This is a genomic window from Arthrobacter cavernae (assembly GCF_017368795.1).
Taxonomy (GTDB): Bacteria; Actinomycetota; Actinomycetes; order Actinomycetales; family Micrococcaceae; genus Arthrobacter; species Arthrobacter cavernae.
The window spans coordinates 114,212-171,882 of sequence record NZ_JAFNLL010000002.1 but is presented as its reverse complement, the minus strand read 5'-3'; the positions used below and the strand labels follow the sequence as shown (position 1 = coordinate 171,882).

Genomic DNA, 57,671 nt, shown 5'->3' with positions numbered 1-57,671 from the left:
GTAGCCACGGGGCTACTTTACGGTGTGGTGGTGGCAGCTTGCGAAACTGTTTCGCCGGGCTTCGCTGTTGAAGGCCGCGTTACGGGAGTGCGGACGGGGCACTCGCTGCCGATTTCACGACGGCGGCCGCCACGGTGGCGAACTCGTCCAGGCTTGCCGTGCCGCTGAGGATGATAGTGGTTCCCCGGTGCACAAGGATCATGCTGCGGGTGTCCTTGCCTGAGTCGCGCAGCTCCCATTCCTGCCCGCCGGCGTTGCGGGTGCCCGTGACGGGGGCGTTCTTGGTCTGCTGCAGGAGCCACGTCGGGTTGGCCTGGCGGGTCTGCACGACGCCGATGAAGGCCTCCTTGGGAGTCAGGTAGCCAACTTCCCAGATGGGCACCCCGCTGGCGGTCCCGGAATCCCACCTGGCGTAATTGGGACTGAATGTGTCGCCGAGCTCCGGGGCCACGGGTGTGAATCCCGCCACATCCGCGGCGTTGGCCGCGATGGCAGAGACATTCACGTTCGGCCGGTAGCCATCGCTCTTCGGAGCAGGGTTCATCAGCACGATGGGCAGGAATGCCAGGACGCAGACGAGCAGCGCGATGACCATGCCGATCACCGAGGCGTTGGCCCGCTTTGCGGCCTTGGCGGCAATGACGGGCTTGATGGGGGCCGGGTCTGCGTGGACCCGGTTGGCCTCGGCAGCGTCCGATGGGGCAGCGGCTGCGGGCTTGTCCTGCGTTTCACTCACCCTTCCATAGTCCCTTATCCCGGCGGCGAACACACATCCGGACGCCAGGACAGTGGCCTGGGACGGGAGGTCATCCCATGACTGGGGCAGGGCGCGACGACTATGATCGTTCCTAGGGGAACCCCTGCAGTTGCCTTCCGCAGCTGGTCCTGGTCCCATGAATCGTCACTCGAATGAAGAGGTTTAAGTGTCTACCGCACCAATGACCCAGCAGTATTCCACGATTTCGCCGTCCTTGGCTGTCGGCATCGACGAGCCAGACCGCAACCTCGCCCTTGAGCTTGTCCGCGTCACCGAGGCCGCGGCCATCGCCGGCGGCCACTGGGTTGGTTTCGGCGACAAGAACAAGGCCGACGGTGCCGCCGTTGACGCCATGCGCTCCTTCCTCCACACCGTCCACTTCAACGGCGTCGTTGTCATCGGTGAGGGCGAAAAGGACGAAGCCCCCATGCTGTTCAATGGCGAGCAGGTTGGTGACGGTACCGGCCCCGAGTGCGACGTCGCCGTCGACCCCATCGATGGAACCCGCCTGACGGCTCTCGGCATCAACAACGCCCTCGCCGTCCTGGCTGTCGCAGAACGCGGCTCCATGTTCGATCCTTCCGCCGTGTTCTACATGGAGAAGCTCGTCACGGGCCCCGAGGCCGCGGACATGGTGGACCTGCGCCTGCCGGTCAAGCAGAACCTGCACCTGATCGCCAAGGCCAAGGGCGTCAAGGTCAACCAGCTCAACGTCATGATCCTTGACCGCGACCGCCACCGCCCGCTGGTGGAGGAAATCCGCGAAGCAGGTGCGCGCACCAAGTTCATCATGGACGGCGACGTTGCCGGCGCAATTGCGGCCGCACGCTCCGGCACCGGCGTCGACGCCCTCATGGGCATCGGCGGAACCCCGGAAGGCATCGTTGCTGCCTGCGCCATCAAGTCCCTCGGCGGCGTCATCCAGGGCCGACTGTGGCCCACCTCGGACGAAGAGAAGCAGAAGGCGATCGACGCCGGACACGACCTCGACCGCGTCCTGTCCACGAACGACCTCGTCACCTCGGACAACTGCTACTTCGCCGCCACGGGCATCACCGACGGTGACCTGCTCAAGGGCGTGCGCTACTCCAAGGACAAGGTCCTGACGCAGTCGATCGTCATGCGCTCCAAGTCCGGCACCATCCGCTTCGTCGACGGCGAGCACCAGGCCAGCAAGTGGGAAGGCTACGCCCGCAAGAGCTAGCCCCCGCCGAAAGCCGGGGCTTGTTTCCCATTCCGAAGCTTGTTGTGACGGAAAGGGAAACAAGCCCCGGTTTTTGTTTGCCGGGGGTCCATAAAACGTGGGGGAGGAAGGCTCAGCGGAGCTTTTCACGCAGCTTCCGGGCCAGTTGGTAAGCGCCGTAGCGGAGCTTGTTGACCGGCAGGTCCCAGGTGCCCGGGTAGGCCACCTCGCTGCCGCCGAAGGACTTCTTGAAGGCCGTGAAGCCCGCCCACTTGTGGTCCGGCTGGTCCTCGGGGGCCACGCCCCACAGATCCACGTACTTGAGGCCCTTCTCCTTGGCGTCGGCCATGAGCGTGACCAGCAGCGGAATGCCGGCACTGAGCTTGCGGTGGGCGTCGTCCAGTGCGGCGTGGGCGTAGGTGCGGGTATCGGCCGAATCGTAGGCCAGGGCTGCCGCGATGGGCTCGCCCTCGAGCTCGGCGACGAACAGGGTTCCGGCACCCGCGGGCAGCAGGGAACGGGCCACGCTGCCCAGGTAGTCGTCGCTCTGCGGCTTGAAGCCGTTGCGGGCGGCGGTCAGGTGCAGGAAGTGCAGCAGGATGGAGATCTCTTCCGGGTCCTGCGAAGACCGGAAGGTCACGCCCTTCTTGTGGATGTTGCGGTAGAGGTTTCGGTTGGTCGGCTTCATGCCGGCCAGCACGTCCTTGAAGTCACCCTCGAGGTCCACAATCCAGCTGAGCTCGGGCTGCTGGTTCGAGGGCGCCGGCTGCAGGCCGCGCGCCCGCAGGTGGGTCCCGGCGTCGGCTGCGGGGAACCCGGCGTCCACCGGCTCCATCCGGACGAACACGGCCCGCTGCTTCAGGGCGAGGGCGCGCAAAGCCGCCACGGCGTCGTCGAACGCTGCCAAAGTGTCCGCCACCGGACCGTAGGGCGCGTAGAGGACCTTGCCTGCTGGGTTCTTCTCCTCGATGGCCAGGAAGCTCCATCCCGGGCCGCTCTGTTGGTGCACGGTGCGCCCGAGCGAGCGCTGGAAATCAGCCCACGCGCTGGTCTGCAGGAAAAACTCCACGCCTCAGTTACCGAGCCCGGTGGTGACGGCGAAGGCGACGCTGGTGCCGGCACCGGAGGCCGGGTGGACCATGACGGGGTTCTCGGCGTCGGGGATGAACGCGGCGCCGCCTCGCTGCAGTGGCAGATCGCTCTTGGGCGAGTCCAGGACCACGGCACCGGAGACCACCACGACGACGGCGGGACCGGTCTGTGCCAGCGGCACCGGTTCGGCACCCGGCTTGAGTTCGATGCGCTGCAGCTGGAACTCGCTGAACGGGGGCCGGTAGAGCTCCTGGCCGTAGGCCGTAGGCGCTGCCTCGATGCGCGGCACGCCGAGGGCCTCGAACTGGATGGTCTTGGTCAGCTCCGGGATGTCCACGTGCTTGGGGGTCAGGCCGCCGCGGAGGACGTTGTCAGAGGACGCCATGACCTCGACGCCCAGGCCGTGGATGTAGGCGTGGATGTTTCCGGCAGGCAGGTAGACCGCTTCGCCGGGGTTCAGGAGGACCAGGTTCAGCAGCAGCGAGATCAGGACGCCGGGGTCGCCCGGGAAGGCGTCGTTGATGCCGAGCACGGCGGTCAGCGCGTCGGTGTGCGGCTCCGTGGGGGCGCCCGAACGGAGCACGGAGATGACCTGGTCCGAGGCGGCAGTGACGTCCTCGCCACCGGCGATCAGGCGGCTGAAGGCTGCCTGCAGTGCAGCGGACTCGTCGGCGCCGGAGAGGTCCGCAATGACTCCGTCAATGACCGCGGGGACATCTTGTGCCGCCGAGTCCAGGACCGTGGCCAGGTGCGCAAAGATGGCCCGTGATTCGGCGGCTGTGCGGAAACCGCACAGGGCCTTGAACGGGGTGAGCGCGAAGATCATTTCCGGCTTGTGGTTGTCATCGCGGTAGTTGCGGTCCGCGGAATCGGCGGCCATCCCGGCCGCGTTCTCGCGGGCAAATCCTTCCCGTGCCTGCTCGAGGCTCGGGTGGACCTGCAGCGAGAGCGGCTGTTCGGCCGCGAGGATCTTCGTCAGGAACGGCAGGCGCGGACCAAACTCGGCAATGCTGGCCTCGCCCAGGAAATGCCGGGGATCGGAGGCGATCAGTTCGTCCAGGGCCACGGTGGAGCCGTCGGGGCGGGTGGCCGTGGACGGCGAGCCGGGGTGTGCCCCGATCCACAGCTCGGCCTCGGGGCCGCCGGAAGCGGGGCGCCCCAGGAGCTCGGCGATCGCCGTCGTCGATCCCCAGGCGTAGGGTCGCAGAACATTCTCAATCTCGTACACAGCAGGGTGTCCTTGTCGTTGTGCTGGAGGTGCGGTCTTGGAGAAGCAGTGCAGGCCGGCTAGAGCGCGGCGCACTGTCCGTTGGTGGCGACGAGGTCGCGGATGCCCTGTTCGTCGCCTTGGGCCTTGAGCCCGTTGAGCAGCTCCGCCGTGATGGGCGTGCCGTCCGGAGTGGTGGTGACGGGGGTGAAGTCCGACGACGACGGCGCGGGCTGCTGCCCGGCCGCAGGGCTTGCGGGCTGCAGGCCGCCGGCTTGAAGGCCGCCGCTGGCAGTCCGCTGCGGCAGCAGGACGTCGTCGGCTTTCGGTGAGCCCTGCTTCAGGAGTTCCTGGACACGCGTATGGATCACGTCGAAGTCCGGGACCGTGGAGAACGAGGCGTCAAAGTCCGGCGGGCCGATGGTGAGGCGCTGGACCGGCTGGCCCTTGGACTTGATCGCCAGATCCACGAAGCTGCCCAGCTGTGCCGAGGAGATGTTGGACTCCACCACCTTGGTGCCCGCGTTGGCGATGTCCTCGAACTTGGTCAGCAGGGTTGCCGGGTCCAGCTGCTTGAGCATGGCCTGCTGCACGCACTGCTGGCGGGCAATGCGGGCGTAGTCGTCCACGAACTCGCGGGAGCGGCCGTACCAGAGCGCGTGGAAGCCGTCCAGGTGCTGCTCGCCGGCTGCGATCCAGCCTTCGGGCATGCCATGGATGCCGTTGATTTCGTCAACGGTCGGGCCGCTGATGGGCACCCAGCCGCCGGCCTTGATGCGGATGCCGCCCATGGCGTCGATGAGCTTGGCGAAGCCATCCATGTCCACCAGGACATAGGCCTGGACGGTGATGCCCAGTGTCCCGGACACGGCCTCCATGGTGGCCTGGGCGCCGGGGTCGGCCACTCCGGGGTAGAGGTTCTGGTAGTTGTTGGTGACCTCGGTGTTGATGGCGTTGATGAGGCATTCGTCGCCGCAGTCGTAGCCGTCAGGGTAGATCGCCCTCATGGGCGATTCCTCGCTGAACTGGGCGTTCTGCAGGTTTCGGGGGACCGAAATGATGGTGCTCTGGCCGGTCTTCGCGTCAACGCTGATCACGGAGAGGCTGTCCGGGCGACGGCCGGTGCGGTCGTCGCCGGCGTCCCCGCCCATCATGAGGAAGTTGTAGCGGCCGTCTACGGGATCGATGGCCGGGCCAGCGTTGAAGATGCTGCCGATCGCATTGCGGCTGACGTTGAGGACGTGGGCCAGATACCCCAGCGAACCGCTGCTGATGACCATGGCCGCCACCACGGTGATGCCTACAATCGGGCGCATCCCGGGTGCCAGGAGGGCCGGCCGGATGATCCTTAAGGTATTGATGAACAGCAAGGCCCAGCCGATGGCCAAGGCCACCAGCACCACGATCACCAGCAGCGAGGCCACCGGGTGCGTGACGATGTTCAGCAGCAGCGGCCGGTCCAGCAGCAGCACCAGGATGGCAAGCAGGGCCATGCCCCAGACTGTGAGGGTGATGCGGAGGGCCACGCGGCCCAGCCGCCGGTCCCCGGCAACCAGCTGGGCGCTGCCTGGTATGAAAACTGTCAGGAGGACCAGCACGAAGGCGCGCTTGGTACGGACCGGTGCGCTGGCGCCGGCCGGGTAGCGGACGGGATCAGTCAGTGTGCTCCCATGCGCCTGCGGTCTCTTCGTGCTGGTCGACATCAACGGTTCCTAACGGCCACTCCGTGCGGCGACATTGGCCTGCGAGAAGACTTCGGCTACTTTGTGGCGCAGGTTGGCGCCCTTCTTGGTGGCGACGTCGTTTAGGTCCTGGGCAAAATCCACGAGCTCCGAACGCAGGCTGATAGCGAGCTCGTCCGTGCCGGAGGCCAGAATGCGCACGGCCAGGAGGCCTGCGTTGCGGGCGCCGGCGATGGAAACCGTGGCCACCGGAACGCCGGCCGGCATCTGCACGATGGACAGCAGGGAGTCCATGCCGTCAAGGGTCTTCAACGGAACGGGCACCCCGATGACCGGAAGCGGGGTGACGGAGGCGAGCATCCCGGGCAGGTGGGCTGCGCCGCCGGCGCCGGCGATGATGACACGCAGGCCGCGTTCGTGGGCCGTCTGGCCGTAGCGGATCATTTCGGTGGGCATGCGGTGGGCGGAAACGACGTCGGCCTCAAAGGGGATGTCGAATTCAGCCAGGGCGTCTGCGGCTGCCTCCATGACGGGCCAGTCGGAATCCGAGCCCATGACCAGGCCGACGATCGGGGCGTTCTCTGAACTCATGCTGTCTCCTCGGGTGTGTTCTGAGCCGGCAAACGGCCGTTGCGGATGATGTCTGCCACCGCGGTCGCACGGCTGCGGATGGAGTCAAGCTCGGAAATGGAGGCCCCCACCAGGTTCACGTGCCCGATCTTGCGGCCCGGACGGACCGATTTGCCATAGCAGTGGACCTTGGCGGACGGTTCGAAGGAGAGAGCCATCGGGTAAGCGGAGAAGAGATCCTGGTTGTCGCCGCCCAGGAAGTTCTTCATGACCACCACGGGTCCCAGGGCATCCGTGGCACCCAGCGGCAGGTTAAGCACGGCCCGCAAATGCTGTTCGAACTGGCTCGTCACGGAGCCGTCCTGCGTCCAGTGGCCCGTGTTGTGCGGACGCATGGCTAGTTCGTTGATCAGGAATCCGGCGCCGACGCCCGGGGTTTCGAAGAGTTCGACGGCCATGACGCCGGTGACGCCGAGTTCGTTGGCGATGCGCAGGGCGGCTTCCTCGGCTGCTGCGGCAACTTCGAGGGGGATATCCTGTGCCGGGGCGATGACTTCATCGCACACCCCGTCCACCTGGACGGTGTGGACAACAGGCCAGGCCCGGGATTCGCCGTCGGGCGTCCGGGCAACCAAAGCGGAGAGTTCACGGCTGAACTCCACCTTGGCCTCGGCCAGGAGCGGGCTCATGGCCTCGAACCAGTCCGTGGTGCTGCGGGCGTCGTCGGGGGAGTCGACGATGCGCACGCCCTTGCCGTCATAGCCGCCGCGCGGGGTCTTGAGGACGATCGGCCAACCCGTCTCTTCGCCGAAGGCGACGAGTTCCTCCACGCCGTGCACTGCAGCCCAAACGGGGTTGGGCAGGCCAAGGCGGTCGATGGCGGCGCGCATGACGAGCTTGTCCTGGGCGTTGACCAGGGCGTCGGGACCGGGCTGCACGTTGACACCCGCTGCCTGCAGGGCGCGCAGGTGCTCGGTGGGGACGTGTTCGTGGTCGAAGGTCAGGACGTCCAGGCCCTTGGAGAACTCGAGGAGTGCTTCAAGGTCCTTGTAGTCGCCCACAGGGGCCATGGCCACGGCACCGACGGCCGAAACGTCGTCACCTTCAGCCAAAACGCGGAGTTCAAAGCCGAGAGCGGTGGCCGCCGGGGCCATCATGCGTGCGAGTTGGCCGCCGCCAACCACACCTATTACTGGAAAAGTCACAAGGTTCAGCCTACCGAACCAGCGGCGGGAACATGGATTCTGTGGCGCATGAACAACCGGGGCGCCTCGCGGACAGCCGGCCGGATCGCGGTCCCATCGGGCTCCTTCAAGGAATCGGCGCTAAAATGGCTGTGGCCCATCGGCCGCATATCAACGGCCATGGAGGGTCATGATCACCACACTCGCAGATCGCATCCGCGGATTCGCATCGCTTTTTTGGCGTGAAGTAGCCAAATTCGGCGCTGTTGGTGGCGTGGCTTTTGTCATTGACAATGGCCTCACGTACTACCTCATGCACGGCCCCATGGCCGACAGCCCCTCCAAGGCACGCTTTGTGGGGGCCGTGGTCGCCACGATTTTCTCGTGGATCGCGAACCGTTTCTGGACCTTCCGGCACCGCCGCCAGGACAATGTGCTGCGCGAATTCGTGATGTTCGTCATCATCAACGGCATCGGAATCGGCATTTCCACCGGTTTTACGGCGATCGCCAACTACTGGCTGCACGTCACGGACAAGAACATGCTGTTCGCTGCGGGTGTCCTGGGCATCCTGGTGGCCACGGTGGTTCGATTCTTCGCCTACCGCTTCCTGGTGTTCAACAAGGAACTGGACGAAGAGCCGGAGTTCTCGCACGACCACGAGCTCATCGAACTGCACCCCAAGCCCAAGCCGGGCGGAGGGGCTGGAGCGGACAAGGACGCTGCCGCGGTCAAGGAGCGCTGACGCGCTCGTTGTCCAGCAGGTGCTGGGTAACGTCAACATCCGGGTGGACCAGCACCACTGAGCCGTCCTGCTTCCATGCCCCGAGGGCCGCGGACAGGGCTGCTTCGAGTCCGTCGGCGGCGCGCACCAGCAGCCTGACGCCGGGCTCCTGCGCCTGCGCGAAGCCGTCAAGCAGGCCGCCGTGCCGGTGCGCGGCGGAACCCCGCAGCGCGGGCATCCCGTCGTCCGGCTCGTTGTGGGCCATGAAGACGTCGCCGTGCGAACGGACCTCCGCAGCGTAGTCGACGACGCCGGCCGGCAGTTCCCCGGGCCAGCGCATCGCGAGTGCCGCGAGTGGAACGGCGACCACGGCATTGAAGCCGCCCGGGCCTTCGTCCAGGGTATCCGTCACCAGAAGTTCGGCGTCGCCGCCGTCGAGGACCAGCTCCATGCCCAGCTGCCATCCGGCCAGCGCCCACACGAACGATTTCCAGTGCGCCGGCAGATCCACGCGCAGGCTCATCCCCGGTTCGGCGTCCAGCTCGTCCTGCAGCAGGTTGCTGGTCTTGGCCACCCAGTTGTCCAGGACGCGGCCGGACAGCTCCACGCGTTCGGAGTCCGGACCGTACCAGGTCAGCCGCGGGGAGGTCGCATGGCCGGACCGCAGTGCGGTCATCAATTTCGTCGCCGGAATGCTCATGGCTACATCTTGTCACGGCGCCGTGCAACAGGCTCGGAGAAATGTGAATTGCGCCACATTCGCGAGGGCGGGGGCTCCCGCTGCACGCTGCTGCCCATCTGGAATTTCCCTGAAATTCAATGAATCTGCATGCAAACTGATGCAAGGCCTCCGTTTCCCTCCTGCCCGGCCAAACGCGGGCGCAAAATACGGGGCGTGGCGCATCGCACGTTTCTACAGGAAGTTGATTATTATCCAGCGAGGCTTGACGCCTGAGTAGTTACACGCGTGTAATTAGGTATAGACCGCCGCTGCGGAAACATCAGGCACACAACCGAGTGTCGACGTTCAGGACAGCCGGTGCAACATCAGGAGGGGCGCCATGGGGCAAGCGTTGCCTATTCAGCAAGATGCAGTCGTCGCAGAACATGCGTCAGTGAAATACCGGTCACGGGGCGTGCCTGGGGATTGGTATGTCGATCCGGCCGATCCGGAAGCGGCGGACCGCTACAGTGACAACGTCCGGCAATCGCTTGAGGATCAGGCAACTGCCCTCCTCGCGGCACATGAGGCTTTGCTCGGCGAAACGGCAGCTCTGGACGATGATCTGGATGATCCTCCCATGGAGCTGCGCCGCCCTACTGAGAACCCCTCGCAACCGGTGTGGATCGGACTGCCCCGCCAGAACGACTTCGATGATGAAGGCGAACTTGGCTGGCAGGGCGATGCGCTCTGCGCCCAGACCGACCCGGAAGCCTTCTTCCCTGAAAAAGGCGGCTCCACGAGGGATGCCAAGAAGGTCTGCGGGGCCTGCAACGTCCGCTCGCAGTGCCTTGAGTACGCTCTGGCCAATGACGAACGCTTCGGTATCTGGGGCGGGCTGTCAGAGCGTGAACGCCGCCGGCTGAGAAAGCGAGCGGTCTGATTCACAAGGACGTTCACGTTACCGCCGTCGTGGTTTCACACGACGGCGGTAACTATCTCCCCAGGACCCTGGCGGCTTTGGCGGACCAGACGCGTCCGGCCGATGCCGCCCTTGCCGTTGACACGGGATCGGAAGACGACTCTGCGGAGTTGCTGCGCCGGGCCCTTGGCGCGGCGCATGTCACCAGCCATGTCGAGCCGAAGAGCGGCTTCGGCGGGGCGGTCGCACGCGCTTTGGACGGGCTCGCTCCGGCCAGCGATGACGGCACCGCCGAATGGATCTGGCTCCTGCACGACGACGCCGCTCCGGCGCCGGACGCACTGGCCGAACTGCTGCACGCCGTCGAGCGCGCGCCGTCGGTGACGGTGGCTGGCTGCAAGCAACTGGGCTGGGACTCCGCGCACCGCCTGGTGGATGTGGGCCTGTCCACGAGCCGCTGGGCTGAGCGGCTGACCCTGATCGACACCGACGAATTCGACCAGGGCCAGCATGATGCCCGCTCGGACACGTTCGCCGTGAATTCGGCAGGCATGCTGATCCGCCGCGACGTCTGGGAACATCTGCGCGGATTTGACCCGGCATTGCCCGGCAGCGGCGACGACGTCGACTTCTGCTGGCGCAACTGGCTCGCAGGCAACCGCGTGGTGGTGGTTCCCTCGGCACACATGTTCCACGCGGAGCGGCGGCCGTACGCGCTGGGCAACTTCGCCGCGGCCCGCAAGGCCCAGGTCCATCTGCGCCTGAAGCACACACCCGCATGGAAAGTCCCGTTCCATGCCATGGGTGCACTCCTCGGCAGCCTCCTGCGGCTGGTCCTGAGCATCATCGTCAAAGACCCCGGGCAGGGCTTTGCACATCTGGCGGCCACAGTTGCCGCCCTCGGACGGCCCTTGGCCATCCTGCGCGCCCGCCGCGCGGCGGCCAGGACACGACGCGTGCACCGCTCGGTCGTCAGGGGCCTGCAGACGCCGTACCGCGAGGTCCGGGCCCACCGCAGGTCCCTTCTTGAGACCATTGGGCTGGGCGATGATTCCCCGTCCGTTTCGGATCTGCTGGCCCCGGAACCCAGCGGCGACGCGCTTGACGACTTTGCGTCCCTGGCCACCAAGGAACGGGGCTGGGTCGGCGACGGCGCCGTGGCCGCGGTCCTGCTGGCCTTTGCCGCCTCCGCGGTGGGACTGCTCGGCCTGGCCCAGGCCACCGGGGCGAGCGGCGGCGGGCTGCTGCCCCTCTCGGAGAAAAGCTCGGACATCTGGGAGAACGCCTCCACCTGGTGGATCGGGCTCGGTGCCGGGCTCGCGGGCCACGGCGACCCGTTTGGCTATGTGCTGTGGTTGCTGTCCGTTTTCGGCTCCGGCGACGCCAACGCAGCCATGGTGTGGCTGCTGGTCCTTGCGATGCCGCTGGCCGGCCTGGGCGCCTGGTTCGCCGCCGGTGCGCTGACCACACGCCGGCGTTTCCGCTTCCTGGCCGCCCTGATCTGGTCGGGGGCACCTGCGCTCCAGATCGCACTGAACCAGGGCCGCGCCGGTGCCCTCGTTGCGCACGTCGTGATGCCGCTGCTGTTGCTGGCCCTGCTGCGCGCCTCCGGCACCGCGGTGGGCCAGGGCCGCTTTGCGCCGACGGCCCCGCGCGGACGGACCTCCGTCCCGGCGGTCATCAAACCGGGGATCAACGGTACGCCGTCCTGGGCAGCCGCGGCTGCGGCCGGCCTTGCACTGGCGCTTGTGACGGCGTCGGCGCCTTCCCTTGCAGGCCCTCTTGCCGTGGTCATCGTTTTGTGCGCCGTGATGCTCGGCCGACGCGGGCGCACCCTCTGGTGGTCCCTGCTTCCCAGCGCGGCACTGTTCGTTCCCTACGGGATCTCCGTCCTTGACCGGCCGCGCTCCCTGCTCGCGGACCCGGGACTGCCTCTCGGTTTTGAGGCCGCCCCCTTGTGGCAGCAGCTGCTGGGGCAGCCCCTGAAATTCGATCTCGACGGCGGACTGGCCGGCCTGGGCTGGTTCGGTCCGGGCCCGCTGCCCTGGGCGCTTATCCTTGCCCTGCTGATCAGCGGTCCGGTGCTGTTGTTGGCCATGGCCGCCCTGTTTGTCCCGGGCAAACGTACCAAGCTTGTGCGGCTCTTCTGGGTGGCCGCGCTGGCTGTCCTGGCCAGCGGCTGGCTGCTGGGCCACGTCGCCACGGGCGTCAACGGCAATGTGATGGTGGGTCCCTTCACCGGACCTGCTGTTTCAGCGGCCGGGATCGCCCTGCTGGGCGCAGCCCTTGTCGGAGCCGAGCAAGTGCTCGTCTTCGGCCGCCAGCCGGCGGGCACCTCGGGCAAGGGCCATGCTGTGTTGCGGGTGTTGTCCGGCGTAGGCCTGGTAGTGCTCCTGGCCGGTCCACTGGCCGGCATGGCGGCGTGGACGGCCCGGAATATGCTGCAGCCGGCGAACATCTCCGCTGCGGCGGCCAACGCAGCCGCAGGCACGCAGGGAACGCCGTCGGCCCTGGGAACCCTCCGTCTGGTCGGCCCGGCCGAAGCGGGCATCCTGCCGGCCACAGCCGTGGACCGCGGCCAGGGGCCCGAGCAGAGCCGCACCCTGATCATTACGGCCGGTGAGCAGGGTGCGTACACCTCTTCGCTGATGCGAGGCGCCGGCACCACGCTGGACGAACTGTCCACCGTGGCCTCTGCCCGGCCCATCATCGGGGCACCCGGACGCGAGGAAACCGCCGCCGACGACGCGGTGACGGCCTCGATCCGGACCACTGTTGCCACGATCGTGGCAGGCACAGGCGTGGATCCCCGGGCCGATCTTGAACAACTGGGCGCCGGGTTCGTGGTGCTCAAAGCCTCCGACTCTGCCGCGCAGCTGACGGCAAGCCGCATCGACGCCGTTCCCGGCCTGGTGGCAGTGGGGCAGACCGACGCCGGCTGGCTGTGGCGCGTCACGCCGCTCAGCCAGTCCGCGGCAACTGCCGCCGAGACCGCGCACCGGGTCCGCATCACCGATGCCAATGGATCCACGGTCCTTCTGCTGCCGTCCGGCAAGACTTCCGTGGACGCGGACATCCCGGCCGGCGACGACGGCCGGCAGCTTGTCCTCGCCGAACGTTCCGACCCAGGCTGGAGCGCCTGGCTGGACGGCCGGCCGCTCAAGGCGACCACGTCGGGCTGGGCGCAGGCGTTCGTCCTGCCGCCGGACGGAGGTGCACTGGAGGTCCGCTACAACAGCCCGTGGGCACCCTGGCTGGGCATCACGCAGGCCGCTGTGATCGGCCTGACCGCGCTCATGGCCGTCCCCATGCCTGCCCGGCGCACGCGGGCAACGCGCCCGCAACGACGAACCAGCCGTCCACGGGACGAGACGTCCCCCGCTAAGGAGTACAGCAGTGTCTGAGGACCAGGCCAAGGAAACAGCGGCCAAGGAGCCCCAAACCCAGGAGCCCAAGCAACCCAAGGAAACAGAGCCCCAGGAGCCCAGGCAGCGCCGCAAAGCCAAGGGCGCCGGCAGGGGCATCGTCACGGGAGTCCTGTCCGCCGTCGTGATCCTTGCCGCCGGTGGCGGCGTGATTTCGGCTGCTTCCCTGATGCCCGAATCCTCCGGCGGGCGGGCTCTGGAGATCCCGCAGGCCGACGTCCCGGCAGGCCATGCATTGGGCGTGTGCCCGGAACCGGCCAGGCTGCTCGCCGGCACGGCCGACGACACGGACGCGCAGTTCAACCCCGTGTCACAGTCCGCGAAGACCCTCCTGAACGCCGTGGTGCTCAGCAACGCCGCAGGCACGATTCCCGGCAGCGCAATCGTGTCCCTGGGCGGCGCGTCCATCGCCGAAATCGCCAAGAAGCCCACCAGCACGCCGTCACCGGTGGTGGGGCCCCCGGTCCTGGCCGCCGCAGTGGTGTCGGACCGGCCCGTGGCGTCCGCCACGGTGACCGGCGCCGAGGCTATAGGCAACGAGCAGGCCTCCATGGCGGCCCACCTGAACTACACAGCCACCGACGGCGACCTGCGCGGCGAAGCCGCCACCAGCTGCCCGCAGCCTGGCAACGATTCCTGGCTGCTCGGAGCCAGCACGGCCTTGGGTCGGACCGCCGTGCTCAACATCAGCAACGCCTCCGGGACCCCCGCCACGGCCAACCTGGACATCTTCGGCGCCAAGGGCCAGATCCAGGTGGCCGGCGCGCGCGGCCTGCTGGTCCCGCCCGGAACCACCCGCTCCATCAACCTCGGTGGCCTGGCCCCGGGCGAAGCCCAGCTCGCGGTGCGCCTGCGCAGCTCCGGCGGGCCGGTGGCCGGCACCATCCAGCAAAGCGTCTTGCGGGGCCTCACCCCGGGCGGCATCGAATTCTTGGCACCCGGGAATGCGCCGTCCAACGTCCAGGTCATGAGCGGCGTGGACATCCAGGATCCGGCCGCCGTCAAGGCGCTGGGCGTGACGTCCGGATTCGCGGATGCAAGCCCTGCCCTGCAGATCGCTGTTCCCGGAGCAGCCGACGCCGTGGTGCAGTTGCGCGTCATGGGCACGAACGGGGAGCGCCCCCTTCCCAATGGGGGAGCGGTGACGGCGAAGGGCGGTTCCGTGACGACGATTCCCTTGGACGGAGTGCCGGCCGGAAACTACACGGTCAGCGCCAGCTCGGACGTGGCTTTCGTGGCCTCGGCCCGGGTGACCCGCGGCCTCAAAGCCGAGGAAGCCGTCGACTTCGCCTGGTCGCCGTCGGCGGCCCGGCTGGGCAGCCAGCACATTGTGGCGGTCCCCCGCGAGGGGGAACGGTTCCTCAGCTTCGGAGTGCCGGAAGGCCGCGCAACCATCAGCCTCACGCCGGTGACCGTGGACGGCAAAGTACGCAAGACCACCACGTCAGATATCGCCGGAGGCACCACGGCCATGGTGAAGGTGCCCGAGAAAGTGGACGACGTCGTCGTGGCCGGCTACATCGTCTCGTCCGCCGGAGATGCGGCCTACGGGGCCCTGGTCCTGGGCCAGGCCGGCCGCTCAGACATCTCGGTCAATGCCATCCAGGACGGGGCCGCGGGGCATGAAAAAATCCCGGTGACGGTGGGCTACTAGGCTTTTGGGTTGCCGGGCCCGGCGTGCTGCCTACTGATAACGACGGCGGTAGACCGGGTCCAGCGTTTCCGGCGCCACGCCGAGCATTTCCGCGGTGTATTCCACCACGACGTCGTGCACCAGGTCCTGGAGTTCCTCAGGGCTCTGCGTGGCCTGCTCCACAACCCGCCGGTAGATGGTGATCATGGGCGCTTCGCCTCCGCTCGCCGGGGTGTAGGAGCCCATGGGTGCCGCTTCGCCCCGGGCCACAAGTTGCTCCAGCTTCGGTGGGATTTCATCGACGGCGAAGAGCACGCCGTCCAGCTGTTTGCCGCACATGTCCTGCAGCCGCTCGGCGGAATCCATGACGAAGTCGTCGAAGCGCTCACCACGGGTCCGGTGGCCGGGGAGGGTGGCAAGCATGATGTCCCCGCGCAGTCCGCGGCCATGGCGGTCGCGTCTGCGCTGCCGGAAGCCGCGTCCCGCGGCAGGGGTGCCCGCATCGGCCTGAGCGCCGGCGGCGTCAGTCAGCCGGATGGTGAAGCCCGGAATACGTGGCTGTGACTGCATATATCGACTTTAGTCCTGTCCCACGGCTGACGCGACACACCGGCCACCCGGGAAGGCGGGGCGGGGCGGCTTCCAGGGACGCGGAGGGCCGACGGCGGCCAATGTGCGTAATCCCGGGCGAAGGCCGCTAATCTGGGATGTTGTGGGTGCCATTCGCCAGTGTTCAAGATCAGCCTGCCGCCAGTCCGCGGTGGCCACTTTGACGTACGTGTACGCCGAATCCACCGCAGTGCTGGGCCCGCTGGCCACGTACGCGGAACCGCATTCCTATGATCTGTGCTCCCAGCATGCAGGGTCGCTCACCGTGCCCCGGGGCTGGGAGGTCCTGCGGCTCGCCATGCCGGCGAGACGTGCCGAGCCGGGCCCGGACGACCTCCTGGCCCTGGCCAGCGCAGTCCGCGAAGCCGCCTCGGTGCCTTCGGAAGACGCAGCACGCACGTCCCGCCCCCACCTTGAAGCCCCGGCCGTGGTCGAGGGCACACGGCGCGGGCACCTGCGCGTCCTGCGCGAACCCTCCTGAGCTGGACCCTCTTGAGGCGTCGCCGCGGCCGCTGACGGAATGTGTCACTGACTCCGTCCGGGGGCGCCCCCCGCTGTACTCTGGAAGCTCCATACCAGTCAGCCAGCGGCGCCAGAGGCGGCGCCACCCAGGGAGCTTCATCCATGCCAAAGGTCAGTCCTGAACTGTTGTCCATTCTGCGCTGCCCCGTGACGGGTTCACCGCTGGTCCAGGAAGGCGATGAGCTCGTCTCCACGACTGCAGGGCCCGACGGCGAAAAGGTCCGTTACGCGATTGAGGACGGCATTCCGCTGCTCCTGCCGCCGGAGCTGCTCGCGGCCGCCAACGCCGCCTCCTCCGGCCAGCACGACGGCGCAGCCAAAGCCTGACGCAACGCTCATTCCGACAGCAAACCACACGGCACAAGCAAGGGACTTCCATGACTTTCGACTACAAAGTGGCTGACATCAACCTCGCCGAGGCCGGCCGCCACCAGATCCGGCTCGCCGAGCACGAAATGCCCGGCCTCATGTCGCTGCGCGCCGAATTCGGCCCCACCCAGCCGCTCAAGGGCGCCCGCATTGCCGGCTCGCTGCACATGACGGTGCAGACCGCCGTGCTGATCGAAACCCTGACGGCACTCGGCGCCGAGGTCCGCTGGGCCTCCTGCAACATTTTCTCCACGCAGGATGAAGCGGCTGCCGCCGTGGTGGTCGGCAAGGGCACCCCCGAGGCCCCGCAGGGTGTTCCCGTCTTCGCCTGGAAGGGCGAAACGCTCGAGGAATACTGGTGGACCTCCGAGCAGATCCTCACCTGGCCGGGAGCCGATGTGAACCCCGAGCTCGGCCCCAACATGATCCTCGACGACGGCGGCGACGCCACGATGCTGCTGCACAAGGGCGTCGAGTTCGAAACCGCCGGTGCCGTGCCGGCAGCGGACGCCAACGATCCCGAGGAATATGTCCTCGTCCTCGACGTGCTGCGCAAGGCCCTCGCCGGCGATCCGCAGAAGTGGACCCGCATCGCGGCCCGGGTGGAGGGCGTCACCGAGGAAACCACCACGGGCGTGCACCGCCTCTACCAGCTGGCCGAACAGGGCAAGCTGCTGTTCCCGGCCATCAACGTCAACGACTCCGTGACCAAGAGCAAGTTCGACAACAAGTACGGCATCCGCCACTCGCTGCCGGACGGCCTCAACCGCGCCACGGACGTCCTCATGGGCGGCAAGGTCGCCGTCGTCTGCGGTTACGGCGACGTCGGCAAGGGTGCCGCTGAGGCGCTCCGCGGCCAGGGCTCGCGCGTCATCGTCACCGAGATCGACCCCATCTGCGCGCTGCAGGCCGCCATGGACGGCTACCAGGTGGCCACGCTGGAGACTGTGCTGGAACAGGGCGACATCTTCATCACCACCACGGGCAACAAGGACGTCATCATGGCCTCCGACATGGTCCGCATGAAGAACAAGGCAATCGTGGGCAACATCGGCCACTTCGACAACGAGATTGACATGGCCGGCCTCGCCAAGGTTCCCGGCGTCACCAAGGTCGACATCAAGGCTCAGGTCCATGAATGGGTCTTCGACTCCGGCACGGGCACCGAACGCTCCATCATCGTGCTGTCCGAAGGCCGCCTGCTTAACCTGGGCAACGCCACGGGCCACCCCTCCTTCGTGATGAGCAACTCCTTTGCAAACCAGACCATCGCGCAGATCGAGCTGTGGACCAAGAAGGACCAGCCCGCAGCTGAGCGCGAGTACGGCAATCAGGTGTACGTCCTGCCGAAGATCCTCGACGAGAAGGTTGCCCGGCTGCACCTTGGCGCCCTGGGCGTGGAGCTGACCGAGCTGAGCAAGGACCAGGCGGATTACCTGGACCTCGACGTCGCCGGTCCGTACAAGCCCGAGCACTACCGCTACTAGGACCCCTGTGGCCGCGATCGGCCGGGGCTGCCTCAAGGGCAGCCCCGGCCGATCGGCTAGAATTGATGGGTCAGTATTGGATACCGGCCTGCTTGCTGGGGACATGGAGACTGGAATCATGACGGACGTCAGGAAACGGAAGACGGGCAAGATCCTCGGCATTGTGGGGATCTGCGCGGCAATCGCGGCCGGCGGAATCGGCATAGCGACGGCGCCGAACTGGGCTGGAGGCACGCAGACCAATGCCGGCTCGTCCCAGGGCAGCGGCGAGGGTCAGGACGTGGTCGTAAAGCCCGTCGAACTGGGCATCACACCCCTTGATGGCGCCCGCGAATGGAATCCCGTCGCCGGACCCCAGATCAAAGCCGTCAACGGCACGCTCAAGGATGTTGTCCTGGCTCCCTTGAAGGGCGGCACTCCCGTCAAGGGCTCTACGAGTGCCGACGCCAGCTCATGGACCACCCTGGAACCGCTGAAATTCAACACAGAGTACAGCTACGCTTTCACGCTCGTTGACGGTGCCGGCCGCGAGACCCGGAAGACCCAGACCTTCACCACAGTCTCGGCCGCCAACGAAGCCGACGCCTCGATCTACCCGAGCAACGGATCCACGGTGGGCTCAGGGCAGCCGATCGAAATCAACTTCAGCGAACCCGTGGCCGACAAAGCCGCCATGGAGCAGCTCGTCAAGGTCACAGTTTCCTCCGGTCAGCCCGTGGCCTGGCACTGGTATTCCAACCAGAAGGTGCGCATCCGCCCCGAGACCTTCTGGGCCTCCAACACCCAGGTCACCGTGGACATGAAACTCCTGGGCGTTGACTTTGGCAACAAGATGATCGGCAACGGCAACGTCACTTCTTCCTTCACCACAGGCCCGCAGCGTGTGGCCGTTGTAGACGACGTCACCAAGACCATGAACGTGTACTTCGACGGCCAGCTGGTCAAGACCGCGCCCGTCACGCTGGGCAGCCCCGACTGGTTGTCGCCCACGGGCTACGCCGTGATCATGGAGCAGGAGCGCCACTCCAAGTTCAACGCAGGCAGCATCGGCCTCAAGCCCGGCGACAAGGGCTACTACCCGCCGCTCGTCGTGGAGTACGCGAACCGGCTCACATCCTCCGGCGTTTACGTTCACCAGGCCCTTGAATCTGCTTGGGGCGCCGTGGGCCGCTCCAACGTCTCGCACGGCTGCGTCGGGCTGCTGCCGGCAGACGCCGCCTGGTTCTTCAACAACATGTCCACGGGCGACGTCGTGCAGGTGCTGAATACGGGAGCCCCGGCCGTGGAGCCGCTCGAAGGCTTCGGGGACTGGAACATGGCCTGGGCCAGCTACGCCCAGCGCTGACCGCGCTTCCTACTGCTGGAAGGGCAGTTTGTTGAGCCGTCCGGCGATGGCAGCGCTGCGCTCCTCTGTCCGCTGGAGCCGCGCAAGTTCGCGGTTCCGGCGTTCGCCCAGGACTGCCCCGAGGTAGTCTTCCGGCCTGGTGCCTGCCGGAGGCGGAGGCGCCACGTACGCTGCAAGCTCGGTAGCCAGGGAAGCTGCCAGGCTGTCCCGCGACGCCGGTGCCATGTGGTGGGCCTGCTGCACGAACTGCGCGGCCCGGCGTGCCGTGGCATCCGGGACCCTGCCGATGTCCGCCGAGGACACCCATGCCTGCAGGTACGGCGGAGCGAAGGACAGGATCCGGCGCTCGGCAGGGACACGCAAGCGAAGGGAGTAGGTCCCGGCCGCCACGTCACCGAGCCGCTTCGACTTGTCGCTGAACAAAGCCACGGCGATCGCGAGGCCGCCAAACGTCAGGTAGACCTCCACGAAACCGAGCAGGCCCCGGATCACCGCATGCCGGAAACGGATGGAACCGCCGTCGTCGCGCACAATCCGGAGCCCGGCAGCAAACTTGCCGAGCGAGCGGCCACGCGTGATCGTCTCCACCGCCACGGGGACGATCACGAAGGAAAAGACCACCGCCACCAGTACGAGTGCCCGGAGTGCCGCTTCATCGAGCTCGCCAGCCGCCATTCCGATCAGCAGAATAAGCCCGATCAGCAGGACCGTGTGGACGATGACGTCGAGGACGAGTCCCAGGGCGCGCACGCCGAACGACGCCGGGCGCAGTTCCAGGACCACCGCTTCCCCGGTAATGATTGGACTCAAGCCGGCCCCCACTGCCTCGCACGAAGAGCAGGACCGTCCGGCCCCGCTGCAACGAGTCTAGCCCTGCGGTCCGGGCAGCGGATCCCCTCGCGGCGCGCGCGGAGGCAACGCCGGCGCCGTGTCCGGGGGCGGCAGCAAGGCACTAGGGTGGTGCCGTGGACATCGATGCCTTCTCGGCCGTGAACAGCGGCAAATGGTCGCGCCTGGACGAGCTCGGGCGCAGGCGCCGGCTCAGCGGTGCCGAGGCCGACGAACTGCTGCGCCTCTACCAGACCGTGTCCTCCCACCTGTCCCTCATCCGCTCGGTGGCCCCGGAAAGTGCCCTGTCGGCGTCATTGTCGGCGGCGCTCGCCCAGGCCCGGACGCGCTTCACCGGCGCGCGCTCCAACTTCATGGAGTACCTCGCCCGCTTCTTTGTGATCGCGCTGCCCGCCGCCTTCTACCGGCTACGCTGGCTGACCATCTGGTGCGGCCTCTTTTTCGTCCTGGTGGGCGGTGCCTATGCCCTCTGGATCGGCCTGTCACCCGAGGCGCTCAGGGCCATCGGCAGCAGCGCCAAGGTCCAGCAGTATGTGGACGAGGACTTCATCGACTACTACTCGGCGAACCCGGCGGCCTCCTTCGCCGGGGCGGTGTGGACCAACAACGCGTGGATCTCGGCGCAGGCTGTTGCCCTGGGCATCACCGGATTCTGGGTGCCCATGATCCTGTTCGCCAACGCGCAGGGCGTGGGAGTCGCGGCGGGCATCTTCGCCGCGACGGGCAAGCTGGACGTCTTCTTCAGCTACATCCTGCCGCACGGCCTCATGGAGCTCACGGCCGTCTTTGTCGCCTGCGCCGGCGGCCTGCACATCTTCTGGGCCATGGTGCGGCCCGGCCCGCGGACCCGGCTGCAGGCCGTGGCCGACGAAGGCCGCTCGCTCATCACAGTGGCCTTGGGCCTGGTGTTCGTGCTGCTCATCTCCGGCCTGGTGGAGGCCTTCGTGACGCCGAGCCCGCTGCCGGTCTGGGCCAAGCTGCTCATCGGGGCGGTGGTGCTGGCGGCGTACTGGACGTACACACTGGTGCTGGGGCGCCGGGCCGTCCGTGCCGGGGCCACCGGTGATCTGGACAGCAACGACGCTGGCTACTCACGGATCGCCGCCTGAACCGCCAAGGATGGCTTGCAATCGTGCGCGGACCGGGGTGGCTCCTCGTCCGCGCCCAAGGGCTGGCGGTAGGCTCGAAGACAGAAGAGTGCCGGGCCTGAACGGTGTGCCGGCGCGTGTGTTGCCTAGGGAAGAGAAGCTGACGTGAGCGAGAATCGCCACATACCGAAGGATCCGGACATGGATGCCCAGGGCGACAACGACGAACCCGCATTCGAGTGGATGACGCCCAAGGCCGCCGGGGAGCCCAAGCCGGCCACGGGGGCCACACCCGCCGCGCAGCCCGGCAGCCGCGCGGACCGAAAGGCGGCCGAAGCCGCGGACACCATGCCGGAACCGCCGCTGTTCGCGGATGCCTCCACCACTGCGGAAACCTCCGGCAAACCGGACTTGTTCTCCGAGCCGCTGCCGACGTCGTCCCTTCACATCCGGCCGCCGGAAGCCGAAGTGGCCCGCCGCAATGCCGAACGCGAGCAGGCTGCCAACGCCAAGCCTGCGGCGCCCCGCGTCTTCCAGGTCCTGCTGGCCGTGTTCTACCCCGTAATCCTGCTGGTGCTCGCCGTGCGTGCCGTGACCAGCGCCCTGTTCCTGTGGGTGGAATACAACCGCCCGGGCTTCCCCGGGGACGGCTACGGCTTCAGCACCGAAGACCGCATGACCTATGGTTCGTACGCCATGGACTACCTCAGCAACTGGGCGGGGCCCCGCTACCTGGGCGATCTGGTGGGCCAGGACGGCAGCAAGCTGTTCAAGGGCAGCGAAGTGGCCCACATGGCGGATGTGAAGCTGGTGATGCTCTCGTCCTTCGGTGCCGGTGCCCTGCTGATCGTCCTGAGCATCATTGCCATGATCTACCTGCGCAAGCGCAGCAACGGCGGCATCCGGCGCGGTCTCTTCGCCGGCTCCATCGTCACCCTGGCGGTCATCATCGGACTCGGCGTGCTGGGGGTCATGGGCTGGCAGCAGTTCTTCACCGAATTCCACCGGATCTTCTTTGCCAGCGGCACCTGGACCTTTGCCCTTGACGACACCCTGATCCGCCTCTTCCCGGGGCAGTTCTGGATGGACGCAGGCATCGCCATCGCGGCCCTGGTGTTCGTGGCAGCGACCGCGACCCTCGTGTTGACGTGGCCCACGCGCCGCCGCCGAGGGCTGTCGGCCCGGGATTCGGACGCCCAGGACGGCTCGGCCCAGGACGGTGACTCCGGCGACGCGCTGTCCCAGGACACGGCCGCGGATGAACCAGGGGACGCCCCGGCAGGCATGGAAGCCACGGAAAACCGCAAATAGCACCCTAGATCCATGACGGCATCCACATCCGCAGACGCCAGTCCCGGTAGGTGATCACTTCCGCGGTCCAGACGGGGTAGAAGTACGCTGCCGCCACCACTGCGAGCACCACCGCGACTGCAACCACATGCAGGCCCCAGCGGCGGCGCCACGGCGGATCGCTGCTCCTGCCCAGGACCAGCCCCAGGGCGTACGTGAGGGCCAGGACCAGGAACGGTTCGAACGAGACGGCATAGAAGAAGAACATGGTGCGGTCCGGATACATGAACCACGGCAGATACCCGGCAGCGACGCCGGCCAGGATCGCCCCGGCACGCCAGTCGCGCCGCCCGGCCCACCAGAACAGCAGCACCACCAGGGCAATCGTAGCGCCCCACCAGAGCACGGGATTGCCCACAGACAGGATGGCGGAGGAACAGTTGGATGCTTCGCAGCCGGCCGTGCCCTGGGCAGGGGACTGGTAGAAGAAGGACGTGGGGCGGCCCATGATGACCCAAGTCCACGGACTGGCCTCGTAAGGGTGGTCGGAGCTGAGCCCTTGATGGAACTTGTAGGCCTCAAGGTGGTAGTGCGTCAGGGAACGGATCCAGCCGGGCACCCAGCCCCATTCCCTGGAGGGGTTGTCCGCCGCCCAGCGCCGGTAGTAGGCGTCCTTGGACGCGAGCCAGCCCGCCCAGGTGCAAAGGTAGGTGAAGGCGGCCACGGGGATCATGGTGAGGAAAGCCGGGATGCCGTCCTTGATGATGGCCGCGCTGGGCCAGCTCCTGATGCCGGCAATGCGCCGCGCACTCATATCCCAGAACACCGTCAGCATGCCGAACGCGGCAACAAAGGCGAGCGCAGACCACTTGGTCCCCACGGCCAGGCCCAGACAGATTCCGGCGGCAAGGCGCCACCAGCGCATTCCCAGCCACGGCCCGGAGGACAGCGCCAGGGCGGACGGGATGCCGTCCTTGGCGGTGGCGGCCGCGGCGGCGAGCCGGGCCGCCAGCCGGCGCCTGCCGTCGTCGCGGTCCATCAGCAGCGCGCCGAAGGCGGCCAGGATCCAGAACATCAGGAAGATGTCCAGCAGCGACGTCCGGGACATGACCAGGTGGTGGCCGTCGACGGCCATGAGCAGCCCCGCCACGGCAGCGAGCAGGTGCGAGCGCAGCAGCTTCAGCGCGATCACGGAGAGCAGGAAGATGGACAGGGTTCCCGTGAGGGCGGCACCGAAGCGCCAGCCGAAGGGATTGTCCGGGCCGAACAGCCACATGCCGAAGGCGATCATCCACTTGCCGACCGGCGGGTGCACCACATATTCGGGGGTGTCCAGCAGCACGCCGGGGTTGCCCGCATTGAAGGAGTCATTGGCCTTGCTGGGCCAGTTGCGCTCGTAGCCGCTTAGCAGATACGAGTAAGCGTCCTTGACGTAATACGTCTCGTCGAAGACCAGGCTGTGCGGGGAGTCGAGGCGGACGAACCGCAGGATCCCGCCCAGCGCCGCCGTGAGGGTGGGGATGAGCCAGAACCACAGCCGTAGCGACGGCGGGTAGTCCCGCCAGCCCTGGAGGGTGCCGACCAGCCGGATCCGGAGTGCCGCGGCGCTGTACGCCCCGTCCGGCCGGGCCATCCAGTCATGACCGCCGAGTCCGCGGCCGGGCAGGTGGACTTGCACCGGGGGTGCCGCCGTGGCCGTGCCCGCCTCCGCAGTTCCGGATGGGGCGCTGGGAACGGGGGACTGGGTCACGCAGCCCATGCTACCTTTTGCGCCCCCGTCCCAAGGCCTGCTGCGGCGTTGCGGGCCCTGCGGCATTAGGCTGAACAGGTGGACGATCAACTCAGCACCCCCGAAGAGACACCCCTTCCCGCCGTCGAGCCCGAAGGCACGGGCAGCGTTCCGGGCATCGGCCGGATCGTGCTGGGAGGCACCCCCATCGGCAACGTCGGGGACGCCACCACCCGCCTCGTGGAACTGCTGACGACGGCGGACATCATCGCCGCGGAGGACACGCGCCGCCTGCACCGGCTGGTCCAGTCCCTGGGAATTACCGTCTCCGGGCGGGTCGTCAGCTACCACGAGCACAACGAGGCGGCGAAGACGGGGGAGTTGCTGGACCACGTGAGGGCTGGCAAGACGATCCTGATGGTGAGCGACGCCGGAATGCCGGCGGTCTCGGACCCCGGCTTCCGCCTGGTCGAGGGTGCTGTGGCGGCGGGGCTGTCCGTGACCGCGGCGCCGGGCCCGTCCGCGGTGCTGACCGCGCTTGCCTTGTCCGGCCTGCCCACCGACCGTTTCTGCTTTGAAGGCTTCCTGCCCCGGAAGTCGGGGGAGCGGAGTTCGCGCCTGGCAGAGCTGGCGGATGAACGCCGCACCATGGTCTTCTTCGAAGCGCCGCACCGGCTCGAAGTGATGCTGCGCGCCCTGCACGAACGCTTCGGCGCAGACCGCCGCGTCGCAGTGTGCCGGGAACTGACCAAGACCTACGAGGAAGTCATCCGCGGCACCCTCCGGGAGTTGCTCGAATGGGCCGAGAACAACGAAATCCGCGGCGAGATCGCCGTGGTGGTGGGCGGTGCCCCCGAACCGGCCCCCGGCAAGCCCGAGGACCACGTGGCCGCCGTCAACGAACTAGTGTCGCAGGGCATCCGCCTGAAGGAAGCCGTCGCAGCCGTGGCCGACGATGCCCGGATCAGCAAGCGGGAACTCTATTCGGCCGTTCTCGCCGCCCGGTAGGAAGCCATTGTGCAGCTGCACAGTTTGGACCCTGTCCGGCAGTGCGCGGATGCGTAGACATTGCTTGTCGCCGGGCAGTACCGTGGCAGTAATTCAGGCCACTTACTGGCCAGGAACCAAGTGGTGCAACCATCCAATGGCCACCCGTAGACGAAGGAGTCGCCATGACTGTCACTGCCGAACGCGAAAGCGTCCTGCTGGATTCCGTCCCCACCGGTCTGTTGATCAACGGTCAGTGGCTCCCGGCGGCATCCGGAAACACCTTTGATGTTGAAGACCCCTCCACCGGCAAGGTCCTCCTCAGCATCGCCGATGCCGGCGCCGAAGACGGCGCAGCCGCGCTGGACGCTGCTGCCGCGGCACAGGCCGGCTGGGCACGCACCGCACCGCGCGAACGTGGCGAAATCCTGCGCCGCGCCTTCGAGCTGGTGACCGCCCGCGCCGAGGACTTCGCACTGCTGATGACCCTGGAAATGGGCAAGCCGCTGGCCGAAGCCCGTGGTGAGGTTGCCTACGGCGCCGAATTCCTGCGCTGGTTCTCCGAGGAAGCCGTGCGCATCAGCGGCCGCTACTCCGCAGCCCCGGACGGCAAGAACCGCCTCCTGGTACAGAAGAAGCCGGTTGGCCCGTGCCTGCTCATCACCCCGTGGAACTTCCCGCTGGCCATGGCCACGCGCAAGGTGGCCCCGGCCGTCGCCGCAGGCTGCACCATGGTGCTCAAGCCGGCCAACCTGACCCCGCTGACCAGCCTGCTGTTCGCCGAGGTCATGCAGGAAGCCGGGCTTCCCGCCGGCGTCCTGAACGTCATCCAGACCTCCACCGCCGGCCAGGTCACCGGACCCCTCATCAAGGACGATCGCCTGCGCAAGATCTCCTTCACCGGCTCCACCGCGGTGGGCCAGGCCCTCATCCGCGAAGCCGCGGACAAGGTGCTGCGCACGTCCATGGAGCTCGGCGGCAACGCCCCGTTCGTGGTCTTCGAGGACGCCGACCTGGACAAGGCCGTCGAGGGCGCCCTGGCCGCCAAAATGCGCAACATGGGCGAGGCCTGCACCGCGGCCAACCGCTTCATCGTGCACGAGTCCATCGCCGATTCCTTCGCGGAAAAGTTCGCGGCCAAGATCTCCTCGCTCGCCGTCGCCCGCGGCACCGAGCCCGAGTCCAAGGTGGGCCCGCTGATCGACGGCAAGGCCCGCAACGGCGTGCACGCCCTTGTGGCCGACGCCGTGGCCGGCGGAGCAACCGCCGTCACCGGCGGTGCCGCTGTTGACGGCCCCGGCTACTTCTACCAGCCCACAGTGCTGAAGAACGTCGCCGCCGACGCGCGCATCCTGAAGGAAGAGATCTTCGGCCCGGTGGCCCCGATCGTGACCTTCAGCACCGAGGACGAGGCCATCCAGCTGGCCAACAACACCGAGTACGGCCTGGTGGCCTACGTCTTCACGAAGGACCTCAACCGCGGCCTGCGCGTCAGCGAGAAGCTGGAGACCGGCATGCTCGGCCTGAATGCCGGCGTCATCTCCAACGCGGCCGCCCCGTTCGGCGGCGTCAAGCAGTCCGGCCTGGGCCGCGAAGGCGGCTCCGAAGGCATCGAGGAGTACCTGTACACCCAGTACGTGGGCATCGCCGACCCGTACGCCGACTAAATAACGGCACACGCAGCAGCGGCACACGCAGCAAGCGAGGCCCGGCGCGGGAACCATTGGTTCCTGCACCGGGCCTCGCCTGCTGTGCGGCGGGGTAGTACCGTATTGCTCCGTATCCGGGGGCTCAGTGCCGTCCCGGGAGCAGTGAGCGCAGCCGGCGCCGGAAGCCCCGCAGCGCGCGGGCGGCACGTTGCGCGATCCGAGCCGTTCCGCGGAACGGGGTGCCCAGCAGGCGGGACCAGCGGTGCATGAGCGACGGCGGCAGCCAGTCCGCGCGGAAGCGCACCCACCAGGAGGCGTTGCCGCGGAAGGAATCCCGGACGGCGCCGATCCGCTCCGCAGCCTGCGCGTCCGCCGTCGAGGCCTCGGAAGCCGGCCCGTCGGCAGTGGGCACGTCTGCAGCGTCGGGCCGGCCGTAGCGCTGCCGTTCGAAGTCACCGGTGAGGGAGACGACGGCGCGGTGCCCGTCGTCGTCGTTCCCTCCCGCTTCGCCGAGGGCGCTGGACTCCCGCAAACGGGCGGAAAAGTGCCGCGGAGTCTCGCTCGGGGCGGCGGGGACGCCGAAGTCGGCGGCGAGATCCTGGAGCTCATCCCAGGCAAGCGCGGGAAGAGCGTACTGGGTCCGGTCGATGCCTCCCGCGGAGGTCTCCGCGAGTGTGGGCCGCGGACGCAGGCGGCGTCTGCGGATGCCCAGGCGGACCAGCCCCGGGGAGACCAGAAGGGCCGCCAAGAACAGCGCTCCCGCTGTCAGGAAGCCAAGGACCAGCAGCTGGCTGCCGGAACCCGTTCCCGGGCCAACGCCCTGGGCCTCAGGCGGGGTGCTGTTTGGCTGCGGGGTGAGCGTGTCCGGCAGGACGTCCTGCTCGTCCTGGTTGGTGCCGGCACCGCCGGGAAGCTGGGCGTCGAGGGCGTAGTCCGGGACGGTGCCGCGTGACGGCGTGGGCTCGAACGGCACCCAGCCCAGTCCCTCGAAATAGAGCTCCGGCCAGGCGTGGGCGTCGCGGGCGTCCACCTCGAATTCGGCGAAGGAGCCTTCGCCGCCCAGCGTCACGGTTTCGCCTGTGGGCCGGCCGGGGGCGTAGCCCACAGCGATCCGGCTGGGGATCCCCTGGAGCCGTGCCATGACGGCCATCGCGGAGGAAAAATGTACGCAGTAGCCGCTCTTCTGGGTGAGGAAATCCGCCAGCACGGACAGACCGTTGCCGTCATAGCCGTTCTGCACCGGCGCCTGGAGCGAATAGCTGAAGGCTCCCGAACGAAGGTATTTCTGGATGGCCAGGGCCTTGGCAAAGCTGCTGTTCCCCGCTGCGGCGATGCTGCCGGCGGTCTGGCGGACGATGTCCGGGACATCCCCCGGAACCCTGAGGAATTCTTCCGAGATCGACTGCGGCGCACCCGTGGCCTGCGCCAGGGCGACGGCGCTCAGCCGTGGCGCTGCCGAGAGCACGGTGTACTGCTGGCCGCGGGTGGTGGCGCTGGTGCTCATGATGCTGAGGGTTTCCGGATCCCAGGTCCAGGGCCCGCTGAGCCCGTTGACTGAAGTGGGCGCGTACGGAGCCGGGAGGTACGGGCTGGTGAACTGTCCGGCGTCGATGACGGTGAGGGAGTTGATGGTTTCGCCGCTGAGGCGATACTCCGGCTGGATCTGCCCGACGCCGGCCTGGCGGCTGCCGGCGCGGTCGTCCGGTCCCCAGGTTTCGCCGTCGAAGTGGTCGATGGTGACCGAGCGCAGGTACAGGGGCCCGGTGGCGCTGCTGGCGTACGTGATGCGCCCCGTGCCGCTGGGACTGCGCAGGCTGTTGCCGAGGGTGATCATGGGGTTCAGGCCGTTGGAGGTGCCCCAGGAATTGAGCCGTGATCCCTGCGGGAAGGTTCCGCTGTCGAACCCCGGGATGGCGAGGGGCACCGCCAGCGACAGGACCAAGGCAAGGGCGCCCGTGAGCGCCGAGCGCTTGAACTGGCCCGCGCCCCTGCTGGTTCCGGACTGCAGCCTGGCATCAGGGGCGAACCACTGGCGGCAGGCCAGGATCAGGAGGTAGCCCGCCGCGGTGGCCAGGAAGCCTGCCACGCCCACGCTTTGCGGCTTGATGGTGGCGGGAACCACCAGCACCGCCAGCAAGCCGAGTCCGCTGCTGGCTGGCAGGTCCAGCGGCACCGACAGGGCATCGATGAGCAGCACCAGCACGCCCAGGCTGGCGCAGGTGACCAGGACAATCCCGGCGTTCGGGGCAACCGGGGCGCTCTCGGAAATCACTGTTTCCGCGGCCCGCTTCAACAGCCGGCCGGCCTCGGCCAGTGTCTCGGGAGTGGGGATAATCCCGGCCATGCTGTGGCGCCGGAAGAAGATGAACGTGAGGATGACCACCAGCGAAACGAGCCCGCCCAGCATGGCCAGCAGGGACTGGGCCCGCAGGGAACGGAGCACCGCCAGGGTGAGGGCCACGGTGCAGACCACCGTGATGACGGGCAGGAGCCAGGCCCAGCCGCGCAGCACCCCGTTGAGGGAGATGGCGGCACCGATGACGGCCGCCGCGATGGCCCCGGACATCGCCCAGGGATAGATGCCCGGACCCGGCTTCCCGGCCGCCGGGCGGAGCGGGCCGAGCCCGGACGGGCCGCTTCCGGACTGGTGGGGACCGGAGGCGGCAGCACCCGAGGGCCCCTGGCGCGAGGTGGTGGTCATCGCGGCACCGCCGCACCCCGGCGCACATCCATGGCTGCCGCTGCGGCCGCCAGGATGCCGCCTTCGTCGAAGCTGGACCATGCCGCGGTGAGTTCGGTGCGCGAGCTGACGGCAACGGCCCGCCAGCCGCCCAGCCGCAGGGCGTCAACTATGTCCTCGCTGCCGCCAGTGGTGTCCGTGACGACCATCGCGAAGGCGTTGGCGCCGTAGCCGGCGGCCACGGCGAGGGACTTTGCCTCCGCCAGCGTCATGTTGCCGAGCAGGGCCAGCAAGGGGCCACGCAGCCGGTGGGCCGCCAGCTTGTCCATGAGACGGTCGTCGAAGGCCGCCTCAAGGGGGTCAGTCCCGGCGCCGGGAGCCGCCCGGCCGTGGTGCGCGGCCGCTGCGCCGCCGGTATCCCGGGGCCTGGAGCCTGCCCGCTCAGAAGACCCTGCGCGTTCGCTGGAGTGGTGCTCGGCCCGCACATGCCGGGGTCCGCTCAGCTGGATGGCGGCGAGCCCTTCGGCGATCGAATGCAGCCCGCCGACGCCGTTGAATTCCTCCGCCTCGGGGTCCGGCGCAGACGGCGATCTGCGGAACGCAGGGTGGCCGTGGGCATCGAGGAGCCGGAGCGAATAGTTGCGTTCGGCCAGGTGCGCACTGACGGAGATGGCTGCTGTCACCACCCATTCGAAGTTCGGGCTGGTCAACAGCTCCGAATCCTCGTCCCGGCCCGCATTGCCGAAGACCGTTCCGCTGCCTGAGGCAAAGGCGGAGAAGCGCTGGTCCAGGATGATGGTGGCCTCCGGCGTGGTGACCGATTCCTCCTGCCGCACCATGAGTGATCCGTGGCGTGCCGTGGCGGGCCAGTGGACCCGGCGCATCGGGTCGCCGTGCCGGTATTCCCGGGTCATGACGTCGTCGTCGCTGGGATTCGCCCGGATCCGGGTGGCGGTGACGCCGTCGTTGCCCCTGGCACCGGCCAGGCCGGTGACCGGAAGCTCGACGGCGGCGGGCGTGACGGTGAGGAGGTCGCCGTCGTCGATGGCGTGCCGGTGCAGGGACAGGCCGAACGGATCGCTGAACTCGGCTGTGACCGGCCCGATCCTGAACTGGCCGCGCTTGCCCGAGCGCAGGTGGTACTCGTAGCGGCTGGTGCCGCCTGAGGCGGACCGGGCAGGGAAGCGGAAGGCCGGGGGAGAGCCGAAGCGGGGCGGCAGCTGTTCCTCCATGATCACGTGGCCGCTCGCGGGAGTGGTCCGTGCAACGGCGAGCCTGACCGTGGTAGTGGAGGCGGTCTGCACCGAGGAGGGATTGAACTCCCGGTAGACCTGGAACCGGGGCTTGAGGAGCCTGACCCCGGCGAGGGATACCAGCGGCAGGACGAGGAGGAGGAGGGCCAGCGTAAGCAGGTCTCGGCGGCCCATGATCCAGGCGAACAGCAGGGAAACAGCCCCCGCGGTGAGCAATCCCCAGCCCCGGGCGGTAAACAGGTGCTTGGGCAGCCGTTCCAGGAGTGCCATGTGGACCGCTTCCTAGCCGCCGTGCTTGTCCCTGCGCGGCGATCCCTGCGGGGAACCGAACGGGGTGCGCTGTGCGGTGGCCACAGGGTCCTGGGCCACGGGAAGGGAAGCCAGGATGCCGCGGATGATGCTCTGCGCGGTATCGCCGGAGCTTGCGGCCTTGCGGTCCAGGATGATGCGGTGGGCCAGCACCGGCTCGGCGACGGCCACCACGTCATCCGGGAGCACGAAGTCGCGTCCGTCCAGGGCTGCCGTGGCCTTCGCGGCCCGCAGCAGCTGCAGCAGGGAGCGCGGGCTGGCCCCCAGGCGCAGGCGGGCGCTGTCGCGCGTGGCACGGCCGATCGCCACGGTGTATTCCTTGATGGACTGGGACACATAGACCTGTTGGACCGTGGCGATCATGGCCGCCACCTCGGCTGCCGTGAGGACGGGGGTGACCTTGGCCAGCGGTGAGACGGCCTGGTGGGTTTCGAGCATCTCGATCTCGGAATCGCGGTCCGGATACCCCATGGAGATCCTGGCCATAAAGCGGTCACGCTGGGCCTCCGGAAGGGGGTAGGTGCCCTCCATCTCGATCGGATTCTGGGTAGCCACCACCATGAACGGCAGCCCCAACTGGTAGGAATGGCCGTCCACGGTGACCTGGTGTTCCTCCATGCACTCCAGCAGCGCGGACTGGGTCTTGGCGGAGGCCCGGTTGATCTCGTCGCCGATCACGATGTTCGCAAAGACGGCACCCGGGCGGAACTCGAACTGCCGGGAGGCCTGGTTGTAGATCGAGACGCCCGTGACGTCCGAGGGCAGCAGATCCGGTGTGAACTGGATACGCGACACGGTGCAGTCGACCGTCCTGGCAAGTGTTTTAGCCAGAAGGGTCTTTCCGACGCCCGGAACATCCTCCACCAGGAGGTGTCCCTGGGCCAGCAGGACGGTCAGTGCGAGCTTGGCGGCATCGGCTTTGCCGTCGATGACCTTGTTGATGGCGCCCAGGATGCGCTCGCTGGCATCGTGGAAACTGCCGAGGTCCATGAGTTGCGCTTTGTGGCCGTTGAGGGAACTGCCCTGCGGAGCCGGGGAAGCGTAGGCCTCCTGCGGCACAGCCGAAGCCCCAACGGTGACGTGTCGCTTGGAGTCCATGGACTGCCCTTCAGCCGTGGCCTGGTAGCCGGCCGGCCACGATGCCGTGCCGCTCTTCCCGCCTTTTCGTTCCAGACTACCCAGAGTATTGCCGCGGCAGACAGAGCGGGCGCTGATTTGTTCCGCCGGGCTGCCCGGCGCCCGGGACGGCGGCGCTTAAGGTTGAAGCATGTGCAATTCCCTCGCCCCCGCCTCCTACCGGGCGCCCGAAGACAGTGATCCCCGCAAGGAGTACCCGCCCGCCCCGGAACCGTTGCCGGTTCCGGTCATGGACAACCACACGCATCTGGATTTCCGGCACGGGCTGATCGAGGTGGCCGTTGCCGACGCACTCGACGCCGCCGAGGCAGTGGGCGTGCAGGGCGCCATCCAGGTGGGCTGCGACCTGGAGTCATCGCGCTTCACGGTTCAGGCCGTTGACGCCGATCCGCGCCTGCTCGGGGCCGTGGCGATCCATCCGAACGATGCCCCCGTCTACGCCGGACGCGGGGAATTGGAGTCCGCGCTCGCCGAGATAGAGGAGCTGGCCAGGCACCCCCGGGTACGGGCCATCGGCGAGACAGGACTGGACTTCTTCCGCACCCACGGCGAGGGCCTGGTGCACCAGCGGCATTCCTTCCGCCGGCACATCGACATCGCCAAGCGGCTCGGCCTCACGCTGCAGATCCACGACCGCGATGCCCATGACGACGTGGTCCAGGTGCTCCGCGAGGAAGGAGCCCCGGAACGGGTGGTCTTCCACTGCTTCTCCGGCGACGAGGAGCTGGCCCGGATCTGCAACGAGAACGGCTGGTACATGTCCTTCGCCGGCACCATGACCTTCAAGAATGCCGGCGGCCTGCGGGCAGCCCTGGCCATTGCTGAGCCGGAGCGGATCCTGGTGGAGACGGACTCGCCGTTCCTGACCCCGCACCCTTACCGTGGCCGCCCCAACGCGAGCTACATGGTGCCATACACGGTCCGGTCCATGGCCGAAGTGACCGGCACCGAGCTCTCGGAACTGTGCTCCCGCCTCGCCGCGAACACGGTGTCCGCCTACGGGTCTTGGGACTGATTCCGGACTGAATCGAGCCGTCCGCCTAATACCCGGTATGCAGATTTCTTGGACGCCATATAACGCTTCGGTTACAGTGGAAAGGAATAGCCGGGGTCGGGGAAGGCCTTCGGACATCGTGCTTCGTTCGCAATGAATGCTTCAGTTGAATGAGTATGGCGGCGCAAATCCGCGCTGCAGGCTTCAGGACCAGGCTTCGGCCGGGTCCTGATTGTTTGCGGCCGGATTGGTTTAGTGCGCTTTTCCCCGTGCCCGGATGGTCCAAAAGATACGGGCAAACGTGGTCAAGTTCTTCACATCGGACGGCAAGTTCAGCTACCTCAAGATCGGCGCGCAGCTGCTGGTGCTCTCCGCACTGCTTGTGGGCGTTGTTGCCTTCGTGGGCAACAACAAGACGGTCACCCTCAACGTGGATGGCAAGGTGAGCTCCGTCCAGACCTTCGGCGGCACGGTTGACGAGGTAGTCAAGGCAGCCAAGGTTGAACTGAAGGCGGCGGACCGGGTCTCCCCGGCTCTGGACGCCCGTGTGGAGAACGGCACGGTGGTCAACGTGAACCTGGCCAAGGATGTGGCCATCAGCCTCGATGGTGCCCGCCGGACCGTCAACACCACGGCCCCCGACGTCGCCGGACTGGTCAGTGAACTGGGCGTGGCAAGCTCCGCCGCGCTGTCCCAGCCCAAGGACGCCGCCCTGGCCGTCTCCGGCTCCTTTGTGTCCATCTCCACACCCAAGACCATCCGCCTCGTCGCGGACGGCAAGAGCACCGCGCAGACCACGACGGCGGCCGACGTCGCCACCGTGCTCAAGGACGCCGGCGTCACCGTCGGCGCCAGCGACCGTGTGTCCCAGCCCGGCAACGCCCCCGTGGTCCAGAACATGGTCATCAAGATCTCCCGCGTGGACACCAGCAAGACCGCCGATGCCACCGAGGAAGTGCCGTTCGAAACGATCACCACGCAAAGCGCGGACCTCTACACGGACGAGAAGACCGAGACCCAGGCCGGGGCCGCCGGCCAGGTCGTCAAGACCTTCAAGCTGGTCCTGGTGGACGGCCGCGAAGCGTCCCGCACCGAGGTCTCCAGCAACGTCACCGTCAAGCCGGTCGCCAAGAAGGTCACGGTGGGCCTCAAGGAACGCCCGAAGCCCGCCGTCGGCACCGCCACCGGCGCCGCAACAGGCGCCCCGAACGAGGCTATGTGGGACCGGATCGCCCAGTGCGAGTCCGGCGGCAACTGGTCCATCAACACCGGCAACGGCTACTACGGCGGCCTGCAGTTCTCCAGCCCCACATGGCTGGCCAACGGTGGCGGAAGCTACGCGCCCAACGCCAGCCTCGCCAGCAAGGCCCAGCAGATTGACATCGCCAACCGCCTCTACGCCAAGAACGGCTTGCGTGACTGGGGCTGCGGGTGGGCGGCCTGAGGCCGCGCAGACGATACGATACCTAGGTGACTGAACCGAATTCCGAACCCGCCGCCGTCGCGCCTTTGCTGGGCGCCACAGACATTCGACGGCTCGCCGAGGAAATCGGTGTTCGCCCGACAAAAACCCTGGGGCAGAACTTCGTGATCGACGGCAACACGATCCGCAGGATCGTCGCTGCCGCCGCGATTGACCCTTCCGAGACCGTCCTGGAGGTCGGCCCCGGGCTGGGCTCCCTGACGCTCGGCCTGCTGGATGCCGCCAAGTCCGTGGTCGCCGTCGAAATCGACCCCGTGCTGGCCGCCAAACTGCCGGAAACGGTGCGCAGCTGGCGTCCGGACGCGGCCGATAATTTCCACCTCGTGCTCTCCGACGCCATGAAGGTCACCGAGCTCCCGGTCCAGCCCACCGCGCTGGTTGCCAACCTCCCGTACAACGTGGCCGTGCCTGTGGTGCTCCACCTGCTCCAGCATTTCCCCAGCCTGCAGCACGGCCTGGTCATGGTCCAGGACGAAGTGGCGGACCGGCTCGCGGCGACGCCGGGATCCAAGATCTACGGCGTCCCCTCCGTCAAGGCGGCCTGGTACGGACACATGCGCAAGGCCGGCGTCATCGGCATGAACGTGTTCTGGCCGGCCCCCAAGATCCACTCCGGCCTTGTCGCTTTCACCCGCGGCGAACCGCCGGTAACGCACGCCACCCGCGAGCAGGTGTTCGCCGTCATCGACGCCGCGTTCGCCCAGCGCCGCAAAACCCTCCGCGCCGCCCTGGCCGGCTGGGCAGGCGGGGCCATGGAATCCGAACGCTGCCTGGTCGCCGCCGGCGTCGATCCCACCGCCCGTGGCGAGGTGCTGGACATCTCCGCCTACGTCCGGATCGCCGAGGCCCGCCACCCAGTGGACGCATGAACTCCGGGACCATGAATCTGGGGACCATGAAGAACCCGCACGGGCGCTTCAGCGCGCGGACCGTCCGGGTCAAGGCCCCGGGCAAGGTCAACGTCTCCCTCAACGTCGGTCCGCTGCGCCCTGACGGCTACCACTCCGTGGCCAGCGTGTACCTTGCGGTCTCCCTCTATGAGGAAGTGGCCGCAACAAGCACCGAGACCGGCGGCATCACCGTCAGCATCAGCCCCAACAGCACCCTGGACCTCGACGGCGTCGACATCCCCCTGGACGGGCGGAACCTCGCCTACAAGGCGGCAGCCATCATGGCCGATGTCTCCGAGCAGGCCACCGGCGTCCACCTTGAAATCACCAAGCGCGTCCCGGTTGCGGGCGGCATGGGCGGCGGATCGGCCGACGCCGCGGCAACGCTCCTGGCCTGCGACGCCCTCTGGAACAGCGGCCTGTCGCGGGAGGAACTCGCCCATCTCGCAGCCGAGCTCGGCGCGGACGTGCCGTTCTCGCTGCTGGGCGGCACCGCCGTCGGGCTGGGCGTCGGCGACGAACTGTCCCCGGCACTTGCCAAGGCGCAGATGGACTGGGTGCTGGTATGTGCCGGCTACGGCCTCTCCACGCCCGAGGTTTTCCGCACCCTGGACCGGCTCCGCGACGCCGAGGGACTGGAGGTCCCCGATCCCGTGGAGGTGGACCCCAAGATCCTGCAGGCCCTGCGCAGCGGCGACCCGGAGGCCCTCAGCCGCGTCCTCATCAACGATCTGCAGCGCGCCTCCATCGATCTTGCTCCGCAACTGCGCGACACCATCGGCCTGGGCGAGTCCAACGGCGCCCTCGCCGGCATCGTCTCCGGTTCCGGCCCCACCATCGCCCTCCTCGCACACAACACCGGTTCCGCCGAAGCGCTGGCCGAGGAGCTCCGGCACCTCGGCCACGATGCCCTGGCCGTCCACGGCCCTGTGCCGGGGGCACGGATCATCTCGGACACCCTTCTCTAACAGCTTTCCCTCCATCAGCCCTTCGCATTTCAGCAGCAGAAAGCAGTACACCTTGGCACACCTTCTTGGCGGCGAGAACCTCACGGTTTCGTACGCGACGCGCACCGTCCTGGACGGCATCACCCTCGGACTCGAGGAAGGTGACCGGATAGGCATGGTGGGCCGGAACGGCGACGGCAAGTCCACGCTGATGCGCCTGCTGGCCATGCGTTCCACACCGGACTCCGGCCGGGTGACCAAGCGCGGCGACGTCAACATCGGCTACCTGGACCAGAGCGACGTGCTCGACGGCGACCTCACCGTCGGTGCCGCGATCGTCGGCGACCAGGCGGACTACGAATGGGCGCGCAATCCCCAGATCCGCGAAGTCATGGGCGGCCTGGTGTCCGACGTCGACTGGCACGCCAACGTCCACGCCCTTTCTGGCGGGCAGAAGCGGCGTGTGGCCCTCGCCAAGCTCCTCATCGAGGACCATGACGTCATCATGCTGGACGAGCCCACCAACCACCTCGACGTCGAAGGCGTCGCGTGGCTGTCGCGGCACCTGAAGTCCCGCTGGCGGGCCAACCAGGGCGCGTTCCTGGTGGTCACCCACGACCGCTGGTTCCTCGACGAAGTCTGCACCAGGACCTGGGAAATCCACGACGGCATCATGGACCCGTTCGACGGCGGCTACGCGGCCTACGTGCTGGCCCGCGCCGAACGCGACCGCTCGGCCGCCGTCGTCGAGAGCAAGCGCCAGCAACTCGTGAAAAAGGAGCTGGCGTGGCTGCGCCGCGGCGCCCCTGCCCGCACGGCCAAACCCAAATTCCGGATCGAGGCAGCCAACGCCCTGATCGCCGACGTCCCGGAGCCGCGCGACTCCACGGCGCTGAGCAAGATGGCCACGGCACGCCTGGGCAAGGACGTCCTGGACCTGGAAAACGTTTCGCTGGACTTCCTCGGCGGCGACGCCGGGCAGAAGCTCTTCGACAACATCACGCTCCGGCTGGCACCGGGGGAGCGGCTGGGCCTGGTGGGCGTCAACGGCGCCGGCAAGACCACCCTGCTGAAGCTCCTCAACGGCCAGATCGAGCCGACGTCAGGCAGGCTCAAGCGCGGCAAGACCGTGGTCACCGCGGTGCTCACCCAGGAGGTCAAAGAGCTCGACGACGTCTCGGACCTGCGCGTCATCGAAGTGATCGAGCGCGAGAAGCGGTCCTTCAACGTGGGCGGCAAGGAGTTCACCGCCGGCCAGCTCGTGGAGCAGCTCGGCTTCACGAACGAGAAGCAGTGGACCCCCGTCAAGGACCTTTCCGGCGGTGAGCGCCGGCGCCTCCAGCTCCTGCGCCTGCTGGTGGGGGAGCCCAACGTGCTGATGCTCGATGAGCCCACCAACGACCTCGACACCGACACGCTCGCCGCCGTCGAGGATGTCCTGGACGGCTGGCCGGGGACGCTCGTGGTGGTCAGCCACGACCGCTACCTGCTGGAGCGCGTCACGGACCACCAGATGGCGCTCCTGGGTGACGGCAAGATCCGCCCCCTGCCGCGCGGCGTTGACCAGTACCTGGAACTCCGGGAATCCGCCCTGGCCGGTTCCACCATCACCGGCGGCGGCAACCCCGTCACGGGTCCGGGCGGCAGCTCCGCCCCCGCGGCGCCGGGCGCCTCCGAAGCCGAAAAGCGCGATGCTCGCAAGGCCAAGAACCGGATCGAACGCCAGCTGGGCAAGCTCGAACAGCAGGAAAAGAAGATCCACGAGCAAATGGTCAAAAGCACCGCCGAGAACGACTTCGACGCCCTGGCCGAGCAAAACAAGAAACTCAAGGACCTCACTGGAGAGCGAGAGGCCCTCGAGCTCGAATGGTTGGAAGCAGCCGAAGTCCTCGGCGAGTAGCTGGGCTGCTGGGTGGCGGTCGGCGCTGTTTCGCCGTCGCTTAGACACGCCGCGTAGAGGGCATTTCGGTCGCTGGGCGACCTCAACGCCCTGACGCGTCGCGATGCGCTCCTTCGCGAAACACCGCCGACCGCCGTCGTCGCCAACCTCACCGAGGGATTGTCGTTGGGGAGGGATGAATGAGGTCCAGGCTCACTCTGGGCTCGGAAGCTCCTCTTACCCTCAACCGCGAGACCTGACACAACGTCCACGCAATCCGCCATGGTGCCCGCCAGCGGCCGCTGGCCTGCAAGGCGGGCCAGGGAAACGGTTGGCATCCTGAACGGAACATTGGCAATAGCGGCGCGGGGGACTTTCGCGTAGGAGCGCATCGCGACGCATCGTGGCGTGAAGGTCGCCCAGCGACCGTAGCGTCACCTATCCGGTGTGTCTAAGCGACGGCGAAGGTCCCCTGCACCGCGGACGCAAGCATACGGAACCGCGACCAAAAAGCTACGCCTCGGACTTGAGCTCCGGCTCCTTCTGCAGGCCCGTGAGGCCATTCCACGCCAGATTCACAAGGTGCGCAGCCACTACGCGCTTCTCGGGCTCGCGGCTCTCCAACCACCATTGGCCCGTCATCGCCACCATGCCCACCAGCATTTGGGCGTACATGGCGCCGTCGGCCGTGCTGAAGCCTCGGCGGGCGAATTCGTCGGAGAGCAGGTGCTCCACGCGGGCGGTCACGTGGGACAGGAGCGTGGAGAAGGCGCCCTCGGGCTGGGAGGGCGGGGCGTCGCGCATGAGGATGCGGAATCCGTCCGTGCGGTCCTCGATGTAGCCGAGCAGCGCGAGCGCGGCCCGCTCCACGAGGACGCGGGGCTTGGCTTCGGCGCCGAGGGCCTCGTTGATGGACTCGAGCAGGATCTGGAATTCGAGCTCCACCACCTGGGTGTAGAGCCCCTCCTTGGAGCCGAAGTGCTCGTAGATGACGGGCTTGGAGACGCCTGCCGAAGCGGCGATCTCCTCGATGGTGGTGCTGTCCATGCCGCGGGCAGCGAACAAGGCGCGGCCGATTCCCATGAGCTGGGCACGCCGCTGCGGGCCGGTCATGCGGGCACGGACTGCCTGGGGGGCCGCTCGATGGCTGTCGTCGCCGTGGGGGGCCGCTGCCCGGGGAAGGTCTGTGCTGTTGCTCACCCGTCCATCATGCACCACCCCGGGCAGCCAGCCGTTCCGGCCCCCGGGCCAGGGCGCGGCCGCGTCCGTGTCGCAAGCTACCGCCAAGGCATGGCAAAATAGGTACTCGTGCCCTGGGTTCGACGCTCCGGGCGCGGTCCGCTCTGGTGTAATGGCAGCACCCCGGCCTTTGGAGCCGTGGAGTATAGGTTCGAGTCCTATGGGCGGAACGGCCGGATCATGCGGTCCTCCGTGCCTGGAGCAGCGGCATTGCTGCCACCGGGCGCAGGTAGGATGAATTCGTGCCGAAGCCGGTTTGCCCCCGGAGAATACCGAGCAAGGAGAGCCCGTACGTGAGCCCCGAAACCACCGGCCCCGCCGCAGTGATCGTTCTGGCTGCAGGTGCCGGTACGCGGATGAAATCGCGGACTCCCAAGATTCTCCACGAAATCGGCGGCCGCTCCATGGTGGGCCACGCGCTCCTCGCCGCCCGTTCCATTGCCCCCCGTCAGCTGGCCCTCGTGGTCCGCCACGAACGCGACCTCGTCGCAGCCCATGTCTCCGCCCTGGATCCCGCGGCCGTCATCGTGGACCAGGACGACGTCCCGGGCACCGGCCGCGCCGTCCAGATGGCACTGGAAGCCCTCGACGCCCGTGGCGAACTGAGCGGCACCGTCGTGGTCACCTATGGTGACGTTCCCCTCCTGACCGGCGGACTGCTCAGCGAACTCGTGGCCGCCCACGAAGCCGAAAACAACGCGGTCACCGTCCTCACGGCCGTGCTGGACGACGCCACCGGCTACGGCCGTATCCTGCGTGCTGCGGACGGCACTGTGACCGGCATCCGCGAACACAAGGATGCTTCCGACGCCGAACGCGCCATCCGTGAGGTCAACTCCGGCATCTACGCCTTTGAAGCCTCCATGTTGCGCACGGCACTGGCCCAGGTCACCACGGACAACGCCCAGGGCGAGATGTATCTCACCGACGTTCTCGGCCTGGCGCGCGACGCCGGAGGCCGGGTTTCCGCCGTCGTCACCGAAGACCGCTGGCAGGTTGAGGGCGCGAACGACCGCATCCAGCTGTCGGCGCTGGGCGCCGAGCACAACCGCCGCATCATCGAGGCGTGGATGCGTTCCGGTGTGACCGTGGTTGATCCGGCCACCACCTGGATCGATGCCACCGTAACCCTCGACGAGGACGTCCGCCTGCTGCCGAACACCCAACTGCACGGCACCACCACGGTGGCGCGCGACGCCGTCGTCGGCCCTGACACCACGCTGACTGACGTGGTGGTGGGCGAGGCCGCCAAGGTGACCCGCACGCACGGCTCCGGTTCCACGATCGGCGCCAAGGCCAGCGTAGGCCCGTTCACCTACCTCCGCCCGGGCACCGTCTTGGGCGAGACGGGCAAGATCGGCGCGTTCTACGAGACCAAGAACGTGACCATCGGCCGTGGCTCCAAGCTGTCCCACCTCGGCTATGCGGGCGACGCCGAAATCGGCGAGGACACCAATATCGGCTGCGGCAACATCACCGCCAACTACGACGGTGAGAAGAAGCATCGCACCGTGATCGGCTCCGGTGTCCGCACCGGCTCCAACACCGTCTTTGTGGCTCCGGTGACTGTCGGCGATGGCGCCTACAGCGGCGCCGGCACCATCATCCGCAAGGATGTTCCGCCCGGAGCGCTGGCCGTGAGCCTGGCCGCCCAGCGGAACGCCGACGGCTGGGTCCTGAAGAACCGCCAGGGCAGCAACTCGGCGCAGCTGGCCCAGGCTGCGCAGGATGCCCGGCTGACCGCCGCCCCCCAATCCTCACAATCCCCGGCAACCACAGAAGAGGGCAAATAGGCATGAGCGAAATTACCGCACACGGCGAGAAGAAACTGGTTCTCGCCGCCGGAAGGGCACATCCGGAGCTGGCGCAGGAAATCGCCAAGGAGCTGGAAACCGAACTCCTGCCCATTGACGCCTATGACTTCGCCAACGGGGAAATCTACGTCCGCTCGGCAGAGAGCGTCCGCGGTACCGACGCTTTCGTGATCCAGGCCCACCCGGCCCCACTGAACAACTGGCTCATGGAGCAGCTGATCATGATCGACTCGCTCAAGCGCGCGTCGGCCAAGCGGATCACCGTGGTCTCGCCGTTCTACCCGTACGCCCGCCAGGACAAGAAGGGCCGCGGCCGCGAGCCCATCTCCGCCCGTCTCGTGGCAGACCTCTACAAAACCGCAGGCGCCGACCGCATCATGTCCGTGGACCTGCACACCTCGCAGATCCAGGGCTTCTTCGACGGCCCCGTGGACCACCTCATGGCGATCCCGCTGCTGGCCGACTACATCCGTACGCGTGTGGAAGCGGACAACATCACTGTTGTCTCGCCCGACACCGGCCGTGTCCGCGTGGCCGAGCAGTGGGCCGAACGCCTGGGCGGTGCCCCGCTGGCCTTCGTGCACAAGAGCCGCGACCTGACAGTGCCGAACCAGGCCGTTTCCAAGACCGTGGTGGGCCAGATCGAAGGCCGCACCTGTGTCCTGATCGATGACATGATCGACACCGGCGGAACGATCTCCGGTGCCGTCCAGGTCCTCAAGAACGCCGGCGCAAAGGACGTCATCATCGCCTGCACCCACGCAGTGTTCTCCGAACCGGCCGCCCAGCGCCTGGCCGAATCCGGTGCCCGCGAAGTGGTCGTCACCAACACGCTCCCCATCCCCGCCGAGAAGCGCTTCCCGCAGCTCACCGTGCTGTCGATCGCACCATTGATCGCCCGCGCCATCCGCGAAGTGTTCGACGACGGGTCCGTCACCAGCCTCTTCGACGGCAACGCCTGACATCCAGGACTGACCTTCAACGGGCCATCCGCAGCCTCCGGGCGTGCGGATGGCCCGTTTTCAGTACTCGTTTTCCCTATACGGGTGACCCGCTGCTAAGATTTTGGGGATACCTTGGCGAGGGAGAGCACATCCGGTTCGCATTTTGTGAATCAGGGTTGCGGGTCTCCGTTATCGACTGGGTCTGAATCTCCTTCAACGAAGGCGGGCGGCTGCTGCTGCAGTCGGTTTCCTGCCGGGCGTAGAAGGTCCCACAGACCTCCGCCCTTGCTGATCGACTTGCCCTGCACAGTGCCGGGCGCCAGTAATCAAGGAGTACACATGTCTGAGCAGAAGCTCACCGCAGAACTGCGCACCGAATTCGGCAAGGGCTTCGCCCGCCGTGCACGCGAAGCCGGCAAGATCCCGGCAGTCATCTACGGCCACGGTGCCGAGCCCATCCACATCAACCTTCCGGGCCGTGCCACCACCCTGGCCGTCCGTGTTTCCAACGCCCTGCTGTCCGTCGACGTCGACGGCGAACTGCACCTGGCCATGGTCAAGGACATCCAGCGCGACCCGATCAAGCAGATCATCGAGCACATTGACCTGCAGACCGTCCAGGCCGGCGAAAAGGTCACCGTAGACGTGGCCGTCCACATCACCGGCGAAGTTGCTCCGGGCGCCGTTGCCAGTCAGGAAGCCACCACGGTTTCCCTGGAAGCCGAAGCCACGCACCTGCCGACTTCCGTTGAGGTCAGCATTGCAGGCCGCAAGGCCGGCGAGAACATCCACGCTTCGGACCTCATCCTGCCGCAGGGTTCCGCACTGCTCTCCGATGGTGAAGCCCTGGTGGTCCGCATCTCCGAGGCTGCAGGCGAAGCTGCCGGCGAAGCAGCATCCGCCTAGTCCTTTCCGACTAGCCGAGGCGCACAGCCTTTGAGTGGCCGGGCCCCCGTGGGGTCCGGCCACTTTCTTTACCCTGCCCCCAGCGAACCTTTCCTTAGGATGAGTCCATGACAGACACCTGGCTGATCGTCGGCCTTGGCAACCCCGGAAACGAGTACAGCCACAACCGCCACAACGTGGGCCAGATGGTGCTCGACGAACTCGCCTCGCGCACCGGCGGAAGCTTTAAGGCGCACAAGTCACGGGCGCAGGTGGTGGAGGGGCGGCTGGGCATCGGCGGACCCCGCGTCGTGCTGGCCAAGCCCATGACGTACATGAATGTCTCGGGCGGCCCCGTGGCAGGCCTCAGCAAGTTCTTCGACATCGCACCGGACCACGTGATCGCCGTGCATGACGAAATCGACATACCCTTCAACACGGTCAAGCTGAAGCTCGGCGGGGGCGAAGGTGGTCACAACGGACTCCGCGACATCTCCAAGGCCCTGGCCACGAAGGACTACCTCCGCGTGCGCGTGGGCGTCGGCCGGCCGCCCGGACGCATGGATACCGCGGACTATGTGCTCAAGGATTTCGCCACGGCTGAAAAGAAGGAGCTGCCATTTCTTCTCGATGAGGCAGCAGACGCAGTGGAAATCCTCATGAAGGAGGGACTGCTGGCCGCCCAGCAGCGTTTCCATCCCGTGAAGGCCTAATTTCCGGGCGCTCCTGCCCGAATACTAGTGTTGGCCCAAGGGGTGTGGCAACGTCTACTTACTTGGAAGGCTAAGGGGTACTCTTCTCATAAGCGGAGGCAGGCCTGGGGGCCAATGCCTGCAGGGGTAGCTAAGGAAACTGAATGTCAAGGGAGATGCATAGCTGGGGCGATGCTTCTGTCGCGTTGGATCCAGTTGAAACAGGACATGTGAAGCCCGGGAACCACCTGAAATGGTCGGTTGCCGCAAGGGGCAGCGAGCTTGAACGCGTCAAAGCCGCACTGACCGCCCCTGATTGTCTGGGCGTCATCATTACCGGTGCTCATGGAGTGGGAAAAACCTCCATGAGCCACTTGGTGGTTGCCTCCCTGGACGAAGCGCCCCATGTCCTTCACCTGCGCACACCGACCACGGACAACGCATCTGCCTACGGCGCCTTCGGTTTCATGCTTGCCCGGCTCCCGCAGAAGTACCTGGGCTCGCCCACCGGGATCCTCCAAGGCATCACGGCCATGCTGCGGCAGGATGCCGGCGGCCGTGACGTGGTGATTGTGGTCGACAACCCGGTGGGGATGGACGACATGAGCACCGGCGTCCTCATGAACATTCTAATAACGGGAACTGCCCGTATTATCGCCATTGCGCCGCACGTCGGCGACCTGCCTGCGGACTTCCACTGGTTGGTCCAGGACGGCCGGCTCTCCGAGGTCACCCTGGAAACACTCACGCAGCAACAGACGGGTGAACTCCTTTCTGCCATGCTCGGACACCGCCTCACCAAGGCGCTCACCAGCAATCTTCACGCGATGACGGGCGGCAACCCGCTGCTGCTGGAATCCATCGTTACCGAACAGCGGCAGCGCGGAAACCTTGTACTGGTCAACTCCGTGTGGACCTTGCGGGGCGACGTGGTGTTGGAGGGAGGCCACGGCCTCGAGGAGATCGTACGATCCAGGTGGTCCCGGGAGACCCGGGAAGCCAAGGAAGTCATTGAAATGCTGGCCTGCGCCCGGCGGGTGCCGCTGGCGGTCCTGGCCAGCGTGTACAACGCCAAGACCCTGGCGGACATGGAGGAATCGGGCTTGCTGCGTGTGGACGACTGCGCCGAACGTTGGATCTCGTTACGGCTGCAGTACATGTCGGACATTGTCCGTGGCTGGCTGACGGTGCCGCGCCGGCGCAAGCTGCGGGAAAAGTTGCTCGAGCACAACGAACCCGCTCTTGCCGACATGACGGCAGAAGATCTCATGGTCTATGCAGCGTGGGCGCATGACTGCCAGGTGGAACTCGACCCGGCGCATGCCCTCGCTGCAGCGCGGGCTTCCGTCCGGTTGTTCGATCCCGTGTTCGCCATCAAATGTGCTGAGAGCATCCGCAGGTCCGACGCGGAGTGGGCCGGGGGACAGCGGGAAAAGGCCGCTGCGTACATTCTTCTGTCCGACAGCAAGCAAGCCTTGGCTGCGGTGGAGGATGTCTCAGACGAGCAGCTCGATGCCCTGCCGATCAATGAACTGGCGGCCTATACGGGAGTGCGCTGCGCCGCCATGCGGGGGGTGGCCGGGCAGTCCGGACTGGTTCCCCACGTCCTTGACGCGGCCCGGGAACGGCTGGAGCGGCTCGGGAAGGACACGGAAAGCGAGGAGCACGGGCGGGCGGTCCGCCGCCTCGACCTTGAAGAGTTTGTCCACGCCGCCCACACCGGAGAGTACATGCGGGTGATGGAGCGGCTGGAAATGGCGGCGGCAGACTGTACGGTGCCCCACCTTTCGCACAGCATTCACAGCAGCATCATCCTGATAGAGGCCTATGCCATGACGGGGCGCGAAATGGACGCGCTCCGTCTCAGTGAAGCGACAGCGCAGCGGATCGCCGAGGCGCCCAGCCCCGGGGCATTCTGGGAGCACTACCGGCTGCGCGCCTTCTGCGCAACCCTGGCCGCGGGGCATTGGCGCAGCTGCCTGCGGATCCTCGCTTCCGGTCCGGCAGCCACGCCTTCGGAACTGCAATACCGCGGTGCCGTCCTGGAACTCGCAATCGGCATGGCCAAGTTGTTCGCCGGTCGCGGACCCGAGGCACTTGAATCATTGCTGCCGGCCGCAGCGCAGCTGGAACACCGGCCCGTCATGAATCTTCTCCCTCTTGCCTACGCGGCCACGGCGTTCGCCTATGCCCAGATCGGTGATTCCACCAACGCCTACAAGTACTTGTCATTGGAAGGCGCGGACGGGTGGGCTGGCGGCTTCGTGACCAACTGGGCACGGGAATTCTGCACGAACATGGCCCGCCGCTGGCTCGGCGAACCCGATGCCAGGGAACGTCTGGTCAGCGCCGCCAAGGAAGATATTGCCCAGCAGCGCTACGCCGTCGCGGGAATCAACCTGGTAGGGGCCACGGTCAATGGCCGGGATGAGGATTTCCTGCTGATGGAACAGGTCGCTGCCCGCCGTCAAGGGTCGCTGGCACGGATGTCCTCCCTGATGGCCAAGGGCAGCCTGGGCCACAGTTCCCGCCTCATGATGGAGGCCGCCGATCTCGCAGCGAGGCTGGAACTTGATGCCATGGAGGCCCGCTGCGTGGCCTTGGCACTTGACTATGCGCGGCTGGCGTCGGACCAAACCACGTCACGGCTGGCCCAGGCGAGGCTGGACCGGCTCTCGGAGCTGGTTGTCGAGCTCCCGGTGGTGCCGCAGGGCAACGCTCCGCTATTGACGGAGCGCGAGCGGCAGATTGCCCGCCTCGCGGGGCGGGGCGTGTCGAACCGGGACATCGCGAGGGACATCGGCGTCTCCGTGCGGACGGTCGAAGGCCATTTGTATCAGGTGTTTGCCAAGCTGAGCGTGTCCTCGCGGCGTGATCTCCTTGGCCTCATCTAGGGAAACGGACACGGGCCCGGGCGGCCTTGCTGATTTGAATCCGGTCCGCCCCCGCCCGTTCGTAGGGCGCCGGCACTATGTCGACGCGGCCACGGAGACACTGCGCAGCGGCGCCACGGGAGCCGTGCTGCTCGTGGCAGAACCCGGCCTCGGCAAGTCGGCCTTGGCGGAGGCGATCGCCCAGGACCTGGCGGACGAAATGATCATCATGCGCGTTCACGGCAGTCCCTCGCTGGCCAACGTTCCTTACGGCGTCCTGGCACCCTACCTGGTGGACCTGCCGGAAGACCCCACGAGTTCCCATGTGGCCATCCTGCGCGCTTTCTGGGCCCAGTTCGAGCGGCTTCGCGCCGGCCGTGAGCTGCCGTTGCTGTTGCTGGTCGATGATGCCCACGAGCTGGATTCCGCAACAGCCAATGTGATCGTTGACCTCATCACAGCCAACTGGGCCAAGGTGGTGGTATCGTGCCGGCCACGGCCGGGCCTGCCGCCGTCGCTGATGCAGCTCTGGTACGACAGCATGGCGGAACGCTTCGACCTGGAGCCGCTGGGCCGGGATGACGTCAACGACGTCGCCGAACATATCCTCGGCGGGCCGGTCCTGCCGAGCACCACGCACATGCTGTGGACCGCCTCCGAGGGCAATCCGATGCTGCTCAACTGCCTGCTCGAGGACGGACGGGCCAACGGAAGCATCGTACGCAACAACGGCGTCTGGCTGCTGGCAGGGCCCTTGGCCACAGGGGGGCCCGCATTGACAGGGTCCGTGCGGAACCAGCTCTTGCGACGCACCCCGCAGGAACGCGAGGCCCTCACCATGATTGCCCTCGCCGAACCGGTGAGTCTGTCGGCCCTGGAGGCAACGTCCGGTGCCGACATGGTCCAGGCACTGGTGGACAGCCAGCTCGTGGAAATGTCCGCCGACGGCGGGGAACAGCTGAGGCTCCGCCACGCCGTGTACGGGCAGGCAATACGCAGCATGGTCTCGTCATCGCGCAGCCTGCAGCTGCGCCAGCAGCTCATCAGCTACCTCGACAGCCAGCCGGGTTCCGAGGCCGCGCTGCTCCGGATGGTGGCCTGGTCGGTTGAATCGGGAGTCAAGGTCCCCGACAACCAGCTGCTCAAGGCCGCCATCCATGCCGCGAGGACGTTTCAAAACGAGGCTGCAATCAACCTGGCGGCGCGGATCCATGACCCCGGACCCTGGCAGCAGGGCCGCGCCGCCGCCGCGCGTGCGTACTTCAGCTCGGGGGAATACTCGAAGGCCGAGCGGGCCCTTGAAGCCAGCAAACTGGACGGCTTCCCGGGCCACAGCGACAGCATGGCCCCTGCCGGAGCTGTGCTGTTGGAGGCCAGCATCCGAACCGCAGTGGCCGCTGCCCAGCCCGGTGGCTTCGGACTGCCGGTGGGCAGGGGAACCGGGCAGCGTGCCAGTGCGCCCCGCTCCGTGACCGCGCAAGCTCCGCTTCCCGGGCCCGTGGTGCAGCTCCTGGACCTGGACATGGCGGGAGACTTCCAGGGCCTGGCCGGCCTGCTGCAGGAACTGGGGCCCGTGCTCCTGACCGGCGTCGAGGACCGGAAACAAGATGTTCTCAGCGCCTTCCTGCTGTGCATGCGCTCTGATGTCCTGCGCGCCGAAGGGGACCCCGTCCAGGCGCTGGCCGAGGCCAACCAGGCTGCAGAGCTTGTTATCGATGATCCTGAAGAACTGTTCTTCATCCGGGAGTTCGTGCTCTACCGCCGGGCCGCGGCCGCCGTGGACTCGGGGGACTGGGTTCAAACTGAGAAGATCCTGGCAGGCTATGAAGCCGAGGCAGGTCCCGGGCTGACGACATTTGGTGGAAGCGTCCAGTATTTCCGGGGCCTGGCGCTGATTCGGCAGGGGCGGTTCGATGCCGCGTTCAAGCTTCTCCGCCCGGCCGTCGAGGCCCTGCGCCTGAACGACCCCCAACAGCTCCTGCGCTGTGCCGTCGGCGCTGCAGCCTATGCGGCAGTGCGTGCCGGGGAGCGGCAACAGGCCCAGGTCCTGTTCGACGAATCCCGCGGTTTCCGCGGACCGGGGCGCGGACCGGACTGGTGCCTGGGGCCCACCTTCGCCACGGCAACCGGAGAGGTCCTAAACCGGGACGGGGCAGGGGTGGCGGGCCTACAGGATTTGCTGGATTCCGTTTCTCCCTCCTTGCCGGCCAGTGCCCGCCTCCAGGCATTGTCATTGTGGCTGGAGATTGGGAGCGGGGCAGCTGTGGACCAAACCCTGGAGCTGACCTCGACCATGACGGGACCGTGGGCCAGCTCGTGGTCGCACTTTGCTTCGGCACGCGGGACGCGGGACCCTGACACAGCGATGAAAGCCGCCGAGTCGGTGGCCGCCCTGGGCATGATGCGGATGGCACGGGATGGCTTCGCGCACGCAGCCAACCTCTACAAGGCCGCAGGCGAGCAGAGCGGCGCCCGTCAGGCCGTCATCCGGCAGGGGCAGTGCGACCACGATCTTGGCAAGAGGCCGGGTGCAGTGGCCGGACCCGCGCAGGCTGCCCAGGTCCAGCTGACCCGTCGGGAGCGGGACATCATTGCCTTGGCCATCGAAGGGCTGACAGACCGCCAGATCGCGGAACGGCTCATGGTCTCCGTCCGCACAGTGGAGGGACACCTTTACCGTAGCTACGCGAAACTTGGCATCAGGCGGCGCGAAGAGCTGGAAGGGGCCCGCGGCCTCTGACTTGCCGGGGCCGGCGCGTCGCCTTCCGGGCACCCAAGCGCCACGGGAATATGCGTCCAATGGAGTTACTAATCCGAGTAGCAGGCAAGTAATTCCGGCCGGCCAGTAGCGGGACTTGAGTACTCGAACGCAGTGGTGCCGCCGATGAAGCCCTGAAGACGAGTAGTGGTTACGGTTGTACCCGGGGGCTTTGCGCGGTTGACTGAACGCAGCCACGAAACAGCGCGGAAAAGGTCTCGACATGCACGCCTCTTCATCTCACATCCGCAATGACCTCAGGTCGCTGCACGATGCCGCCGTGCGGCACATGCCGTCCGATGCCGCAGTAGTCGTCTGCTTTCCATCCGTGAATATCCGGACTCAAGTTCTTATCCGGCGCGCTGTCCTGCTCCCGCGAGCGGACAGCGGCGCCCCTACAACGGAGCCGGCGGCGATAGAGTCTTCTGAGACCAAGGCTCTGCCCCCCAGCCGCCGCCGGCTCCCTCACTCCGGTCCGGGCAGGAGTGACATCGACGCCCTCGACGACTTCCAAGCACGGAGTAAAAACCGGGCAGGCTTGGACAAGGCCTGCTTCAACCTTGTATCGGCAACAGCGATCCCCGCTTGTGAAGGGCAGTCCCCGGCATGACCGGCACCATGCTCAAGCCCGCAGGCCCGGATCGGCTGACCCGTGTCACCGTGCGGCGCGTCAGGAAAGCGTCAAAGCGGATGCGCGCCTACCTCGGTGTGGCCCATTTGCGGCTGCGCAACATCTTGACGCGTGACCCCGTGGCCGGAACTGCCGACGTCGTGGTCTCCATGACCACCTACGGCCAGCGCTTCCGCACCGTGGACTTGGCCCTGGAATCGATCGCCCGGGGAACCGTCAGGCCGCGGCGGCTGATCCTCTGGCTGGATGACCCTGCCCTGCTCAAGTCCGAACAGCCGGGACTGCGGCGGCTGCAGCGGCGCGGCGTGGAAGTGCGCTTCTCGCGCAACTTCGGCCCGCACACCAAGTACTACCCCTGCGTGGCCGGGGCCTGCGATCCCGTGAGCCCGCTGGTCACGGCGGACGACGACATCGTCTACCCGCCGCGATGGCTCCAATCGCTCGTGGAGGCCAACAGCCGCTACCCGGACATGGTCCACGGGCACTGGGTCAGCGTGATCGGCACCAATCGCGGAAGCATTACCCAGTACGAGGCGTGGTCGCGACGGCGCGACACGCGCCCCGGTTTCAACAACCTCGCCATGGGCGTCTACGGCGTCATCTACCCGCCGGCGATGCAGCGCGAACTCAGGAACCGCGGCGAGCTGTTCATGGACGTATGCCCCGGCGCCGACGACATCTGGCTGAACTGGGTGGCCCTGCGTGCCGGAATCCAGACACGCCAGGTGGAGGCCAAGTCCCACCGTTTCCCGGTGATCCCGGGAAGCCATGCCAGAGCGCCCAGCGGCGTCAACGGTACCCATCGCGGCAATGACCGTTGGATCCGGACCCTGTACTCCGCAGAGGATATCTCCACACTGGCGGCAACAGGACCTGCAGAATGGCTCAACGAAGGTGACGGGCGGGGCGGGGTAACTGGCTGAACGGCCCGCCGGGTCCGCCGTGGGATAATTAGCTTCAGTCCATGTGACTTAATTCGCCCGGCCCCGGCCGCGGCGTCCGAGGTCACCTACCTGTCGCTTCAGGAGCCTTCGCCATGGTTGCCACTCCGGCCCACGTTCTCGACCCGCTTGCTTCCCTTGGCAACGAGGAAGTCCTGCGTATCCGCAACGACTTCCCCATCCTGCAGCAGACGGTCAACGGCAAGCCTCTCATCTATCTGGATTCCGGCGCCACCTCACAGAATCCCCTCAGCGTCATCGAGGCCGAGCAGGAGTTCTACGAGCAGCGCAACTCCGCCGTCCACCGCGGCGCCCACTACCTTGCAGTCGAGGCGACGGAGTCCTTCGAGGACGCCCGGAGCACGGTTGCGGCCTTCATCGGCGCGGAGTGGGACGAGGTCATCTGGACCTCCAACGCCACCGAGGGCCTGAACCTCCTGAGCTATTCCTTCCTGAACGCTTCCCTGCCCGGCGCCGATCCCGAGGCAGCCCGCTTCGGGCTGTCCGCCGGGGACGAAATCGTGGTCACCGAGATGGAACACCACGCCAACCTCATCCCCTGGCAGCAGCTGGCGCAGCGCACCGGGGCTGTGGTCCGCTACATCCCCGTGGACGATCACGGGGTCCTCGACCTGGAGGAGGCCGCCCGGATCATCGGCGGCCGGACGAAGGTGCTTGCCTTCGCGCACGCCTCGAACGTCGTGGGCACGATCAACCCCGTGACCGCGCTCGTGGCGCTGGCCCGTGCCGTCGGGGCCCTGGTGGTCCTGGATGCCTGCCAGTCGGCCCCGCACATGCCGCTGGACGTCAAGGCACTCGACGTCGACTTCGCCGTGCTATCCGGCCACAAGATGCTGGCCCCCACGGGCATCGGCGTGCTGTACGGCAAATCTGCGCTCCTGAACGCCATGCCCCCCTTCCTCACCGGCGGGTCCATGATCACCACCGTCACCATGGAGAAGGCTGCGTTCCTGCCCGCGCCGCAGCGCTTCGAAGCCGGAACCCAGAAGATTTCCCAGGCCATCGCGCTGGCCTCCGCCGTCAACTACCTGACGGAAACCGGGATCGACCGCATCCACGAGTGGGAGATGGTCCTGGGCCGGCGCCTCGTGGAGGGCCTCAGCGGGATCCCGGGCGTCCGCGTGGTGGGGCCTGCCGCGGGGATCGAGCGTATCGGCCTGGCCGCGTTCGACGTCGACGGCGTCCACGCTCACGACGTCGGGCAGTACCTCGACAACCAGGGCATCGCCGTCCGCGTCGGCCACCACTGCGCCCAGCCCTTGCACCGGCGCCTCGGCCTGACCGCCACCACCCGGGCCAGCACATACCTGTACAACACCACCGACGACGTCGACGCCCTCATCCAGGCCGTCGCGGGCGTGCGCGGATTCTTCGGAGCGTAGGAACACCATGAGCCTTGAACAGCTGTACCAGCAGATCATCCTGGACCATTCCAAGAGCCGCCACGGCGACGGCCTCACCATGGTCGAAGCGCCGGAGGGCGCCACCAAGGGCCAGTCGCACCAGCTCAATCCCACATGCGGGGACGAGATCACGGTGCGCGTCGCGGTGCAGGGCGGCCGGGTCAGCCAACTGCGCTGGGACGGCGCCGGCTGCTCCATTTCCATGGCCTCGGCGTCGGTCCTGACCGACCTGGCCGAAGGCCTGGAAGTCGCGGAGTTCACGCACATCATCGACACTTTCCGCGACATGCTGCGTTCTCGCGGCAAGATCACCGCGGATCCGGAAGTCTTGGGCGATGCCGCAGCCTTTGAAGGCGTGGCCCGCTACGTGGCCCGGGTCAAGTGCGCCATGATCTCCTGGGTTGCCGCGGAGGACGCGCTGGCCCAGGCCGTCGCGGGGCAGCAAAACTAGGCGCCCAACCCGGCTCAGGAACGGGCGAAAACGTCCGGCACGCCGTCGCCGTCGTCGTCCCTTTGCTCTTCGGCCTGCACCCGTCGGTAGTGCCGGTTCCGGGCCTTGAGCACGACGGCGGCGAGCAGCGCCGCGAGCAGGGAACCGCCTAGGATGGCCACCTTGGCGTGGTCGTTGTGCGCCGAGCCGAGACCGAAGCTGAGCTCGCCGATCAGCAGCGAGACGGTGAATCCGACGCCGGCCAGGACCGCCACGCCTGCGAGGTCGATCCAGGCGAGGCTGGCATCCAAGCTTGCCCGCGTTGTCTTGGTGACCAGGAACGTGGTGCCGAAAACGCCGATGGTTTTGCCCGCCACCAGTGCCGTCACGATGCCGATGGCCACCGGGTCGCTGAAGGCGGCGGCCATGCCCTCCGCACCGCCCAGGGCCACGCCCGCCGAGAAGAAGGCGAAGACGGGCACGGCGAAGCCTGCGGAGAATGGGCGCAGCCTGTGCTCGAAGCTTTCGGCCAGGCCCTCGGCGGGTTCGCCCTTCTTGCCCGAGGCGAACACGGGAACTGCGAAGGCCAGGAGCACTCCGGCCACTGTGGCGTGGATTCCGGACGCGTGGACGAATCCCCAGGTGGCAAGGGCCAGCGGCACCAGCAGGTACCAGCTGCGGATGCGCTTCTGGACCAGGAAGGTGAAGAGGCCCAGCGGAACCAGCGCAGCCAGGAGCATGAGCGGCTGGAGGCCTGTGGAATAGAAGAAGGCGATGATGCCGATGGCCAGCAGGTCATCCACCACGGCCAGGGTCAGGAGGAAGGTCCGGAGCGCCGCCGGCAGGTGCGTGTTGATGACGGCCAGGACCGCCAAGGCAAAAGCGATGTCCGTGGCGGTGGGGATGGCCCAGCCCTTGAGCGCCTCTGCTCCGGAGCCCAGGTTGACCACGGCGTAGATGATGGCTGGTACGGCCACGCCGCCCACGGCCGCGGCCACCGGGACGATGGCTTTGGCCGGCTTGCGGAGGTCGCCAGCCACGAATTCGCGCTTGAGCTCCAGGCCGGCCAGGAAGAAGAACACGGCCAGCAGGCCGTCGGAGGCCCAGTGGCCCAGGCTCAGCTCAAGGTGCCAGGGTTCGAAGCCGATTTTGATGTCGCGCAGGGCGAAGTAGCTGTCCGCGGCGGGGGAGTTGGCCCAGGCGAGGGCGAGCACCGTGGCGGCCAGGAGCAGGGCTCCGCCCACGGTTTCCGTGCGGAGGATCGCGAGGACCCGCTGGTATTCGGCATAGCTGGAGCGGCTGAAGACGCGCTCTGTGCGGGACGGCGGCGAAGTGTGTCTGGCCATGGGGCTCCTTGCGGGATGTGCGGGCATGACAATGCGAACCACCGACCAGACTTCCCGGCACGCCAGCTACCAGTCTAGCCGAGCAGCCCCGCAACCCCGATCGCCGCCGTCGCGAGCCCCAGGACCATGGAGATGGTGACCAGGACGACGTGGACTGTGAGGAACTTCGTGGCCTTCCCTGCGGCGTCGCGGGCGCGCGGGTCCTTCATGACGCGGCGCAGGAACTGCGGCCACACCACCAGGGACCATGCGCCGGCAACGAGCAGGACCCAGCCCAGGATTGCGGGGATCTGCATGCTAGTGGCTTTCGAGCCAGGCCTGGGCCTGCTGGGACTGGATGTTCAGGGCCTTGCCGACCATGGGCTCGGCGGCGTCGGCGATCTTGCCGCCCAGGAACGGCACCGAGGAGGACACGGTGCCTTCGAGCTCAACGCGGGTGCTGCCGCCGTCGGACACCAGACGCTGGACCGCGGTGACGTCCAGCGGGGCGCCGGAGATCTTCATGGTGATGTTGCTGACGCGGGAACCGTCGGCAGCGGGGGCATCCCACTGCTCGTTCTGCGTGACGGTGAGGCTGTCGCCGACGAACTTGCGGGCGATGTCCGGCAGGCGGGTGGTGGGCAGGGTGCGCACAGCGGTGGTGCTGAACGCGCCGGCAGTGTCGCCGTCAATGGTGAACGATTCCAGGGTGCCGCCCACAAACTCGCTCGTGTGCCGGAGGAATTCTTCGTTGACGAAGATCGCTGCGACGCGGTCAACGCTGTGCGGCAGGGTGGTGGTTGCACTCAGGGCCATGGGTCCTCCGTGGATGAATTGGGTAGGGAAGCTGTTTTAGCTCCAAACATCCTACGCGGTGGGCGGGGTAGGCTATGACCACCCGGGATTCGAGAGAATCGCGGGTTTTCGTGTTGCCTGCCACCACTCCAGGAGAGCAATCCATGAGCCCCAAAGGCCAGCAGTCCTCGGCCCCGTCAACGAATAATCCGTCAGCGAACGCCCCTTCCGCGAAGTCCGGTGACGGCAGCGCCCTCGGCGGCCTGCGGCGGGCCATGGCGGAGGACAGCTCGTTTGCCAGGGTGCGGCCGGAGGCAGCCAAGGACTTCGGCAACCGCAGCACCGACTACCAGATCAGTGCCCCCACCGGCATGCGCGCCGCACTGCTGGCGGAGATGGCCGATGGCCTGGCCGCGCAGGAGGGGGCGCCTGTGGTACTGGCCGTGACGGCCACGGGCCGCGAGGCCGAGGACCTCACCGCCGCCCTGGCCGCGTACCTCCCGGCGGAGTCCGTGGCGGCCTTCCCCAGCTGGGAAACGCTCCCGCACGAACGCCTCTCGCCGCGCTCGGACACCGTGGGCCGGCGGCTTTCGGTGCTGCGCCGGCTGGCCCACCCGGAAACCTCGACGACGGCCTCCCTGCGTGTGGTGGTGGCGCCGGTCCGCGCCGTGGTGCAGCCCATTGTGGCGGGGCTGGGCGATCTGGTCCCCGTCACGCTGGCGGTAGGGCAGGAACGGCCTTTCAGCGACGTTGTGCGCAGCCTTGCGGACGCGGCCTACGCCCGGGTGGACATGGTGACGCGCCGGGGCGAATTCGCCGTCAGGGGCGGCATTCTGGACGTTTTCCCGCCCACCGAGGACCACCCCATCCGGGTGGAGTTCTTCGGCGACGAGGTGGACCAGATGCGCTGGTTCGCCGTCGCCGACCAGCGTTCCCTGTCCGCCCCCGGCATGCACCACCCCACGGAGCTGCACGCGCCGCCGTGCCGCGAAATCCTGATCACCCCCTCGGTCATGTCCCGGGCCGCCAAGCTCAAGGCGGAGCTCCCGGCCGCGGCAGACATGCTGGAGAAGATCGCCGGCGGCATCGCCGTGGAAGGCATGGAATCCCTGGCCCCCGTGCTGGTGGACGCCATGGTGCCCTTCGTCGACCAACTCCCGGCAGGCTCCCTCGCCGTCGTGATCGAACCGGAGAAGGTCCGCACGCGCGCGCACGATCTCGCGGCCACCAATGAGGAGTTCTTGGAGGCCGCCTGGTCAACAGCGTCCGACGGCGGTGCGGCGCCCCTTGACCTGTTGTCCCGCGCGTCGACGGACCTGCACGCGGCGAGCTTCCGCTCCCTGACGGACACGCGGACCGCCGCGCTGGAGCACGGCGTGTCCTGGTGGTCCATCACCTCGCTGGCCACCGACGAGGAGCTCGTCCTGGAGATCGACGTCCTGAACCTGCACGCCCGCGAACCGCGCGGCTACCAGGGCGACGTCGCGGAAATGCTCGAGTTCATCGGCTCCCATGTGCGGGAGCAGTGGCGGATCGTGGTGGTCACGGACGGGCCCGGACCGGCCCAGCGCCTGGCCGAGCTCTTCCACGACGCCGACATCCCCTGCGCCCGCGTGGACACCCTGGACAAGGAACCGCAGCCGGGCATCATCGAGGTGACCACGGCCGCCGTCGGACGCGGTTTTGTCCTGGACAGCCTCAAACTGGGGCTGCTCACCGAAGCCGACCTGCTGGGGCGCGCGTCGGCCAGCTCCACCAAGGACATGCGCCGCATGCCCTCGAAGCGGCGCAACACCGTCGATCCCCTGCAACTGCACGCGGGCGACCACGTGGTGCACGAACAGCACGGCATCGGGCGCTTTGTGGAACTCATCCAGCGCAAGGTGGCCGGGTCCGCCGCGGGGGACGCCGGCCTGCGCGAGTACCTCGTCCTGGAGTACGCGCCGTCCAAGCGCGGCGCGCCGGGCGACCGGCTCTTCGTGCCCACAGACCAGCTGGACCAGGTCACCCGGTACGTCGGCGGGGACGCGCCGGCACTGAGCAAGATGGGCGGCGCGGACTGGGCCAGCACCAAGTCCAAGGCCCGCAAGGCCGTCAAGGAAATCGCCGGCGAACTCATCCGCCTGTACTCGGCCCGCATGGCCTCCCGCGGACACGCCTTCGCCCCGGACACGCCCTGGCAGCGCGAGCTGGAGGAAGCCTTCCCGTATGTGGAGACGCCGGACCAGCTGACCACCATCAACGAGGTCAAGGCGGACATGGAGCGGGAGATCCCCATGGACCGCCTGGTCTCCGGCGACGTCGGCTACGGCAAGACGGAGATCGCCGTGCGCGCCGCCTTCAAGGCCGTGCAGGACGGCAAGCAGGTGGCCGTGCTGGTGCCC

General features: G+C 67.4%; 46 protein-coding genes and 1 tRNA gene (2 of these 47 running past the window's edge). 29 read left to right on the top strand and 18 right to left on the bottom strand.

Annotated elements, in window-relative coordinates; all coding sequences use genetic code 11:
• Positions 1 to 8 carry the beginning of a carbonic anhydrase gene (locus J1902_RS00745; RefSeq protein ID WP_207614274.1) on the bottom strand. Its footprint begins 607 nt before the window's first position, so the window shows 8 of its 615 coding nt (coding positions 1-8); the start codon lies at positions 6 to 8; its stop codon lies off the left edge, out of view.
• 71 nt (positions 9 to 79) lie between these two features.
• Positions 80 to 736 (bottom strand): DUF4245 domain-containing protein, encoded by a 657-nt coding sequence (locus J1902_RS00740; protein ID WP_307794336.1) that lies wholly within the window; start codon positions 734 to 736, stop codon positions 80 to 82.
• Between the two features lie 202 nt (positions 737 to 938).
• On the opposite strand from J1902_RS00740, the gene glpX reads away from it, so the two are divergent.
• Positions 939 to 1,961 carry a class II fructose-bisphosphatase gene (gene glpX / locus J1902_RS00735; RefSeq protein ID WP_207614545.1) on the top strand — a complete coding sequence of 341 codons (1,023 nt, stop codon included), beginning with the start codon at positions 939 to 941 and terminating at the stop codon, positions 1,959 to 1,961.
• Between the two features lie 112 nt (positions 1,962 to 2,073).
• Here glpX and J1902_RS00730 read toward each other — a convergent pair whose 3' ends face one another.
• From J1902_RS00730 to J1902_RS00710, 5 genes are read right to left on the bottom strand one after another with little or no spacing between them, the layout of a single operon-like run.
• Positions 2,074 to 3,009 (bottom strand): lipid II:glycine glycyltransferase FemX, encoded by a 936-nt coding sequence (locus tag J1902_RS00730; RefSeq protein WP_207614272.1) that lies wholly within the window; start codon positions 3,007 to 3,009, stop codon positions 2,074 to 2,076.
• A 3-nt stretch (positions 3,010 to 3,012) separates the two neighbouring features.
• Positions 3,013 to 4,260, bottom strand: a complete 1,248-nt coding sequence (manA, locus tag J1902_RS00725) for a mannose-6-phosphate isomerase, class I (protein WP_207614271.1) — start codon at positions 4,258 to 4,260, stop codon at positions 3,013 to 3,015.
• A gap of 59 nt (positions 4,261 to 4,319) precedes the next feature.
• Positions 4,320 to 5,942 carry an LCP family protein gene (locus J1902_RS00720; protein ID WP_207614270.1) on the bottom strand — a complete coding sequence of 541 codons (1,623 nt, stop codon included), beginning with the start codon at positions 5,940 to 5,942 and terminating at the stop codon, positions 4,320 to 4,322.
• 9 nt (positions 5,943 to 5,951) lie between these two features.
• Positions 5,952 to 6,512 carry a 5-(carboxyamino)imidazole ribonucleotide mutase gene (gene purE / locus J1902_RS00715; protein ID WP_207614269.1) on the bottom strand — a complete coding sequence of 187 codons (561 nt, stop codon included), beginning with the start codon at positions 6,510 to 6,512 and terminating at the stop codon, positions 5,952 to 5,954.
• The gene (locus J1902_RS00710) at positions 6,509 to 7,696 is read right to left on the bottom strand and encodes a 5-(carboxyamino)imidazole ribonucleotide synthase (protein WP_207614268.1); all 1,188 of its coding nucleotides are present in this window, start codon (positions 7,694 to 7,696) and stop codon (positions 6,509 to 6,511) included. The genes purE and J1902_RS00710 overlap by 4 nt, the downstream gene beginning before the upstream one ends.
• Before the next feature lie 169 nt (positions 7,697 to 7,865).
• On the opposite strand from J1902_RS00710, the gene J1902_RS00705 reads away from it, so the two are divergent.
• On the top strand, positions 7,866 to 8,420 hold the full coding sequence (locus J1902_RS00705; RefSeq protein WP_207614267.1) for a GtrA family protein: 555 nt from the start codon (positions 7,866 to 7,868) through the stop codon (positions 8,418 to 8,420).
• Here J1902_RS00705 and J1902_RS00700 read toward each other — a convergent pair.
• A complete protein-coding gene (locus J1902_RS00700) occupies positions 8,407 to 9,099 on the bottom strand; it encodes a TIGR03089 family protein (protein ID WP_207614266.1) in 693 nt (230 codons plus the stop codon). The genes J1902_RS00705 and J1902_RS00700 overlap by 14 nt on opposite strands.
• 361 nt (positions 9,100 to 9,460) lie before the next feature.
• Here J1902_RS00700 and J1902_RS00695 point away from each other — a divergent pair, with 361 nt between their 5' ends.
• Genes J1902_RS00695 through J1902_RS00685 form a run of 3 tightly spaced genes read left to right on the top strand, consistent with a single transcriptional unit; the run spans position 9,461 to position 15,061 of the window.
• Entirely contained in the window at positions 9,461 to 10,003 is a 543-nt protein-coding gene (locus tag J1902_RS00695; RefSeq protein WP_207614265.1) for a WhiB family transcriptional regulator, read from the top strand.
• Positions 10,004 to 10,032: 29 nt separating this feature from the next.
• A complete protein-coding gene (locus J1902_RS00690; RefSeq protein WP_207614264.1) occupies positions 10,033 to 13,386 on the top strand; it encodes a glycosyltransferase in 3,354 nt (1,117 codons plus the stop codon).
• Entirely contained in the window at positions 13,379 to 15,061 is a 1,683-nt protein-coding gene (locus tag J1902_RS00685; protein WP_207614263.1) for a DUF5719 family protein, read from the top strand. Before J1902_RS00690 ends, J1902_RS00685 begins: the two co-directional genes overlap by 8 nt.
• A gap of 30 nt (positions 15,062 to 15,091) precedes the next feature.
• Here J1902_RS00685 and J1902_RS00680 read toward each other — a convergent pair whose 3' ends face one another.
• Positions 15,092 to 15,610: a metallopeptidase family protein gene (locus tag J1902_RS00680; protein WP_207614262.1), complete on the bottom strand. Its 519-nt coding sequence runs from the start codon at positions 15,608 to 15,610 to the stop codon at positions 15,092 to 15,094.
• Between the two features lie 142 nt (positions 15,611 to 15,752).
• Between J1902_RS00680 and J1902_RS00675 the strand changes: the two genes are divergently transcribed.
• The 4 genes from J1902_RS00675 (at position 15,753) to J1902_RS00660 (ending at position 19,372) form a co-directional block, all read left to right on the top strand.
• The gene (locus J1902_RS00675; protein WP_207614261.1) at positions 15,753 to 16,130 is read left to right on the top strand and encodes a DUF3499 domain-containing protein; all 378 of its coding nucleotides are present in this window, start codon (positions 15,753 to 15,755) and stop codon (positions 16,128 to 16,130) included.
• A gap of 143 nt (positions 16,131 to 16,273) precedes the next feature.
• Positions 16,274 to 16,498 carry a Trm112 family protein gene (locus J1902_RS00670; RefSeq protein WP_207614260.1) on the top strand — a complete coding sequence of 75 codons (225 nt, stop codon included), beginning with the start codon at positions 16,274 to 16,276 and terminating at the stop codon, positions 16,496 to 16,498.
• Between the two features lie 50 nt (positions 16,499 to 16,548).
• A complete protein-coding gene (ahcY, locus tag J1902_RS00665; protein ID WP_207614259.1) occupies positions 16,549 to 18,027 on the top strand; it encodes an adenosylhomocysteinase in 1,479 nt (492 codons plus the stop codon).
• A 118-nt stretch (positions 18,028 to 18,145) separates the two neighbouring features.
• A complete protein-coding gene (locus J1902_RS00660; RefSeq protein WP_207614258.1) occupies positions 18,146 to 19,372 on the top strand; it encodes a L,D-transpeptidase in 1,227 nt (408 codons plus the stop codon).
• 9 nt (positions 19,373 to 19,381) lie between these two features.
• Here J1902_RS00660 and J1902_RS00655 read toward each other — a convergent pair whose 3' ends face one another.
• Entirely contained in the window at positions 19,382 to 20,182 is an 801-nt protein-coding gene (locus J1902_RS00655; protein WP_207614257.1) for an RDD family protein, read from the bottom strand.
• A 155-nt stretch (positions 20,183 to 20,337) separates the two neighbouring features.
• Here J1902_RS00655 and J1902_RS00650 point away from each other — a divergent pair, with 155 nt between their 5' ends.
• A complete protein-coding gene (locus tag J1902_RS00650; RefSeq protein WP_207614256.1) occupies positions 20,338 to 21,330 on the top strand; it encodes a stage II sporulation protein M in 993 nt (330 codons plus the stop codon).
• 180 nt (positions 21,331 to 21,510) lie between these two features.
• Positions 21,511 to 22,620, top strand: coding sequence for a TIGR01906 family membrane protein (locus tag J1902_RS00645; protein ID WP_207614544.1), 1,110 nt, complete (start codon positions 21,511 to 21,513; stop codon positions 22,618 to 22,620).
• Positions 22,621 to 22,624: 4 nt separating this feature from the next.
• Here the strand turns inward: J1902_RS00645 and J1902_RS00640 are convergent, their stop codons facing one another.
• On the bottom strand, positions 22,625 to 24,358 hold the full coding sequence (locus tag J1902_RS00640) for a dolichyl-phosphate-mannose--protein mannosyltransferase (RefSeq protein WP_207614255.1): 1,734 nt from the start codon (positions 24,356 to 24,358) through the stop codon (positions 22,625 to 22,627).
• Between the two features lie 69 nt (positions 24,359 to 24,427).
• Between J1902_RS00640 and rsmI the strand changes: the two genes are divergently transcribed.
• Together rsmI and J1902_RS00630 are read left to right on the top strand one after the other, a co-directional pair.
• Positions 24,428 to 25,336 (top strand): 16S rRNA (cytidine(1402)-2'-O)-methyltransferase, encoded by a 909-nt coding sequence (rsmI, locus tag J1902_RS00635; protein WP_372434293.1) that lies wholly within the window; start codon positions 24,428 to 24,430, stop codon positions 25,334 to 25,336.
• Positions 25,337 to 25,500: 164 nt separating this feature from the next.
• Entirely contained in the window at positions 25,501 to 26,982 is a 1,482-nt protein-coding gene (locus J1902_RS00630) for an NAD-dependent succinate-semialdehyde dehydrogenase (RefSeq protein WP_207614254.1), read from the top strand.
• A gap of 124 nt (positions 26,983 to 27,106) precedes the next feature.
• On the opposite strand, the gene J1902_RS00625 is transcribed toward J1902_RS00630, so the two are convergent.
• From J1902_RS00625 to J1902_RS00615, 3 genes are read right to left on the bottom strand one after another with little or no spacing between them, the layout of a single operon-like run.
• Positions 27,107 to 29,665, bottom strand: coding sequence for a transglutaminase TgpA family protein (locus J1902_RS00625; RefSeq protein WP_207614253.1), 2,559 nt, complete (start codon positions 29,663 to 29,665; stop codon positions 27,107 to 27,109).
• A complete protein-coding gene (locus J1902_RS00620; RefSeq protein ID WP_207614252.1) occupies positions 29,662 to 31,167 on the bottom strand; it encodes a DUF58 domain-containing protein in 1,506 nt (501 codons plus the stop codon). Before J1902_RS00620 ends, J1902_RS00625 begins: the two co-directional genes overlap by 4 nt.
• Positions 31,168 to 31,179: 12 nt before the next feature.
• Positions 31,180 to 32,304 carry an AAA family ATPase gene (locus tag J1902_RS00615; protein WP_207614251.1) on the bottom strand — a complete coding sequence of 375 codons (1,125 nt, stop codon included), beginning with the start codon at positions 32,302 to 32,304 and terminating at the stop codon, positions 31,180 to 31,182.
• Between the two features lie 169 nt (positions 32,305 to 32,473).
• Between J1902_RS00615 and J1902_RS00610 the strand changes: the two genes are divergently transcribed.
• The 5 genes from J1902_RS00610 to J1902_RS00590 all read left to right on the top strand — a co-directional run bounded on the left by J1902_RS00610 (position 32,474) and on the right by J1902_RS00590 (position 38,557).
• Complete coding sequence (locus tag J1902_RS00610) at positions 32,474 to 33,358, top strand: TatD family hydrolase (RefSeq protein ID WP_207614250.1); 885 nt, start codon at positions 32,474 to 32,476, stop codon at positions 33,356 to 33,358.
• A 280-nt stretch (positions 33,359 to 33,638) separates the two neighbouring features.
• A complete protein-coding gene (locus J1902_RS00605) occupies positions 33,639 to 34,781 on the top strand; it encodes a resuscitation-promoting factor (RefSeq protein WP_207614249.1) in 1,143 nt (380 codons plus the stop codon).
• A gap of 26 nt (positions 34,782 to 34,807) precedes the next feature.
• Complete coding sequence (gene rsmA / locus J1902_RS00600; protein WP_207614248.1) at positions 34,808 to 35,689, top strand: 16S rRNA (adenine(1518)-N(6)/adenine(1519)-N(6))-dimethyltransferase RsmA; 882 nt, start codon at positions 34,808 to 34,810, stop codon at positions 35,687 to 35,689.
• Positions 35,690 to 35,715: 26 nt separating this feature from the next.
• Entirely contained in the window at positions 35,716 to 36,678 is a 963-nt protein-coding gene (locus J1902_RS00595; RefSeq protein ID WP_207614247.1) for a 4-(cytidine 5'-diphospho)-2-C-methyl-D-erythritol kinase, read from the top strand.
• A gap of 52 nt (positions 36,679 to 36,730) precedes the next feature.
• Complete coding sequence (locus J1902_RS00590; RefSeq protein ID WP_207614246.1) at positions 36,731 to 38,557, top strand: ABC-F family ATP-binding cassette domain-containing protein; 1,827 nt, start codon at positions 36,731 to 36,733, stop codon at positions 38,555 to 38,557.
• A gap of 492 nt (positions 38,558 to 39,049) precedes the next feature.
• Here J1902_RS00590 and J1902_RS00585 read toward each other — a convergent pair whose 3' ends face one another.
• Complete coding sequence (locus J1902_RS00585) at positions 39,050 to 39,649, bottom strand: TetR/AcrR family transcriptional regulator (RefSeq protein WP_207614542.1); 600 nt, start codon at positions 39,647 to 39,649, stop codon at positions 39,050 to 39,052.
• Positions 39,650 to 39,873: 224 nt separating this feature from the next.
• Between J1902_RS00585 and J1902_RS00580 the strand changes: the two genes are divergently transcribed.
• The 10 genes from J1902_RS00580 (at position 39,874) to sufU (ending at position 53,188) form a co-directional block, all read left to right on the top strand.
• A tRNA-Gln gene (locus tag J1902_RS00580) sits at positions 39,874 to 39,945 on the top strand.
• Positions 39,946 to 40,068: 123 nt separating this feature from the next.
• Positions 40,069 to 41,568, top strand: a complete 1,500-nt coding sequence (gene glmU / locus J1902_RS00575; RefSeq protein ID WP_207614245.1) for a bifunctional UDP-N-acetylglucosamine diphosphorylase/glucosamine-1-phosphate N-acetyltransferase GlmU — start codon at positions 40,069 to 40,071, stop codon at positions 41,566 to 41,568.
• Positions 41,569 to 41,570: 2 nt separating this feature from the next.
• Positions 41,571 to 42,551, top strand: a complete 981-nt coding sequence (locus J1902_RS00570; protein ID WP_207614244.1) for a ribose-phosphate diphosphokinase — start codon at positions 41,571 to 41,573, stop codon at positions 42,549 to 42,551.
• A gap of 321 nt (positions 42,552 to 42,872) precedes the next feature.
• Entirely contained in the window at positions 42,873 to 43,439 is a 567-nt protein-coding gene (locus tag J1902_RS00565; RefSeq protein ID WP_207614243.1) for a 50S ribosomal protein L25/general stress protein Ctc, read from the top strand.
• A 107-nt stretch (positions 43,440 to 43,546) separates the two neighbouring features.
• Positions 43,547 to 44,131, top strand: a complete 585-nt coding sequence (pth, locus tag J1902_RS00560) for an aminoacyl-tRNA hydrolase (RefSeq protein ID WP_207614242.1) — start codon at positions 43,547 to 43,549, stop codon at positions 44,129 to 44,131.
• Positions 44,132 to 44,475: 344 nt separating this feature from the next.
• Positions 44,476 to 47,004 (top strand): LuxR family transcriptional regulator, encoded by a 2,529-nt coding sequence (locus J1902_RS00555; protein ID WP_242701415.1) that lies wholly within the window; start codon positions 44,476 to 44,478, stop codon positions 47,002 to 47,004.
• A gap of 34 nt (positions 47,005 to 47,038) precedes the next feature.
• Positions 47,039 to 49,723: an AAA family ATPase gene (locus J1902_RS00550; protein ID WP_207614241.1), complete on the top strand. Its 2,685-nt coding sequence runs from the start codon at positions 47,039 to 47,041 to the stop codon at positions 49,721 to 49,723.
• Positions 49,724 to 50,347: 624 nt separating this feature from the next.
• Positions 50,348 to 51,295, top strand: a complete 948-nt coding sequence (locus J1902_RS00545) for a hypothetical protein (protein ID WP_207614240.1) — start codon at positions 50,348 to 50,350, stop codon at positions 51,293 to 51,295.
• Positions 51,296 to 51,408: 113 nt separating this feature from the next.
• On the top strand, positions 51,409 to 52,716 hold the full coding sequence (locus J1902_RS00540) for a cysteine desulfurase (RefSeq protein WP_207614239.1): 1,308 nt from the start codon (positions 51,409 to 51,411) through the stop codon (positions 52,714 to 52,716).
• Positions 52,717 to 52,723: 7 nt separating this feature from the next.
• A complete protein-coding gene (gene sufU, locus J1902_RS00535) occupies positions 52,724 to 53,188 on the top strand; it encodes a Fe-S cluster assembly sulfur transfer protein SufU (RefSeq protein WP_207614238.1) in 465 nt (154 codons plus the stop codon).
• A gap of 14 nt (positions 53,189 to 53,202) precedes the next feature.
• Here sufU and nhaA read toward each other — a convergent pair whose 3' ends face one another.
• The 3 genes from nhaA to J1902_RS00520 form a co-directional block, all read right to left on the bottom strand.
• Positions 53,203 to 54,513, bottom strand: a complete 1,311-nt coding sequence (nhaA, locus tag J1902_RS00530; protein WP_207614237.1) for a Na+/H+ antiporter NhaA — start codon at positions 54,511 to 54,513, stop codon at positions 53,203 to 53,205.
• 74 nt (positions 54,514 to 54,587) lie between these two features.
• Positions 54,588 to 54,809, bottom strand: coding sequence for an SCO4848 family membrane protein (locus tag J1902_RS00525; RefSeq protein ID WP_207614236.1), 222 nt, complete (start codon positions 54,807 to 54,809; stop codon positions 54,588 to 54,590).
• Between the two features lies 1 nt (position 54,810).
• A complete protein-coding gene (locus J1902_RS00520) occupies positions 54,811 to 55,308 on the bottom strand; it encodes a DUF2505 domain-containing protein (RefSeq protein ID WP_207614235.1) in 498 nt (165 codons plus the stop codon).
• Between the two features lie 254 nt (positions 55,309 to 55,562).
• Between J1902_RS00520 and mfd the strand changes: the two genes are divergently transcribed.
• A protein-coding gene (gene mfd, locus J1902_RS00515) for a transcription-repair coupling factor (RefSeq protein ID WP_207614540.1) crosses the window boundary here: on the top strand, positions 55,563 to 57,671 show its 5' portion. The gene runs 1,485 nt beyond the window's last position; the window shows 2,109 of its 3,594 coding nt (coding positions 1-2,109); the start codon lies at positions 55,563 to 55,565; its stop codon lies beyond the right edge, outside the window.

Bases quoted from the DNA above. Each gene is read 5' to 3' on its own strand.
- glpX (WP_207614545.1), top strand. From the start codon at position 939: ATGACCCAGCAGTATTCCACGATTTCGCCGTCCTTGGCTGTCGGCATC.
- J1902_RS00720 (WP_207614270.1), bottom strand. From the start codon at position 5,942: ATGTCGACCAGCACGAAGAGACCGCAGGCGCATGGGAGCACACTGACT.
- purE (WP_207614269.1), bottom strand. From the start codon at position 6,512: ATGAGTTCAGAGAACGCCCCGATCGTCGGCCTGGTCATGGGCTCGGAT.
- J1902_RS00705 (WP_207614267.1), top strand. From the start codon at position 7,866: ATGATCACCACACTCGCAGATCGCATCCGCGGATTCGCATCGCTTTTT.
- J1902_RS00700 (WP_207614266.1), bottom strand. From the start codon at position 9,099: ATGAGCATTCCGGCGACGAAATTGATGACCGCACTGCGGTCCGGCCAT.
- J1902_RS00695 (WP_207614265.1), top strand. From the start codon at position 9,461: ATGGGGCAAGCGTTGCCTATTCAGCAAGATGCAGTCGTCGCAGAACAT.
- J1902_RS00680 (WP_207614262.1), bottom strand. From the start codon at position 15,610: ATGCAGTCACAGCCACGTATTCCGGGCTTCACCATCCGGCTGACTGAC.
- J1902_RS00670 (WP_207614260.1), top strand. From the start codon at position 16,274: ATGCCAAAGGTCAGTCCTGAACTGTTGTCCATTCTGCGCTGCCCCGTG.
- ahcY (WP_207614259.1), top strand. From the start codon at position 16,549: ATGACTTTCGACTACAAAGTGGCTGACATCAACCTCGCCGAGGCCGGC.
- J1902_RS00660 (WP_207614258.1), top strand. From the start codon at position 18,146: ATGACGGACGTCAGGAAACGGAAGACGGGCAAGATCCTCGGCATTGTG.
- J1902_RS00645 (WP_207614544.1), top strand. From the start codon at position 21,511: ATGGATGCCCAGGGCGACAACGACGAACCCGCATTCGAGTGGATGACG.
- J1902_RS00640 (WP_207614255.1), bottom strand. From the start codon at position 24,358: ATGGGCTGCGTGACCCAGTCCCCCGTTCCCAGCGCCCCATCCGGAACT.
- J1902_RS00630 (WP_207614254.1), top strand. From the start codon at position 25,501: ATGACTGTCACTGCCGAACGCGAAAGCGTCCTGCTGGATTCCGTCCCC.
- J1902_RS00625 (WP_207614253.1), bottom strand. From the start codon at position 29,665: ATGACCACCACCTCGCGCCAGGGGCCCTCGGGTGCTGCCGCCTCCGGT.
- J1902_RS00620 (WP_207614252.1), bottom strand. From the start codon at position 31,167: ATGGCACTCCTGGAACGGCTGCCCAAGCACCTGTTTACCGCCCGGGGC.
- J1902_RS00615 (WP_207614251.1), bottom strand. From the start codon at position 32,304: ATGGACTCCAAGCGACACGTCACCGTTGGGGCTTCGGCTGTGCCGCAG.
- J1902_RS00610 (WP_207614250.1), top strand. From the start codon at position 32,474: ATGTGCAATTCCCTCGCCCCCGCCTCCTACCGGGCGCCCGAAGACAGT.
- J1902_RS00595 (WP_207614247.1), top strand. From the start codon at position 35,716: ATGAAGAACCCGCACGGGCGCTTCAGCGCGCGGACCGTCCGGGTCAAG.
- J1902_RS00585 (WP_207614542.1), bottom strand. From the start codon at position 39,649: ATGACCGGCCCGCAGCGGCGTGCCCAGCTCATGGGAATCGGCCGCGCC.
- J1902_RS00570 (WP_207614244.1), top strand. From the start codon at position 41,571: ATGAGCGAAATTACCGCACACGGCGAGAAGAAACTGGTTCTCGCCGCC.
- J1902_RS00565 (WP_207614243.1), top strand. From the start codon at position 42,873: ATGTCTGAGCAGAAGCTCACCGCAGAACTGCGCACCGAATTCGGCAAG.
- pth (WP_207614242.1), top strand. From the start codon at position 43,547: ATGACAGACACCTGGCTGATCGTCGGCCTTGGCAACCCCGGAAACGAG.
- J1902_RS00555 (WP_242701415.1), top strand. From the start codon at position 44,476: ATGAGCCACTTGGTGGTTGCCTCCCTGGACGAAGCGCCCCATGTCCTT.
- J1902_RS00545 (WP_207614240.1), top strand. From the start codon at position 50,348: ATGACCGGCACCATGCTCAAGCCCGCAGGCCCGGATCGGCTGACCCGT.
- J1902_RS00540 (WP_207614239.1), top strand. From the start codon at position 51,409: ATGGTTGCCACTCCGGCCCACGTTCTCGACCCGCTTGCTTCCCTTGGC.
- sufU (WP_207614238.1), top strand. From the start codon at position 52,724: ATGAGCCTTGAACAGCTGTACCAGCAGATCATCCTGGACCATTCCAAG.
- nhaA (WP_207614237.1), bottom strand. From the start codon at position 54,513: ATGGCCAGACACACTTCGCCGCCGTCCCGCACAGAGCGCGTCTTCAGC.
- J1902_RS00525 (WP_207614236.1), bottom strand. From the start codon at position 54,809: ATGCAGATCCCCGCAATCCTGGGCTGGGTCCTGCTCGTTGCCGGCGCA.
- J1902_RS00520 (WP_207614235.1), bottom strand. From the start codon at position 55,308: ATGGCCCTGAGTGCAACCACCACCCTGCCGCACAGCGTTGACCGCGTC.